We start from the raw sequence: 57,671 nt of genomic DNA, 5'->3' as shown, positions 1-57,671 counted from the left end.
ACCAAAGCGGTTCAGGACCTCCTCATAAGAAAGATGCGGAACAGGACCGGGGAACGGCTGGCCCGACGCGACCTGAAAAGCCTCTTTCACAAAACCTTCCACCGCCCGCTGGACATCCTCTTCGTCGACGAAAGACATCTCGAGATCAACCTGGGTAAATTCGGGCTGGCGATCCGCACGCAAGTCTTCATCGCGGAAGCAGCGGGCAACCTGGAAGTATTTGTCATAGCCCGCCACCATCAGGATCTGTTTAAAAAGCTGGGGGCTCTGGGGAAGCGCATAGAACGATCCAGGGGACAAACGGGAAGGCACCAGAAAATCGCGCGCACCTTCCGGCGTTGATTTCGTCAGAAAAGGCGTTTCGATCTCGATAAAACCATCCTGGGCGAGATGGCTGCGGATCGCCTGGGCGATTTGGTGCCGGCGCAGAATATTCTTCTGAAGCGGCGGGCGCCGTAAATCTAAAAACCGGTAGCGCAGGCGGGTTTCCTCCCCCGCTTCGGAATATTCGGAAATTTCAAAAGGCGATGGCTTGGAGGTATTGAGGACGTCCAGGCTTTCCACATCGATTTCAACATCACCGGTCGGAATATTGGCGTTGCGCGTACCCGCCGGCCGTTCCAGAACTTTCCCGCTGACCTGGACCACATATTCATTTCCCAGGTCCTGGGCCTTGGCAAAAAGATCTTTTTTCTCGGGACGGAAGACGATCTGCACGAGACCGGAGCGGTCGCGAAGATCGCAGAAGATGACTCCGCCATGATCGCGCCGGCTATGGATCCATCCGCAGAGAATCTGGGGTTGCCCGAAATGGGATTTGCGCAAATCGCCGCAATAAGACGTTCGTTTCACCTTCGCTCTCCTATTTTCTATGGTTGCGATGGCCATTAGCAAAACGATCGGCATTCAGCCGATCGTGCTAAAGGTTGGCACCGATTATATAATACTCGCATTCGCATGAACCGCTGGCTCCTGACTTTCCTCTGGCTGATGGCCGTGGCTCCCGTTGTCCGGGCCGCGGAAGAAGACGCGCCTGTTCCGGCGCCTCAGGGACAGGAGGAGGAATCCGCACCCCCCGATGAGGAAGGTGAGGAAAAAGGCATTATCCCCCGCAACGCGGCGCTGTACCGGTCGACGCAACCCGTAACACCCGTCACCAACTTCCCTGAAAAACCCGCTTATGATCTGGCCCGCGAAGAGCTGGCGCGGGCGCAGGCCCTCTCGGACAAAGGCGAATTTGAAGCCTCCTCCGACACCGCGCTGGAGGCGTATGATGACTTGATGACGATTCGGCGCCGCACCAAGAGCGCCCGCAAGAAACTTCGCGCCGAACGCCACCAGGCCGCCACGATTTACGTTCAGGCAGGAATTCTTTTTATTAACGGTTATGTCCGGAAGGAAGGAAGCACCGCCAAGGCAATGGAAGAAGGCCGTTCCCGTTTCGAAGACCTGCGCGACGTGGCTTGCAATTATCCCGAGCTCAATCGGGCCCTCAACAAAGCCATCGACCAATTCCCCGCCCCAAAACCCTGATTCAGGCAGCTCGGGGAAGTTTCGCAGACGGGTTAACACCAACAAAGAACCGCAGGCCCATGGCTTCGAGGACTTTTTCCAAGCTGACGATTTCAGGGTTGCCATTTTTGGAGAGCATGCGATGGATTGTTTGGCGATGAAGTTTGGTTTGGCGAGCCAGCTTGGAAAGCCCCCCCTGCGCCGCCGCGACATCCCGTAAAGCAGAAAGAAAGGCGTCCCGGTGTCCGGTTTCCAGGACAGCATTCAGGTATCCGGCTGCTTCAGCCGGATCTTTCAGATCTTCAAGAAGGAATTTTCGATGATTGATCATTGGTTTCATGTGATTCTCCTGAGATAATCCATCTAGTAAGGGAACCTGAAGACTGTATATTATAATAGACAATTCAGCAAGGAGACAACGCCCCATGCCCCCAACCGGTGAGACACCTCTGAAACACCTTGATACACCCCCACATTCAAATTGGTCTTATTTTAGATGCGTTCTTGGAGGTGTCTCATTTGAGACACTTCTGGCAAAGTGGGACACTCTTTGAGACACCTCGTGAGACACCCTCTCCGGGCGCCATCTGACGGGAACACCAGGGACGTTCTTAGGCAATTAGGTTGTTGGCGCGGGAGTGATTGCCGGGCAGATGACCAGGTGGGCAGCGATCGAAGATGCAAAGCTGCAACTACGTCCCCTCACCCCCGTCCCCTCACCCCCTCCTCACAGCCCTGAACGAGAGCTGGCTTATTCGCCGGGAATTCCGTAATGAAAACGGGAGGAGCCGGCCTGCTGCTGGCCTTGGCCAAACCGATTTCAGCCTCAACATCTTGGCGTCCCTGAGCATGATTCGTATACAGGACAAGCACCTCGTCGCAGGCGTCCATTGTCTGAACGATCTTCTCTCCGATAGCTTTGCCGGGGCGCGGAGCTCGTTCGACAACGTGGAGATTGATTCCGAGCACCTTAAAAGCCAATGACAGCATATTAATCAGAGGCAAGTCGTCGGCGTGGTTACTATGGCTCAGGAAGATATCCATGGCTATTGATCCTCCTACGGTTACGCGAGAGCGCGCCAGCGCCTCCCGGTCAACACACAACTGTCAAGATTACACCATTTCCGACGCGAGCCCATCAACGACGTGATTTCACGTAAAATCGTCTTTCCGTAGATCATGGCGGATCCAGGTGATAGCACACCGCTGGTGTGGTGTTCGACACCACCGTTTATCGGCCCGTTAGGGCGGCGGCGTATCGGCGGTGATGATACTTCGGCATTCGGAGGGTGTACGAACGTGTCACAATCGGTATGTTCTCCAACGGTAAGGGCGACCTACCAGTTAAGTCAAAATCGGACCCCCGCAACAGAACGGCCGGTGGTTCCCAAAAGGGATCATCTTTATTGCGAGGGGGCCGCCCTGCGCAGAAGCGCGACGTGAGGCCTGCGGCTTGGGAGCGAGAGCGGGTCAGCCGAGGACTGTCTGAAGCGCCAGACTTCTGGCGCTGAGTTCCGCAGGCTGCTCGAGCGGACAAGACGGAGCTGTCAGGCCGGTTGGAGCGCGATGTGCGGGGCGGCGCACCGAGCACCACTTGATGGATCCCCCCGCACCGTCCACCTGTTGAGTCAAACAGTCGGTGCAGCCCCGTCAAGCAAAACGGCAACGGGAGGTCGGGGCCGCCAGAGACCGCGGGGCAAACCAAGAGCTGCGGGCGCACAGCGGTGCGCCCCTACGAATCCAATTATTTCTTTTCGATTTTGAGGCGGTAGGTGTGGCCTTTGAGTTCGAAGAAGGCCGGGTAACTTTCGTTATCGACCATGCGGAGAAGATTGAACTGCTTTTCAATGGATTTCCGGGGGTCCAGCCGGCTGTCAGAGGCTTTTCGCCGCGCGTAAAAAGTTGGCCGGCCTGTCTGAGGCTTCCCGCGAGCGATCAGGGCCGGGTATTGTTTCACAAACGTCCGGCAGAGCCGCAGCATTTCCCGAATGGTCTTTTCGCGGATTTCCACCAGGAGCTCATGCCCTTTGAGCGGAACCTCTCCACGCAGATAGACGGTCCCGGCGTCCACTTTTTCCACCGCTTCAAAAAGCGTCAGGTGAATCCGGTTAGACCCTTCGAGCACTTGCCAAGTCATAGGAGACCATCCCCGGCCTTTGGGCAACCGACTTTCGTGGACAACCAGATTGTGCTTATTCCGGGAGAGGACTTTTGAGGGAACGATCTGGAAAAATCCAAGAATAAAGGCCAGTTCGCCAAGTGGAACATCTGCCGCGCGATGAACCCATCGCACGCGATGCTTCCGCGCTTTTAAATCGTGAATCAGTTCCGGGATGTAGGCGTTTTTCCAGCTTTCCGCGTCAGAGAGAATCGTAATAATCATGCCGCTTCCTTTATAGCAAATCTATTCCGGTTCTTCGCCCTTCACCATTGGCAAGGAGCGTTTCCGGAGACCCAGGGAGGGGCCTTCTTCCGGCGACTAGGCTTCGGCGTTTATCGCCGTCCCGGACCCGAAGCCCGGCGAAACTAGGGGAATACCCTTTTTAGTTCACCTTCGGTGAACCAGCCATCGCCGGTCAATAACCTCGGGTCCGGTCCGTCGCGCCTCAGAGGGTCGCCTCCAGCAGACCCCTCCCTGGGTCTCCGGATGCATATATCTTCAAGAGGAGGGAGCCGCCCTGGGTTTACGAGAGTGGCCTTGCGGTTTCAAGCGATTCGGCGAAGACGCTTTACGCCCGCGCTGGCTCGGTCGCCAAAGGCGAACTCCAGGAGCATTCCACGAGTTCGCGGGCGGTCTGAGCCGAATCGCCGAAAAAGAAACCGCACGCCACGGGTCGGAAATCCAGGGCGGCTCCCTCCCTACCCCAGCGTGGTATGGAACCGCCGGAAGCTGATGACAATACTCGCCACCGCCATGGCGGCCAGGGAAGCCACGTGCACCCCCACATACCGGACGTCTCCGCCTTTGAGCATAATGTTACGCAAAAGACCCAGGTAATGGGCCAGCGGATCCAGATACGCCATCCACCGGATGGACCCCGGCATATTTTCGATCGGGAAAAAGAGTCCCGAGAACATCAAGAATGGGAACATGACCAGAAAGCCGGCCATGCTTGCCTGCTGCTGGTTCTGGCAAAAGGTAGAAATCAGCGTTCCGATCGCTACCGTTGTACAGACAAAGGCCAATGACGCCCCACTCAGAACCCAAAAGGACCCCCTCATCGGGACATGAAACACCAATATCGCGACGCCTAACAGGAGCGGCAGTCCGGCCATGCCGATCACGACATAGGGAATCGTTTTCCCGTAGATGACTTCGGCCCGGGACACCGGCGCGGAAATGAGCATTTCAAACGTGCCCATCTCTTTTTCGCGTACGATCGCCACGTTGGTAAGAATCATCGTGGTCATCAGCATGACCATGCACATCACGCCCGGCACCATGAAGATGACCGACTGCAACGACGGGTTGAACAGGACGCGAACATCAAAGCGGATCGGAGGCTCCGGCAGCGTGAGCCGAAGATCATCCCGCACCGTCTGCCGGACAATGGCCTGCATATAATTTTCAACCGCTTGCGCCTGGGTGACGTTGGTCGATTCCACCAGGAGCTGCAGTTTGGCATCTCCGCGCCCGAGGGCCCGCGTGAAACCGCCCGGCGGCGGCAAGAGCACCGCATCCGCCTTCCCATCCTGAATCATCGTAAACGGATTCTCTCCCGATGTCCGAGCCGGAATGAACCACCCGCTGGCGAGGCTTCGCTCATAAATGTCGCGCATCACCGTGTCTTTGGAATCAAAGACCACGGCCAGGCGGATGTTTTTGACTTCGCTGGAGATCGCCACCCCGAAGAGCGTCAACTGGACGGTGGGAACCAGAAACAAAATGAATTTCATCCGCGGGTCGCGCAGCGCCTGGGTGAGCTCCTTTTTAACAAAACCGATGAGCGTCCGGTTGATCATGGTTCCAGGTCTCTCTTAAAACGGCGCGTGGCCGCCAGGATCATCCCCCCGCAGAAAAGTGTCAACATCAAGAAGGCCCCGCTCAGTTCCAGCAGGCTGGATCCCTTGAGGTACGTATCCCGGGAAATCGTCATGAACCACCGCGCCGGAAAAATCATCGTCAGATAACGGAAGACCAGCGGCATGCTGGCGATCGGGAAGACGAATCCGGAGAGCAGGTTGGTCGGCAGCATCCCCGAGAGCATGGAAAACTGCATTGCCACCTGCGGCTTGCGCGCGATCACGGAGATTAAAATCCCCTGGGCCAGATAGGTGCCCAGACACAGCACACACCCCAGCGCGAAAACAGCCAGGTTCCCGACAAACGGCACCTGGAAAACCGTCCGCGCGATCACGTACACAAACACCTGGGCCGTGATTCCCAGAACCGCGTACGGAGCGAGCTTGCCGACGATAATCTCCAGCGGCTGGATCGGCGTTGAGAGCAGCAGCTCCATGGAACCGTTTTCCCACTCGCGCGCCACGGTGAGGGCGGTCAGCATGATGGACAGAATCGCCATCACCACGACCGTCAGACCCGGAATCACGAACCACCGGCTGTTGAGCTCCGGATTAAAGAGGAAGCGCGTCCGGAGTTCATAGAGCTTCGGGGGGTCAAAACCGCCGATCCGCTGAGAAGCCATTGTCTGGATCCCATTAAGATATCCCGCCACCGGTCCAACGGTGGAGTTATCCGCTCCATCCAGAAGGATCTGCGCCTCAGCCCCCCGGCCGGCCAGGAGATCCTTTTCAAAACGGGGCGGGATGATCAGACAGGCTTTGGCGTGCTCCGCCGTCACATCCTGAACCGCCTCAGCCATCGAGCCGGAGGGATTGACGAGAAAGTAATGGGAGCTGGTGAACAAGTCTATTAACCGGCGGGAAGCCTGGGTGCGGTCGGAGTCGCTGACAGACAAGGGAACGTTCTTCACGTTGAAGTCCATGGCAAAACCATAAACCAGGACCATCAGGACCGGCAGGCCCAAAGCGAGCGTGAGAGTAAAGGGATCCCTCCGGATGTGGAACACTTCCTTGCGCGCCACCGCCCAGGCCCGCGCCCACACAAAGGAAGGAGTCATGATCCCCCCTCCACCGCACGGATAAATACATCTTCCAGAGAAGGCGGGATGGGACGGATATGAAACTTTTTCTCAAACTCCGGGCGGACCTTTTCCCAGATGGCGTCACTTCCGATCGCCGCATGGAACCGCCGGCCGTAGGGTTCAAAAAATGAAAACGCTTCGTGGTGCTCCAGGGCGGCGATTTCCAAAAAGCTGAGATTCCCCGCCGGTTCAAACTCGAGGACCGCTTTGGGGAATAACGTCTTTTTCAGGTTGGCCGGGCTGTCAGTGACAACGATCTTGCCCTCCCGCATCAGGGCGATTCGTCCGCATTGTTCCGCCTCATCCATGTAGTGAGTCGTCACAAAGACCGTTTTGCCGAGACCGGCCAGGCGCTGAATCAGCCGCCAGAACCGCTCGCGCGCCGCGGGCGCCACCCCGGCGGTGGGTTCATCCAGAAACACAATCTCCGGATCATGCAGCAGCGCAGCGGCCAGAGAGACTTGCTGTTTGATCCCGCCCGAAAGATCCTGAACGATGGACGCCGGCGATTGGTCGAAGGAAATAAAATCGAACAGTTCCTGGCGCCGCTTTAAATACACCTCCCGGTCCAGCTTCCGCAGGCTGGCGATAAAATCGAGGTTCTCGCCGACCGTCAAATCGTTATAGAGCGTGAATTTCTGCGACATGTAGCCGACCTTGGATTTAATCGCGAGTTCGCCATGATCGAAACCGATGCCGGCCACACGAACGTCACCAGACGTCGGCCGGAGAAGCCCGCAGAGCACGCGGATCGTCGTGGTCTTGCCGGCACCGTTGGCGCCCAGAAAACCAAAAATCTCGCCGCGGTTCACGGCAAAGGTAATCCGGTTGACCGCGGTAAAATCCCCGAATTTGACGACTAGCTCACGCACGTCTACGGTGACGTCGCTCATTGATTCTTCTCCGCCGCCCGCCGGATGAACAATTCATCAAAGCCGGCAGCGCCTTCCCGGGCCAGAAGCTCCCGCGGCTCACCGACCGCTACCACCTGACCCCGTTCCATCAGATGCACCCGCGAACAGCGCTCCGCTTCATCCATGTAGGCGGTGGTTACCAGAATCAGGATTTTCTGATCGGAGAGGCGATACAGCAGGTCCCAGAACTCCCGCCGGCTGATCGGGTCCACGCCGTTGGTCGGCTCGTCCAGCAGGATCGCCTGGGGCGAGCGCAGGAGCGCGCACATCAGGCCGAGCTTTTTATACATCCCGCCGGACAAATGGCCGGCGGGCCGGTGGATGAACTCGGTCAAGCGCGTCAGATGCAGAAGCTCCTGACGCCGGGTCTGGTAAGCTTCCGGCGGGATGCTGTAGAGGGCTCGAAAAAAATCCAGGTGCTCGTCGATGGAAAGGTCGGAGTAAAGGCTCTGCTGCTGGGGCATGTAGGCGACCTGCGCCCGGATGGCTTCAAAATCAACCGGACGGCCGCCGCGGGAGTACGTGATGCGGCCGGAACCGGGTTTCATGAGCCCGAGAAGGAGACGCATGAGGGTTGTTTTTCCCGCGCCTTCGGGGCCGATCACCCCGTGCATCAACCCAGCCTCAAACGTCAGGGAGACGTTGGCCAGCGCAATGGTAGGTCCGAAGTTTTTTTGGACGTTTTGGACGGTGATAGAAAAGGGATCATCCACGACATCCTAGCCCTTGGGAAGGGCCACCTCGATGGTCATGCCGGGTTTTAAAATTTCTTCCGTGTTGGATTCCTGGAAACTTACTTTCACACCAAAGACCAGACGCGTGCGCTCTGCCTGCGTCTGGACATTCTTGGGGGTAAACTCCGCCTCATCATTGATCTTGAGAATCATCCCCTCAAACTCGCGGTTGTTTAACTCCGGAAGCGTACCCTTCAACTTCATCCCGGGCTTAAGGTGGGCCACGTCGGCCTGGGAGACATAGATATAAGCCCAGATCTCTCGGATATTGGCGAGCGTCAGAAGTTTGGTGCCGGGGGTGACCCACTCCCCAGGCTCGCGGTAGCGGCTGAGCACCGTCCCGCTTATCGGAGACTGGACCGAACACCAGCTCATGCGGACATCCGAATCCTCTTTCCGGCTGCGGACCTGGTCCCAGACCTCCTGGGAAACGGTGCCGGATTTATACAGGCGCAGGCTGCGATCGTAATTGGCCCGGGCAAGACCCGCCGCCACCTTAACATCGTCACACGTGAGGGTCACCAGTTCTTGTCCCGACATCACCGTATCCCCCTCCTGAACTTTCACCGCGGCGATCGCCGAAGCCAATTGCGCGGAGAGATCCACCTTCGTCGCCTCCAGCGTCCCGGCGTAGAGAAAGGTATGGCGAAAGAAAATCATTTTGATCGCCACACCCGCGGCAAGAAGGACTCCCACGAGAAGAATTTTCTTCAAGGGACTCTTTTTTGTTTTGTTTTCATCGTCAATGGCCATAATTAAACTCCTTTAAATCACCGATGCGCGGACAGGCTGTCCAGCGTCGCCAAACGGATGAGCATCTGGGCCTGCGTCAGCGCCGCCGTCACCTTGGACTGCAGCGCCTTCAGATTGGCGTTTTCAACTTCAAGGAAGGTCAGGCCGCCCTCCTTATACATGAGATACTTGAGCCGGCTGATTTCCCCGGTTTCAGAAACAGACTCCCGGTCCAGAGCCTCCTGATCGCGCAGAGCCCCATACTGATCGCGGGCTTTAAACCAATCCCGGCGTAATTCATCAAACGATTGTTGGCGAGTCGCCTCAGCCGCAGCCGCGCGCCGGTTTTGCTCATCAGTCTCCCGCTGGGTTTTTGAGGCTTCGAAAAGTGGAACACTGGCGGACAAGGACACCGCGTTCTGCTGGACGGTTTCCAGCACCGGGCCGTTGGGGTAGTCATAACTGGAGCGTCCGGAGAGCAGAATTTTCGGCCATCGCCCGGCGGACAGGCTCTTGGCACTTAAACGGTTCGCCTCGGCCTGATCCGAATACATCCGGAGCTGCGGATGCACCGCATCAAAGTCACGCTTTGCCGCCGCGGCCAGCTCTACCGGGCAAGGTGACAGGGGATCAAGCTCCAGAAGCAGGGTCGGGGATCCGGTATAAGCCGGCAAGGAAGAAGCCACGCGCCCATCCACGACCCGGGAGAGGTCATAGGACGTAGTGTTGCCGGTGAGTGTCAGCAGTTCATGCAAAGCAGAGGCCAGATCCGCCTGCGCCTGGCGAAAATCCTTCCGGCGGCTGAGGACCTCCTGATGGGCGGACAACGCGTCCACACGGCTGGCCGAACCCGCGGACAAACGCTTGCGGATGTCCTGATACTGGGACTCCGCCAGGTTCATAAAGTCCCCGATGAGCCGCACCTGTTCCAGGGCCAGCTGCACCTGAAAATAGGCAAGCCGCGACCCCAGTAGTATCTGGTTACGCGCCAGAGCTTCCGCATCCTTCTGGGATTGCACCAGGGAGAGCTGGCTTCGCCATCCCTTATAAAGGGCGCCCTGGTCCCAGAGCGTCCAGGTGAGCGTGGGCCCAATGGAGGTGTTTCGATGGGCCCCATACGCCGTGCCGCGCATCTCCGGCACTTCCGTCACATATTTATAGGAACCATCCAGTGTTAATCGCGGGATCAGGAGCGCCCTCTGGCTGTCCGCACGATCACGGGAGGCCGCGATCTGCTCCGCCGCGGCTTTCAGGCGGGGCGAGTACGCCAGCGCCGCGGTTTCGGCGCTGGACAGGCTCAAAGCAAAATGGGGCGTAGCGGCGACAGCGTTGCCTGACAAAAGCAATACCACAATAAAAACAATGACTGGGTATCGCCCCTCATCCGGCCTCCGGCCACCTTCTCCCTCAACAGGGAGAAGGAACGACTTCCGCTCTATCGGCTCCCTCCCCCTGTTGAGGGGGAGGGTCGGGGTGAGGGTAGAGATGTTGCGGCCTTCATCTTTTCGGCGTTTCATTTAAACCCCTGTGTGGTCAAATTTCGAAACAGCTTGATGAGCAACCGCCGAAGATCGCCTTGCTCGTTTTTCGATAACGGCGCTAAAAATTCCTTGTCCATCTGGTCCAGCTGCTTGTTGGCCTGGCGGAAAAGAGCCTCTCCCGAAGGCGTCAGCTTGATCAGATAGGCCCGGCGGTCTTGGGGATGCGCGTCCCGGCGAACCACTCCTTTCTTTTCGAGAGCGTCGATCAACCACACCATGGTGGTGGGATCGATCTTCAACCATTGCCCCAGGGCCCGCTGGGTCAGAGGCCCTTCGGTATGCAGAGTCGACAAAACAGCCACATGAGGAGGGATCAGCCCCATCGGCGACAGGATCCCCTGCGCCCTCTGGCGGATCTGCAGCGCCGGCCGGTTCAGCAAATACCCGATGCGCGCCATCAGCCCCCGCGGAAGGAGCGGGTCCGATACCGGCTGGGAAGGGTTGATCGTCAATCGTCGAGGTTTCATTCTAATAGTCAGTGGTATATATTGTTTGTATTGCTGATTATATATATAGCAGACTTTCTGGGGCTTGTCAACGGGCTGGAGGAAAGTGACAGGCGCTCAAGACTCATGCTATAAGAGAGTCGTACAGTCGTCATCCGCCAGACGTCTGGCGGATCCATCATTGATGCATAGATCCCCCGCCAGAACCCGCGGGGGATGACGGAGAAAAATGAACCGCTTTCTGGTTGCGATGCTGTTGAGTAGCCTTCTGTGGATTTCCCCGATCCGGGCGCAACCCTTCAACACCGCTGTCGTCCAAACTCCGGTCGCCGATGTGCGACGATCTCCTTTTTTGCCCACAGCCGGAGAATCCGACGATTGGCAGGAAACCCAGGTATTGTTCGGCGAATCTGTTGTCGTCAAGGAATCCAGCGGAACCTGGCTGTTCATCGAAGCGTTGGAGCAGCCGGAGTTTACGCACAACAACCGCTGGGAAGGCTACCCGGGATGGGTTCAGGCCACGTCGCTGAGCACGGCAACCGTTTCGAAACCACCCACCCATGTTGTGAGCGCAAAATGGGCTTCCGTTTATGACCGGCCCGGCGACACACTCCTCCTACGGCTGCCGCTGAGCGCAAAAGTCTGTCGGCTCCAGGAACGTCTCGGCTGGATGAAAATCGACCTTTACAACGGCCGCACCGGATGGGTCCGTTCTAAGCAGTTGCATTCCCTTTCCGGAAAATGGCCGCCGCATCGGTGGCGACGACAGATTCTGGTGACTGCGCTGCTTTTTGTGGGAGATCCGTATGTCTGGGGAGGCCTCTCTCCCGCAGACCCCACCGGCCAGATGCGGCTAGCGGGAGTGGATTGTTCAGGCCTCGTGCATCTGAGCTACCGGCTGAACGGAGTCATTGTGCCGCGCGATTCCATGGAACAACACCTGCGCGCTGAAAAAATCCGGCGCGCTCAGCTCCAGCCGGCGGATCTGATCTTTTCGGCCCGGGCGGATCAGCCGGACAAAATTACGCATGTCTCTCTCTACGAAGGAAAAGACTGGCTGATCGAAGCCCCCCAAACCAGTCAGGTCGTTCACCGGATCCGCGGACGGGAAAAATTCGGTAAACCGATAGAGGAAATCGAATCCGGCGACGTGGTCGGAAAACGCGTTATCACGTTTGGCCGATATCTGCCGCAATGACGTCTTTGCCAGTTATTCAATCCACCAACATCATTCCTGTCTCTTTCCCCCTGAAAAACCCTTTTGTCACCGCGGCCGGTCATAAGACCAGGACCGATAACGTCCAGATAATTATCCGCTTATCCGATGGCACGCGCGGGAAAGCGGAAGCTTCCTCTTCCATCGCCATGCCGGACCAGTCGCAAAAGACCATGAAGCGCGTCCTTCAAACGATGGCGCACGATTTAGGCGGGCAGCCGATTGAAACCTATCGTTCCCTTATTGCCCGCTGTTGGCGACACCACGCCAAGCATCCGACTGCTACGGCAGCAATGGAATGCGCGCTCCTGGATGTTTACACGCGGTGGACCGGTCAATCGCTCTCACATTTTTTGGGTGGAGAAAAAACAATCATTGAAACAGATTTCACGTTGTCGGTCGGATCGCCGGATGACCTTTACAGATCTGCCAAGGCCGCGACGCGACGCGGTTTCCGGCGGCTCAAAGTTAAGCTCTCCGGTCACGCTCAAAAAGACCATGAAAGGGTTCGAGCCGTCCGAAAAGCGGCGCCCCGAACCAAACTTGTCGCTGATGGGAATCAAGGGTTCCGGCTCTCGGAAGCGCTGGCCTTTGGCAAGCAAGTCATCCAGGAGAAGATTCCCGTGGTCTTTTTTGAACAACCATTTCCCCGCCATGACTTGCGTTCAGCGCGACTCTTCAGAAAACAATGCTGGCTCCCCCTCCTGGCTGATGAGTCCGTTCGAACCGCGGCTGACGCTGAACGGGTTTTTAAAACCGGCGCTGCTGACGGCGTCAACATCAAAATCGCAAAAAGCGGCATATTGGGAGCACTGGAGATTATTCGCGTAGCAAAACGATTCAAAAAGCGACTGAGCATCGGGTGTATGGAGGAGTCCAAACTCGGCCTGGCGGCCAGCGTTCATCTGGCCTGCGGCACCGGCGTCTTTGATTGGGTGGATCTGGACTCGGTTTTCCTGCTGGATTCACGGCCGCTCCGTGGAGGCTTTACGATCCGCGGCCCCCATCTTTCGGTCCGGGGCATCGGCCCAGGAATTGGAATGTAATGTGAGAGGGCCCTGGGAAGGGGCGGTTCCGGCTTTCCGAGAGTGGCTTGCGGTTTCTCCGATGTCTCGGCGAAGACGGCTCAGACCGCGCTGGCTTGGTCGCCAGAGGCGACCTCCAGGAGCGTTCCACTAGTTCGCGGGCTGGTCTGAGCCGAGACGTCGAAAAAGAAACCGCGCGCCACGGGTCGGTAAGCCGGAACCGCCCATGTGCCACACTGGAGTGATCATGCCGACAATTATTTTGTTCTTTGCGCTTTTGGGGCTCGTCAGCGGGGTGCTCTTCCTCGAGCGTGTCCCGGCTTTTAAGAAGCTCTACCACTATCTGCCCAGCGCTTTCTGGTGTTACTTTCTGCCGATGCTTCTGGCCACCGCGGGCTTGCTTCCGACGAAATCTCCGGTTTATGATTTTCTAACAACTTATGTTCTTTCTGCTTGTCTGGTTTTGCTGCTGTTGAATATCAACCTCCCGGCCATCTTGAAATTGGGACCGATCGCTTTATCGTCCATGGCTGTCGGCGCTGGCGGCATCACTGTCGGTGCCGTAGCTTCCTACAGCCTTTTTGTCCACTGGCTCCCGCCTGAAACATGGAAGGGGGTAGGGGCTCTTTCCGCCAGCTGGATCGGGGGAAGCGCCAACATGCTTGCGGTCAAAGAAGCGCTCCAGACACCAGAAGCGGTTTTCGCTCCCATGGTTATCGTCGATACCGTTATCACTTACTCCTGGATGGGAATCCTCGTGGCGCTTGCGGCCTGGCAGGAACCATGGGACCGATGGGTCAAGGCGGATCGAAGCACCCTGGATGATGTCGTCAAACGGATTGAAACGATTGTCGGCTCATCATCTGAAAAACACCATTCATCTCCCCTTCATGCCCTTTGGCTTATCGGTCTTGGCATCGTTGTTGGCGCGGGTTGCTTGAAACTTGGCCAACTCCTTCCTCATCGCAGTTCCGTCTTATCAGCCTCCGGGTGGGCGTTTCTGCTGGTCACCGCCATCGGAATTCTTTTGTCTTTTACCCCGGCCACGCGGCTTGAAAAGTATGGCGCTTCGCGATGGGGATACTTTTGTCTTTATCTGCTTCTGGCGGCCATGGGCTCCAACGCAAGACTCCAATACATTTTCCAGGCGCCTCTATTGATCGTCATGGCCTATGTGTTGGTTCTCATGCACGCCCTGCTCTTAGCCCTCTATGGTTATTTCTTCCATGTCCCTATGTTTTTCCTTGTCACCGCCAGCCAGGCCAACATTGGAGGAACCGCCTCAACCCCAATTGTTGCTGGCGTTTACCAACCGCGACTAGCCCCTCTTGGCCTCCTTCTGGCCATCGCCGGCAATGTCATAGGAACCTATGCAGGCGTTTTGATAGCCAAAAGCTGCTTTTTAGCACACCAATAGGCACATGTGCGATGTCGCACACCCTCCCATAGTCATTTAACAGTTGTAAAAATATTAACTTGAATTAACATTTCTATTGACTCAACGCTGCTTTCGGTGTATACGCATGAAGTTCCTGAACACCAATTACTAATATCCAGGAGTCATCAATATGCGCACGAGTCCTTTGACCCATGCCGTCACCATTTTACTGGCTACTTTCGTATTTTTAGTGGTATTAACTCGCGCATACGCTAAGAGCAGGAGCGACGCCCTTATTACAGTCGGCCATCTGAGCAACATTTACCGACATATCCTGGAAACCCACTGGGAACCAAAAACAGGGCTGTTTACCAGTTTCCCTGATTCCGTTGACGCGAAGATGGCTCAACAGGCTTCTACTTATGACCAGGGGGCGGTAGGCCTTCTGGCTTTACACCTGGGGGATACCGAACGCGCTAAACAGATTTTGCAGTTCTTCCGGCGCGCCTGGGACGAGGCGCCTCAACGGAAGGAGCATATCGGGCGCCACGGGCTGGCCAATTTCTTTAACGTCCACTTCGGGACCGAAGGCATTGAAAAGACGGTCCACGTAGGCCCGAACGCCTGGGTGGGACTCTTTGCCGCCCGCTATGGGAATGCTCTCCACGATGAGGAAGCTACCCGCCTGGCGCTGGATATCGCCTACTGGATCCGCACGAGCGTGCCGCATCGCGCCGGCGCGGTCGCCATGTCCTCTGGCGATTCCGGTAGCGGAGCTCCCGGCTCGAATGTTCTTTCCACGGAAAATAACATCAGCTACTACGCCTTCCTGACCGAGCTGCTGCGCTGTCCGCGCCTCGAAAAAGAGGAGCTTGTCGCGCTGACCGAGGAGCGTGACCATGTGGAGGGCTGGCTGTTCAACTCCGCACTCAATCGAAACACCTACAAGCTGATCCGAGGCATCACCCTGGGAGGACCCGATCGGATACAAGCCCTGGATACGGCAACGTGGTTTCTCTCGGCGATTGGTCCTAAACGCCTGGCCGCGCGGGGAATAGACCCTTACCAATTCATGAAAACCGCCGAGAAATCATTCGAGGTGTCCATCGACGACCACCTGGGAGTGGATCCGACGGATCAGGCGGAAGCGGATATCGCGTTTATGATGGACAAAAGCCGCAAGGAAACCGCATCGGTCAGCCGTTCGGCCCGAGACAAGCACCGGATGATCTGGTACGAAGGGCTCGGGCAGTATATTCTGGCCTGGGGACAGATCGCGGATTGGGCCGCCCGGGAGGGCCGCCGGGACGTGGCCTCCGAAGCGCGCGCCAAGATCCGCCGCCTGACAGAATCCTTTGACCAGGCCGCGCTGGCACGTATCCCCGGACAAGCCGCCTATCCCTATGCTACAAACGGGCGATTCTTCCGTGACGGATGGCGGACACAGCTGAGCAGCGATCAAACTCCTGCTTCATCGCTGATCGCGGCCGCTTGGCGTTGTTTTGCCGGGCTTGGGATCGACCCAGTCGCAGGCACGGATCTTTCGTACGTGGTGGCAGTAAAAATTCCCATACCCGCCGACGAGCAACTTGCCCAACGGCCCTCTCGGCCAACTGTTCTCTACGGAACTTCTGAAGACATGACCCTTCAGGCCTGGAGAGCCCTCAACCGGGGCGATCTGGATGCGGCTCTGGCCCAGGCGCAGGCCACGATTGATGAATGGTCTGGATTTGCCGTCCAACTGCAGGAGCGCAAGATGCGCGAGTTCGGCAGCGTGATCGACTACAGCGGCAAGGAACTGGAGCGCCGGAATATCTTCAAATTCTGGGCGTTAAACGACGTGGCTGCCTGCTGCTTTATCAAAGGCAAAGTGCTGGACATCAAAAAAGACTACCCCCAGGCCGCCCAGGCCTTTCAGCAAGTCGTCAACCACTACTCCCTCGCGCAGATCTGGGATCCGCAAGGCTGGTTCTGGGCCCCAGCGGATGCCGTGAAAGACGAGTATGTTCTGGCCGATGCGTCCCATTATGGCGGCGTAATGCCCGAAGTATTGGCGGACGGCTTCGTCACCGGCCGGTCAGCAAACTAAATAACAGGGATATGGAGTTGGAGGTTGTCGTAACCGACAGAGGGAACAACGGTTTCCCGGGGAGCGGCCTTTTTATTCAAACTGACTAATCCGACACGGGCCAGCAAGGAAATGTCGTGTTGAATGTTTTTTATATCCCGCTTAACCAGACCGGCCAATTCATAAATTGAATTGGGATGGCTTTCTCGAATGACCCGCAGCAATGCCAACCGCTTTGGCGTTAAAACACGCCGCATCGCCTCCAGCGTGACGAAATAAACACCGCGCCTCTTTTTCGGAATCCGACCCTTTTGAAGTGCGGTCAATGTTTGAGCGAACTCCTTGAGACCCTGTTCCGTACTTTTGATGCTGATCAGGACGCGTTTAACTTTCATAAAGTTTCCTCAATGCCAGTACCTCTTGCTGAAACCGACGGACTACATCATCCACAGAGATAAAAATGAAGGCGGCTTCCCTTTTGCCTTCATGGCGATGATGACCCTTCATTTCGCTGTTGTCGTAACCTAGAATCCGTTTTCCTGCCGGATCAATGTAGACGAGGGAATATTTGAACCCCTCCGGCGTGACGGAACTCTTTGGAACCGCCCAGGCTTTCATTTCGACAAGCGCTCCATCAGGATAAATAAATTTCTCCCTGAAGAGCAGGACAGCCTTATTATATGGCACTTTATACCCCATATCGATAATTTTTCAAGGTTTCTCATTATCTTAGAGGGACAAGGCGCCCAAATATTCTCGATTTTCTTTAAGAGTTGCGGTTTTCCTGGCGGGCGATGTCGAGGAGGCGGGCGATGTCGTCGATGTCGTAATCCGCGCCGGAGTTCTGGGTCCCGGTCGTGTCCCCGTAGCGGGCAAAGATGACTTTCATGCCAGCAGCTTTGGCGCCGACCACGTCACGCTCCGCCCAATCTCCGATCATCAGCGCTTCATTCGGTTGCAAACCGAGGCGCTCCAGCGCCATTCGAAAAGGACGAACATCCGGCTTCTTGACTCCGGCATCGTCGAACGTCACGACCGCGTCGAAGTAATGCTGCAACCCCAGACCGCAGATACGCAGCCACACCGGCAAACGCGGGGCGTCCGACACGACCGCCATTTTCAAACCCATGCGGGCCAGTCCCGTGAGCGTGAGGTGGACATGAGGATAAAGCGTGAGGGCTGCGTCCTTGGCCCGGCGGTAGCCGATGATCCCAGAAGCGAGAATTTTGTAATCAATACGGCCGAACTCATCCGTGAGAACTTTGTCGAAAATAAACTGGTCTTCGATCCCCTCTTTCCAGTACACCTTGTAGATTTTGTCGATCATCTCCGTCTTCGCATAGGGGAGCCCGGCGTCGATCATGGCATCCACCGCTGCTTCGACGGCCGCACGCTTCATTTTCATGAAGTCCATGAGGGTGTTGTCGAAATCGAAGATGATGGCTTTAATCATGGCCGGACTGTATGTGATGTTCGGGCGCACAGCGGTGCGCCCCTACGATCCCATTGTATTTGAATCGCTAATCGTATTTGCGAACCATCTGGAATGTAAGGGCGCACCGCTGTGCGCCCGCCATCCCTACGATTCAATGTATTTCCCAATCAACGGCCTCAAATCCCTCTTGATCTTCGCCGGGATCAGCTTCCGGTCGGTCAGGATCGCATATCGCAGCGCCTGGGCACACCCGCAGCCGCGCGGACGACTCAGTTTGGTAATCGCTTCTTTGAGCAAGCGCTTTACATTAGCGGTGTTGGCCGTCAGGTTACCGATAACCATCTCGACCGTTACCGGCTCATCCTTCCACACATCGTAATCCGTCACCAGGGCCACCGAGCTGTAACAAATCTCCGCTTCGCGCGCGAGTTTCGCTTCTGGAATCGCCGTCATCCCGATCACGGAAAACCCCAGCGTCCGGTACACGTTGGACTCGGCTTTCGTGGAAAACTGCGGTCCTTCCATGCAGACATAGGTACCGCCGCGATGGGCGCTAAAACCAAGGGATTTGGCGCATTGGTACAGCCGGCTCGAAAGCTCGCCACAGTAGGGATGGGCCATCCCGACATGGGCCACAATTCCCTTCTCAAAGAAAGTCGAAGGACGGCTCTTGGTCCGGTCAAAAAGCTGATCGGGAAAAACCATGTCCCGTGGGCGAAGCTCCTCCCGCAAACTGCCGCAGGCCGCCACAGAAATAATCTGCTCCACACCGATGCTCTTGAGTGCGAAAATATTGGCCCGGTGATTCACTTCGCTCGGGTTGATCCGGTGGCCGCGCGCATGACGCGGCAGAAAGGCGACGTCGACTCCTTCGAGCTGTCCGAGGATCAAGGCATCAGAGGGATCGCCAAACGGCGTCTTGATGCGCACCTCGCGCACATTTCGCAGCTCTTCGATCGCGTAGACACCGCTGCCCCCGATGACCCCGATCGATACCTTTCCCCAACCGTCATTCCCGGCGGTCTTTGGCCGGGAATCCATCATGCCGGGATGCTTGGATCCCCCGCCAGAACCCGCGGGGGATGACATCTTTTTAGTTTGTTTTTTAACCATGATCCGCCTCAACCTCCTGAATCATCCATTTCATGTTCGATTCGCTTTTGCGAGTGTCTTTCGGATATCCGATCACGCGCCACGGTCCCTCTCCCTGCAAAACCCTGGTTTGAACATCCAGTTTTTCAAACTCCGCCAGAAGCGCGGCGCCGGGACCGGCCACTTTCACATCCACCAATTTGACGGTGCGCGGCTTGGTCAGCGCGGTAATCTCCTGAACACCTGAAATCTCAAAAACCGGCGACGGGAATCCGGGACCAAAGGGCTCCAGCCTCTTGAGCTGCTCCCACCAGGTATCGTTGATCTCCCGGAGCGTGACCCGGGCTTCCGCTTCCGGCGCAATCTCGCCTTCACGACAACTTCCCTGCTGCGCCATGACCAACAACCGTTCACGAAAAAGCGCGTAATCGCTTCGCCGGAGGGTCATTCCCACCGCTCCGTGATGACCCCCGAATTTTAGCAGCAACTCTTTCTGGGCTTCCACCCAGGCATAGAGATCGATCTCCGGCGTCCCGCGAGCGGAACCAACCACTTCTTCTCCTTGCGCCACGAATAGAAAAGCCGGACGGCCATACGTCTGCACCAGCGATTGAGCCGCCAGCCCGGTGACGGAGGGCTCCAAGTCCTCCGCCATCACCACCAGGACAGGATCGGTTTCAACCGCGCATTGCTCCAGGACCGTTTTCTCAAAATGATCCGTGCTTTTTTGCTGCTCGTCCCGCCGGCGCGTGTTGAGTTCGATTAAATGATCGATACAATCCCTCGCGGTCAACGCGTCTTCCGTCATCAGGAGCTGCGTCGCCCACTGAGGCTGCCCCAGGCGGCCTGCCGCGTTCATTAAGGGGATCAACTGCCAGGTGGCTTCGCGAACCGTGATCGGCCCGGACCGCGGGGTCAGCCGGAAGAACCGCAACAGAGCGGCCAGCCCCACCTTCCGGGTCTGAGCCAATCGCCGCAATCCGTGCCAGACGAAAATGCGGTTCTCCCCGGTCAGCGGCATGCGATCGGCCAGAATCCCCAGGCTGAGCAAGTCCAGGTGGTCAAAAAGAAAATAATCCATCCGGCCGGGATCATTCGATCCTAAAAAGGAAAGCCAGAGCGCTTGTGCCAGTTTGAAAGCCATCACGCACCCGGACGGTTCTTCTTCTGATTCGCCTTCCATCACTCCGGGATGGATCCAGGCGAAAACCTCCGGACGGTTCTCAGGCAGGCGATGGTGGTCGGCGATGATCACATCGATCCCTTGAGCGGCCAGCCAGGCCAGTTCCGCCTCTTCCCCTGAGCCGCAATCCACCAGGATCAGGATTTTGGATCCCTGAGCCGCCAGATCCTGCAAAACGTCATGCGCCAGGCCGCGCCCTTTCAAAGGACTGCCCCAATGAACGCTCCCGCCCAGCGTTCGCAGCGTGCGCGCCAGAATGGCCAGGCCCGTCAGGCCATCGACATCCCGGTCCGCGTAAATCGCAATGGGTTGCTCTTGTTTCAGCGCCCCGCGCAGGCGATCCACCGCTTGAACCATCTGCGGAAATCGCTCGGGCATTTGGAGTTGGCTCAGGGCGGGAGCCAGCAGCGCTGAGAGTCGCTCAGGGGTTTCAAACCCTCTCCGGCGTAAAACCTCCCGAAGAGAAGGCGGCAGGAGATTTTCCTGGAGGACCGGCACACTCACGCGACGCCCCCTTTCTCGTCGGTACGGGCCCGCGGCAGGATAAAGCGGAAGTCGGCCCCCTCCCCGACTCCCGACTCCACCCAGATTTTTCCTCGATGGCTTTCAATGATGGAACGAACGATCGCGAGTCCCAGCCCCGTGCCCTTGGACGGCCAGGCATTCCCCACCTTCACCTGGTAGAACTTCTCAAAAATACGCTCAGACTCTTCTTTGGGGATCCCCGTGCCGGTATCCCGGACCGACACCATGGCGAAATCCCCTTTATCCGTTGCCGTGACGGTGATTCCCCCTTTGGTCGTGAACTTGAGCGCGTTCGAAAACAAATTATCGAACACCTGGCTCAGGCGATCAGGGTCCGCCAGAATCATCGGCACATGCTCGGAAAATTGCAGGGTCAACGTCAGCCCATGGGCTTTAATCTGCGGGGCAAAACTGGTCGCGGCGCGCTGGATCACATCCTTCAACGAAATGGGCCGGACCTGCATCTTAATCTGCCCGGCTTCAATCCGCGAAATATCCAGCAAATCCGAGACGAGCAGGGTGAGACGGTCAATGGCCCGATCAGACGTTCCCAGAAAGTGGCGCTGCTGATCATTCAGCGGTCCGGTTTCTTCGTTCAAAACAATCGAGACAAACCCCTTGATGGTGGTCAGCGGTGTGCGCAGCTCGTGACTGACCATGCTGATGAACTCATTCTTCAGCGTATTGATCTGCTCGAGTTTTTCGTTGGCCGAGCGCAACCGCTCGTAAAGCCGCGACCGCTCAATGATCACCGCCACTTGCTTGGCAATCCACCAGGCCACCCGCCGTTGGTCCATGCTGAGGGACCGGTCCCCGGTCGATCCAATCGCCAGAACACCGATGCGCCCCTGTTCAACACTCAACGGCAAGTACAAGAGCTCATTCAGGTCGAAGGCTTGAATCAGCAGATCATTGCGCCAGCTTTCCGTGGAAACACCCCGTTGATAATGCGCGGGACGGTTTTCGCGGAAGACATTGGCGAGCGGCACATTTTCCGATGTTCCAATCGTCAAAGCCCTGGAATCAAAGGATAACAGCGGGTCCCATTCGCCTCCCACCATGGTCAGGGTTTCGCTGGCCGACTGATGGACAAAAAAGAGACAGAGCTGGCTGTTTTCGAGGGCCTGACGCGTGATCCGCCCGATGACCCCGACGGTATCGATCAACACCGGGGGGCTCGGCAATTGAGAAGTAATTTCCTGGAGCACGCTCAAATCATTCACGCGCTGGCGCAGTTGCTGGTCGAGCGCCAGCCGGCGAAGCACTTCATCCACGCGGCTGGTCAGAAGGGTCAAAAGCCGCACGTCGTCTTCGCCAAAAAGACCGTTCAATTTATTAATCGCGCAGAAAATGCCGGTGACGACCCCCTCTTGTTGAAGCGGGATGGCCAGGATGGATCGAATGGAAACCGCTTTCCAGGAGGGTGGAAGCTGCTCGGCTGTATCCACGAAATTTAAAATTTGCGATTGCCGCTCCTGGAGAACCCGCTGCAGAAAATGACTCTCGCCGATTTTGCAGCGAAGCGCCGGTACGCCCGAGGCGGGCGCGTCGAAGGCTGGGACGAATGGCTCCAGAAAACCGGATTCCCGGTCGAAATGGAAAAAGGCCCCGCCGCTCACCTCGACCAACTCTTTGATCCCGCTGATCATGACCCGGATAATGTCTTCCACATTCGTGGACGCCGCGGTGGCCAGCGCCAGATCGTAAACCGTTTTCAATTCCCTGGTTTTATGCCCCAGCCGGGCGTGGGTCTGGGTCAGTTCCCGAAGCGTGGTGGCGACTTCGGACTCGAGGCGCCGATTGGTGCTGTCGATTTCTGAGACGCGCCGGTTGTTATGAAGCACCAGCGCTAAATGATCGGAGAGATCCATGAGGGATTTCAGGCCCGGCTCCTGAAATCCACCGGGCGAAGAAGACAAATAGGCGGCCAACCCGGTCACCCGTCCATCGACCTTGAGCGGGACAAACAAGGCTGAGCGGATCTGCAGCCTTTCCCAGACCGCATGCAAAAAAGGATCGCTTTCCTCCGCCGTGATCGCCTCAACCCGTCGCAAGCCGGCGGAGGCGAGTGAGATACCCGCCACGCCTTCCCCGGAACGCACTTCCAGCCGCTGCGCAAATTCGCGGGACAACCCCGCGGCATATTCCGCTTTCAACACCCCGGGAGCCTTCTCCGTTAAAAGAATGCAGGCCGACAATCCATACCGGTACAACAGTCCGGAAAAGAGCGATTCCAGCGCTCCGTCCAGCGCCGGAGGCACGCCCAACAACCGCGACGTTTGATACATCAGATCCACCCACTCGCGGGTTTGCAAAACGGGGGACAACAGCTGGTTCAGTCGCTGCCCGAGAATTCCCCACTCTCCCCGTCGCACCTTTTCCATGGGAACGAGATGCCCTCGCGACACCGCCTCGTCAACCGCCCGCATTAAACGCCGGAAGGGGCGGTTCAGGAGAACCTCATTCAGAGCAAAAAGAAGAATGGCAAAAACGATCAGGGTCCCGCAGAAAATCAGTCCCAGAAGATAGCGGGTATCGGTGGTCCATTCTTGCAGGGCCTGCGTCGGGGAATACCAGGCGCGAACCCATCCGACGATGCGGGAGCCTTGCCGGATGGGAATCTGGAACTTAAAGAAATCCGTCGGACGGAGACCGCCTTTACTGGCATGCGCCAGAACCTGCCGGTTGAAAGACAGAATTTTCACGGATAAGAGGGCGGGTTCTTCCAGAAACTGCTGGCTCAGGCGGGCCAGTTGCTGCTGATCCGCCTCCCCCCCGCGTGCCACAAATTCCTGGCTGGCGACCGCCAGATAATGACTGGTCTGGGACATTTTGGCCTGGAGATCGTTGCGGATGCTCTGGCGAGCCAGCATCAAGGTCAGTCCGGCGCAACAGGCAAAGCTGACGGCCAGAAGCGCCGTGGTTAATAAAGCCAGTTTTGTGCCGAGCGAAAAAAGAAGAGGGGGTTCACCTCGTGGGGCAGATGGAACGGTTTCTGTTTTTTCCATCATCGTGACGATCCGTGCGTGGAGGATCGGGCGGGGGCCGCGCGGTCTGCCGGGGAAAGCACGCGCCCCATGGATTGAACCAGCAAACGGACGACGGCCGACAGCGCCGCGGAGGGATCAATCCCCTCATACGTATAATCCCCCGACCAGAGCTCCGCCCCGGTCACCGCATTCGTGATCCTGGCCGAAACCCCGACGGAGGCGTTGACCGCGATCATCTGGATTCCGGGTTGTGAAAAAGAGGTCCCTTCCACCATCACCGGGTTTCCGCTGAGTGAAACGATCGGATTGGAGACCGCGACGGTTTGCCCGGAGGCGTTGACCCGGGAGCTGCTGCTCAGAAAAACCGTTAATTTATTGTCCGGCCGGTATTCCGTCACACCCCCCGACAGAATGGCATCCGCGTCTTTGTTCTGTTTCATCACTTTGACGCCCGTCCGAAGAAATTGGCGGATGAATTCATCCGTTGCGGCAGCTCCTCCGGTTCCCCTGAAAGGGGCCACGGCGATCCGGCGGATGACCAGGGGTTTGGCGGTGAGCTGAACCCGGTGATGGGCCGCACAACCGGAGAACAACAGAAAACAGAAAAACAGCCTGGTGGCCGGATGCCTCATGGCCGTCCTTCAAGATTTTGGATGTGTTTCTGCGCGACGGCTTTCAGCGCGGTATCCTGGGTTAAACCGTAAAAACGCTGCCAGCTTTCATTGGCTCGATCAGCCAGATCTTTTTTTTCATACAGCAACGCCAGCTGGTAATACGACGCGCAGGAACCGGCATCGATCGAAATGGAACGCTCTAAAAAATACTGGGCTTTTTCCATGTTTCCGAGCCGGCTGGCAACCAGCCCAACCGCCAGGGAGACCTGGGCGTTCTCCGGATCCAGATTCACCGCCAGCTGCAGTTCCGTATAGGCTTCCGCCAAACGCCCCAGCCGCTCATAGGCCAGCCCGGACTGAAAATGCTGCTGCGCCAGGACGAGCGGCTCAACCGCCCATACGGTTCCTGCCAGGAAAAAGACCATGAAGAATCGTAGGGGCGCACCGATGCCCGCGCTTCCGCAATTTCTCATAGCGCGCAGGCACCGCGGTCGTATGCGGTGTGCGTCCGCCATTTCGTTGGATCGCAATGTCCGGGTGGACAGCCGTCCGCCCCTACAATTCCCATTAATCCATCATCCCGATTTTTCGCACGCGGCGGGCATGCCGCCCACCGGCGAAATGCGTTTTCAAAAAGACCCGGACCATGCGGCGGGCCAGCGGACCGTTAATAAAGCGGGCCGGAAGGCAAAGAATATTGGCCTTATTATGTTCAACGGCCAGAGCAGCCACTTCAGGATTCCAGGTCACCGCCGCGCGAATGCCTTTGACCTTGTTGGCGGCCATGCCCATGCCGATCCCGGTGCCGCAAATCAGAATACCGCGTGACGCGCGCCCCGAGGCAACAGCCCGGGACACGAGCGCCGCATAATCCGGGTAATCGCAGGACTCTGCCCCCGGGCATCCCAGATCGTTCACGGAATGCCGGCCGCCGGCCGCGGAACGCAGCCAGCGCACCAGGCCGGATTTGATCTGGAATCCGGCATGATCCGATCCGATCGCTAATTTCATGGCTTACTGATACCGCACAATCTTCGAGAACGACTCCACATCCAGACACGCCCCTCCCACCAGCCCTCCATCGATATCCGGCTGGCTCATCAAGGCGGACATGTTGTCCGGCTTCACGGAGCCGCCATAAAGGACCCGCGTCAATTTGGCAAAGGTATCCCCGAATGTCTTCGCCAGTTGAGAGCGGATAAAGGCATGCACCTCCTGGGCCTGGGCCGGCGTCGCGGTTTTTCCCGTGCCGATCGCCCAGACCGGTTCATAGGCGATCACAATGGTGGCGTTCGAGACCAATCCTTGAAGGCCGTTTTTCATCTGCCGCTCCACGACAGAAAAAGTGGTATTGGCCTCGCGCTCCTGCAGGGTTTCGCCGATGCAAACAATCGGGGTGATCCCGGCCACGAGGACGGCATGCATTCGTTTGTTGACCGTTTGATCGGTTTCCCCGAAATACTGGCGCCGTTCGGAATGGCCGGCAATCGCAAAGCGGCAGCCAAGCTCTTTGAGCATCTCCGCTGAAATCTCGCCTGTAAAAGCACCCTGCTTTTCCCAGTGAACGTTCTGAGAACCCCAAGCGATGGGACTGCCGCGCAACTCCTCAGCCACCGCGGCCAGCGCCGTAAAAGGCGGGCAAACCGCCACCTCTCGATCCGCGACAGAAGCCAGGGCTGCCCGAAGTCCTTTCGCGTAGATGTGCGTCTCTGAAATTGTTTTATACATCTTGAAATTACCGGCGATCAAAGGTTTACGCATGCTCTCTCCCGTTCGCTCTTTCCTTTTCGACGTCCCGTAACCCGATAACCTAAATAGTCGGGACGTACCGACTATTGTGTTATTGGGATCGGTACGGGACCTGCGGCGATAAACTCATCCGCCGCGGGTCCTAGAGGGGATAAACAATTGAAGTTCTATCAGGCACAGTTTACACAATCCGTCGATCAACCCGCAATTTAAGCGCGTTTTAAACCGTTGTGGGCTGAGACTGGGTGATGGGAGCCGCTGCCTTTGTTTCAGGGAGAGGTTGGACGTTCTCAAAGAACGGCAAATGGAAGGTAAAACACGTTCCTTGTTTCGGGACGCTGGAGACGGTGATGCGGCCGCCGTGGGCCTCGACCACCATTTTGCAGAAGGTAAGACCCAGGCCGGTGCCGGTTCGCACCGAGGTATGTTTCCCCGCCTGGACGAATTTCTCAAAAATGCGCTGCTGGTCTTCGAGCGGAATGCCTTCGCCGTTGTCCCGCACTTGGACCCCCAGGGAGGACCCATCCCGGTAGAGCGTCACAACCACTTCCCCGGTCTCCGGCACCGTATGCCGGAGCGCATTGGAAACCAGATTGCCAAGGACGCGGCCCAACAGGGTGGGATCGCCTTCCACGGGAGACAATTCCCTGGCGATCACCAGGCCCAGGTGCTTCCGGTTGGAGAGCGCCAGCGGCTGAAAATTCGACAGAACCCCCTGCGCCCAAACCCCGGGAGCAAAAACATCCTTATAGAGAGTCAACTTCCCCTCTTCCATTTTGGCCACATCCAGCAGGTTCTGAATCAGCAGCAGCATCTCATGCGCCGAGCGATGCGCGATCTGAAGGAAATGGGTCTGATCCGTTGAAAGAGGCCCGACCTCGTTGGTTATAAGACAATCCAACGAAGGCAGGATCGTGGCCAGCGGCATTTTGAGATCGTGCACAACCATATTGATCAGGTCCTGGCGCATCTGCTCCAGCTCCGCCAGGGAACGGGTCATGTTTTCAAAAGCCCGGCCCACCTCTTCCAGTTCGTCATGGGTATGAATGTTCAACTGCACATCGCGTTTCCCCCGCCCGACCTGTTCCGCGGCGGCCCGGAGCCGGCGCAGCGGCTCCAGGATCCGCCAGGCCACGCCGATGGCCAGCGACATAAAAAGCGTGACAAACAGCAGCGTCCAGAGAATAAATTGATTGCGCATGCGGATCAGCGGCGCATAAACGTCCGCGCGAGGCTGCTGCACGATCACGGCACTTTTCAGCAGCGGGATGGGATACGCCATCGCGATCATGGGAACGCCGCCTGCTTTGGTGTACTCACAGAGTCCCGTCGGCTCAAGCGGATGGGCCATCCACTCTTTCACCACCGGCAGGCCCGCGCGGTTGCGGTGGGCAAAAACCTGCTGCTCGTCCGGATGCGCCAGGAGCATTCCCTTTTCATGAACGATAAAGGCTTCCCCCCGCGGCCCGATCTGGGCCTGGCGCATGAGCGTCCCCAAGGACGTAAAACTGATTTTGGCCAGCACCGCTCCCTGCCGGGTTGGATTCGAAAAAGACCGGAGCGGCTCCCCGATGAGAATGGTCGGCGAGCGGTTGGCCGAGAAGAACGGGTCCCCGATGAAAGACTGACGAATGTCTTCCGTGCGATGCATCAGGCGCGGGCGGGAGACGGTTCGGCTGACCTTCATTATTTCGTCGCCGACGCCGCTCACAAGCATCAATTCCTGAAACCCCGGATACTGATCCATTAAATTGTGAAACGTCTCATACTGATCGATCCGCGACCCCGCTGAAAAGAAGGAGCTGTGAGCGGTCATCGCGACCAGCTTCTGGGTGTGCCGGATTTCCTCATCCACGCCGTTGGCGATCCGGCGCGTCAACTGTCGTTGTTCCTGCTCGATGCTGTTTTTCAGGGATTCCGAGCTGATGCGGCGCTGAACAATGGAAATCACCAGCGCCGGCAGCATGACCGCGGTGGCCGAGAACAGCAACAAACGAAACCGGAGTGAATTACTCATGAGTTTCCTCTTTCGCGCGGGGGATGCTCGCACCGGGCACCATGGGTTCCGAGGGGACCAAGGTTCCGGGCGGCAGGTCTCTGGAGGGCGCCGTTTTTTCACGAAAAACAATCGGGGGCGGCACGGGGCCCTGCCCCGGCAGATCTTTGACCATGGCGTACTCGACGCAACGGTCCGGGAAATAAATGCAGCGCACGCATTCCGTCCAGACCTTGTGCGGGAGACTCTCTTTGTCCACATGACGGAAACCAAAATGTTCAAAAAAACCGCTCCGGATCGTCAAGGTGAACAGGCGGCGGATGCGCAGCCCGCGCGCGGTCTCCAGACAGGCCTCCAGGAGGCGAGTCCCGATTCCCTGACCCTGGTGCTTTTCTTCGACCCCCAGCGCCTTGATTTCCGCCAGGTTATCCCACGTGACATAAAGCGCGCAGGTCCCGATCACCCGGTCCTGGTCTTCGGCGACAAAAAACTGCTGAAGGTTTTCATAGATTTCAGAAATCGAGCGCGGCAGCACCTCCCGCTGATCGGCAAAGCGGCTCAGCAATTGATGCATCGCCCGGACATCCGGCATGCGCGCTTTTCGAATCTGAATCGATTTCATGGTTTAAAACCTATCCGTTCAAACGCTGGCACGTGACGGTCCCGGCACGGCCCGGGCGCGTGTCTTGCGCAAAATCGCAAACCGGCGCCTGGCCTGGCGGAGTGGTTAATCGCTGAGCCACCTGCGGGAGAAAAACCCATTCGACCTTCTCCTGTTTCGTGCGCTCCACCACGCGGCGGAAATGCTCAAAGTAAACCGTCCCTTCAAATTCGGCGTGGATTGTCCAGACATTGAGCTGATCCGGGCGAAGGAGTCCCCAGGTTCGGTCAACCAGATGCTCGGAGGTGACGCCGTCCCAGGCCAGCATCTCGTCCCACGTGGGCAGCGTGGTTGGAATTTCAAGGGTCTGAAGGGCCCGGCCGGCTGCCTGAACAAAATACGGGCAATCTCCCCGGCTGTCGCTGTGATACAGAAGCCCCAGGCGCTCCATTGCCTGCCACGTTCCGGCACCGGCTTGCCAGCCCGGAGCCGCAAAGCTTTGAGGCGGATCGCCAAAGACGTGCTGATAGGTCTCCGAGATTTTTTCCAGCTCCTGCCGGGCCCGGGGTTCGTCCCACGCCGCCGCCTGATCATGCCACCGGATATGATCATAACCGTGCGGGCTGACTTCAAACCCCCACGCCCGCCACTGCCGCAACTGGTCGACGAAAGAAATCGCCATGGGACGCGCGGGCCAGAGCGTGCCCGAGAGCACGGTGCGCCAGCCGTACACGGCGATGGCGCTGGTCCGCCGCATTTTCTTGAAGAAACCCGGGTGGCGAAAAACGCGCCAGGCCGCCCGGCCGGACGTGTCAGGCCCCATCGTTACGAAAAGACTGGCGGGAATATGTTCCGCGTGCAGGTAAGCCGCCAACCGGCTCGCCCCCTCGGCGATGCCCCGGTAGGTGTCGACGTCAATCTTGAGCGCGAGTTGCATAAAAGTGCCAAGTTAAAAGTAACTTGGAACTTGCTACTTATTACTTGCTGCCGGCGACTTGCGACGCTTCGAAATGCGCTTTCTGGAACCACTCGATCGTCCGGCGCAGGCCGTCTTCAAGTGAAACCTCTGTCTTTACTTTCAAGATGGTTTTCATTTTGGTGTTGTCCGGCACGCGTCGCGGGATGTCCTCATAGCTCGAACCATAAATGGTTTCCTGCGGCACCAGCTTAATGGTCGAGCGCGCCCCGGTAATTTTAATCATGGTCTGCGCCAGTTCAAGAATCGGGGTTTCGCGGTCCGTCCCGATATTGAAAATATCCCCCACCGCTTCCGGCACCAGCCCCGCCGCCATGGTCGCGCGAATGGCATCCTCCACATAGGTAAAGCAGCGGGTCTGCTTGCCGTCCCCGATAACGGTGAGCGGCTCGTGGCGGAGCAGCTGCCCCATAAAGATCGTCAGGACGCGGCCCACGTCGATCTTGTCGAGACGCGGACCATAGATATTGAAGTAACGCACGATGACCACCGGCAGCCCCAGTTTGCGATAGGCAAAACAGAAATGCTCCGCCGCGGCTTTGGACGTGGAGTAGCACCACCGGTCGATGCGCGTGGAACCGAGCACGCGGTCGTCGTCTTCCTTGAAGGGGACTTTGGTATTGCGCCCGTAGACTTCTGACGTGGACGCCATCACGACTTTCTTATTGTAGCGGTGGGCCAGCTTCAGTACGTTCTGCGTGCCGTTGATGTTGACGTTGAGAACCTGGTACGGATCGCCCACGTAATGCTCGACGCCGACCACGGCCGCCAGGTGATACACCAGGTCTGAACGGACGATCAGGTTTTCAAGCATCCCCTCATTGAAAACAGAATCCCGCACATAGTGAAAGTTGGGACTCGACAAAAGATGCTCCACCTTGAGCGAGGGCGCCATATCGAGGACAAAGACCTCATCCCCTCGCTTCAAAAACCCCTCGGCCAAATGAGATCCCAGGAATCCGGCTCCGCCTGTAATTAGAACGCGCATGCTGTCTCCTCTTTAACCGTCATTCCCTGCGGCCACTGGCAGGGAATCTATCCATTCGTATGGATCCCCCGCCAACTACCGCGGGGGATGACGATCGGTGTTATAGATAGTCTTGATCACGAACCGGGGCCGCTTGCGGACCTCGTTATAGACCCGTCCGACATATTCGCCGATAATGCCCAACGCCAGGATCTGGACACCGATGAACGCGAAAAGAATCGCGAACAAGGTGAAAAGCCCCTCGGCTTCCGGCCCGATGATCAACCGTCGAATAAAGAGAAAAACGCTGAGCGCCCCGCCCAGAACCGCCACCACCAGGCCGAACGTGCTGATCGCCTGGATCGGCAAAAGCGAAAACCCCGTCATTAAATCGAAATTCAACCGGATTAGGCGCCTCATCGAATACTTCGTGCGGCCTTTCGCGCGGTCGCGGTGAGGCACTTCGATCTCGGCGATGGACCGGGCGAATGTATTGGCCAGCGCCGGGATGAAACTCGAGATTTCCGAACACTTGCGAATCTGCTCCACAACCTCGCGCCGGTAGGCGCGCAGCATGCAGCCGTAATCCCGAAGCCGGATTCCGGTACTCCAGGAAACGATGCGATTCACCACCTTGGACGCCAGCCGGCGAAACAGGGGATCCTGACGGTCTTCCCGCCAGCCGCCAACCACGTCATAGCCCGCCTCGATCGTGTGCACCAGAGACGGGATGGCCTCCGGCGGGTTCTGCAGGTCGGCATCCAGCGTTACAATAATCTGCCCGCGCGCCTGATCAAATCCGGCGAACACCGCCGCGTGCTGGCCGAAATTCCGGCTGAACTCAATCACGACAACCCGCGGATCCTGCGCCTGGAACTCGCGCAGCAGCAGGAGGGATTCATCGACGCTTCCGTCATCAACATAGATAATCTCGCAGGGTTTCTGAAACCCGTCCAGCACCGGCATCAGCGTCTGATGAAGCGCCCTCAGATTTTCCTGTTCATTGAATACGGGGATGACGATCGACAGATAAGGCCCCCCATCGGTTTGGGAGAGCGAGGATGCGGCCGGCGTTGGGGAAGTTGTTTTGGATAGGCTCATAGTTGACGAAAATGTGAGTCAATTATACCGCTTTGCCCCGACGAACACAAAAACCGGACCAACGGTTTACCGTTTGACCGGTTCGAAGATCACCTCGCCGTCAAAACGCGGGAGTTTACGCAGGTGAAAGGGCTGGACCGGGAACGCGGGGCTGAAAACACCCTCCATTAAGCGGATTTTACGATACCGAATAACAAGGACAGGGCCTTGCGGACGGGTTTGCGGAGTAATGGACCGGATCTCAACGGCATAATGAGGATCACGCCTCTCCCCCAGGAAAACGCCGATCACCATCTCTTTGGTGAAATCAACCTCGGGGACATTGTGTAAGCGGTGCGGCACATAAGGAGTCATCCCCTTTTCCCAGAAAGTGTTCCACTTGTCTCCATGACGGAAAATGGCATAGCGCGGCAGGGTCACACCGCATCGCAAACCACGCCACTGGCGGGAATCCGCAATCACGTCCGGCAGCCGAAACTGCGGCGGCGGCTCTGGAAGAGATTCGGGAGGAGGAGGCGCCACGGATTGCGTGAGCTCCGGATCGACTAACGTTAAGGCCTGCTCCGTTGGAGAGGAAAACAACGTATCGAACGTGAGGGGTTGGGTCGAAATAAAAACCATTTCAGCCCGCGCCGGATGAATCAGCAACGAAAAAACGATCACCCTCCAGAACCCGGATCGCTTCATAAATGATGCAGCAAGCGTAACCGGCCCTGGTCCATCACTCTTTCAAATGCGGGGGACAGCCCCAGCGACACGAGATGGTTCCAATGCTCCTCGTCCGTCACGACCCAGGTCCCTTTGGCCATTTGACGAAACGCATCGTCGGCCGCCGTCTCTGAGACAAGCCACTGGGACGCTTCCGGATCATGGGATAACCCCAGCGACAGCTCCCCGGCATCACCAAAAACAACGATCCGCCGGCGAGCATAAAACGCCAGGGTCTGGAGGCGATTGTCATAGGAAACCCCGTACCCGACGATCCGGTCCTGGGGTTGGGCCTGTTCCCGCAGATACGCTCCCAGCCGCTGCGTCGAGTAATACGCGTCCAGGGAACTGGCCAAAGAGGCCACGCTGCTCCACAAAAGAACATGGACCAAAAGAATCCCTCCGAACCCCGGCACCGTCCTGCGCATGCCTCCGATTCCGACGAAAACCAAAACTCCGAGTCCCAGCAGGAGCCCGACCCATCCGCTCTGGGCGATCGCCAGGCTGGCCGGTAATTCGTTCAGCGCCGGAACCCAATGGGGCCATTTGATGATCCAGAGCGCGGTGACAAAAAGAGCGATGAGCGCGATGATCCCGCCCCTCATCCAGCCGGGCAGGCGCTCCTCGGAGAAAGCCTCATCAAAAATAGCAGCGGTCAAAAGCGCCAACGCCGGGAAAAGCGGCAAAATGTACGGAGGCAGTTTGGACTGTGACAGCGAAAAGAAGAGAAAAATAAAAACAACCCAGATCAGAAGCAGGGCCCCCACCGCATCCCGTTTCAGCGCGGCCCCGCGCCGGGCCAGCCAATAACGAAAAACCGCCGGCAGGAAAACGCTCCAAGGGAGAAACCCGGCCAGGAGGATGGGGATGAAGAAATAAACCGGTGCGGTGCGATGATGAACCGTGGTCAGATACCGGGCGATGTGTTCATGGATGAAAAAGAAGGACGCAAAATACGGATGCCGGAGACTGACCGCCAGAAACCAGGGGGCGCTCAACAGCACAAAAACCACGATCGACTCTTTCCATGGCGTTCGCTTGATCTGGGAACCCAGCCGGGTATAGAAAACCGTGAGCATCACGATGACCCCCGGCAGAACCACCGCGATAGGGCCTTTGGTGAGCAGGCCCCCGGCGGCGGCCACCGCGAACAGGATGGCAAACCGGCGCCGCACGTTAGGGGATCGCTCCGGGATGAACCGGGACGCCGCATAAAGAGACAAGGTCATCCAGAAGGTCAGCGCCATATCCAGGACGAGAAATTGCGTCAGGACAAAGAAAAAGAGGCTGGTGGCGACGATGCTCCCGGCCAGAAGACCGCAGCGCTCGCTCTTCCAATGTTTCCCGATCAAGTAGGTCAGCCCGACGGTCAAAACGCCAAACGTGGCGCACCAGAAACGCGCCGCAAATGCATTCATGCCAAAGAGGGACAGGGAAAGGGCGGTCAACCAATACAGCAGAGGTGGTTTCTCAAAGTACACCCCATAATTGAGGTGGGGCGTGATCCAATCCTTGAGTTCCAGCATCTCGCGCGCGATCTCCGCATAGCGGCCTTCATCCGAATCCCACAAGACGCGGGCGGTCAGCGGTAAATAAAAAAGGCTGGCAGAGGCAAGAAGAAGGAGGGCGGAAAGACGCTTGAACAGACGGGTCATTGATTCTTGACCAGCATCTCTTCGGCATGCTGAACACTGATCGGCGTGACCTGGCTGCCCAGCAGGCGCGCCAATTCCTGCAGCCGTTCGGCGGACTCCAGGCGCACGACCTCCGCGTGCGTACGGCCCTGGCTCACGCGCTTGGTAATCTGGAAATGGGCCTGGGCACAGGAAGCGATCTGCGGCAGGTGGCTGACGCACAAAATCTGATGATGACGGCTTAAGGCGCGCAGTTTTTTCCCCACCGCCTGAGCGGTGACCCCGCCGACACCGGCATCCACCTCATCGAAAATAAGCGTCGGGATGGCATCGGCTTCGGCCAGCGTGGTTTTCAGCGCCAGCATCACCCGGGACATTTCTCCCCCGGAAGCGATCGCCTTCAGCGGTTGAATCCCCTCGCCGGGGTTGGGCGCCCATTCAAACGTCACGCGATCCACTCCGGTTAAGGAAACCGGGATCGTTTCGACAACACACCGAAAAACAGCCTGCTTCAATCCCAGGTCGGCCAATTGTTTTTGAACGGCATTTCCAAGCGCCCCGGCGGCTTTCCGGCGTTTCAAAGACACCCTTTGGCACACCCGCTCCAATGCCTGGCGGGCCTGCTCGACCCGCTTCTCCAGATCCTGGCGAGTGGCATCGCTGTTATCCAGACGATCCACTTCCCGGCGAAGGGTTTCGGCCTGCTGCAGGATCATCGCCACGGACCCGCCGTATTTCTTCTGAAGCCGGGCGATCTGATCCTGTCGTGTCAAAATTTGTTCAACGGCTTCCGGATCCGCTTCCCAGCGTTCGGCCAGCATTTTCAATTGGTGGGCGATCTCTTCGAGCCGGGATTGGACTTCGATCAGCTCCTTCGAGAGGGGCTGCACGGACGGGGCCAATGCTTTCAAGTTCTCAAAAGCCCGCTGCGCCTGCCCCAGCCGCTCCAGCGATGATCCTTCCTGTTCATAAAGAGCACCGTAGGCGGATTGAGCCAGTCCACGAAGTTTTTCGGCATTCTTGAGTTCAGGCAGACGCTGCGCCAGTTCGTCGTCTTCTCCGATCGTCAGCTTGGCCTGGTCGATTTCATTCAACTGAAAGCGGTAAAGATCCAACGTCTGGAGGCGTTCCTGTTCGGAGAGCTGCCCGGTGTTTAACTCCTCGGTCAGTTGTTTCCAGGTCTGATAGAAGGGTTCGATCTCCCCTGCGGCCGGCTCCAGCCCGGCGAACCGGTCCAGAAGATCCATCTGAACCGCCGGCTGGAGAATATGCTGATGCTCATTCTGACCATGCACATCGACCAGAAAGGATCCCAACTCCTGGAGGGTATTCAGCGTGACGGGACGGTCATTCAGGAAGGCCCGGGAGCGTCCATCGGGATAACCTTCCCGCCGGATCACGATCTCGCCGGTTTTTTCAAAACCATGCGCGTCCCACCAGCGGCCAAACGCCCGGTGCGCGGGCGAGGCAAAAACACCGTCGATCTCACTGCGCCCGGCCCCCTGGCGGACGGTTTCGGAGCGGAAGCGGTCCCCGGTCAAGAGGCCGATGGCATCGAGCAAAATGGATTTGCCGGCGCCGGTTTCGCCGGTCAGCACATTGAGGCCGGCATCAAACGGGAGGCGGAGATTTTCGATGAGGACAAAATTCCGGATGCCGATTTCGTTGATCAAGCACCGCCCCATTTCAATTTGCTTTGAAGAACCTGGTAAAAGCTCCGGTCCGGATCCATCAAGAGTTGAACCCGTTCAACCGCCCGCCGGATTTCAATGCGATCGCCGGGCCACAACGTCTGGCTGACCTGCCCGTCCATCGACAGAAGAGCGATCGGGTTCGGACGATCGACCCGTACCGAAATAATTTCAAAGGTCGGCAAGACCAGCGGCCGTTGCGCCAGGGTATGCGGGCAGATCGGGGAGACGAGAAGAACATCCAGATCCGGATAGAGAATCGGCCCGGACGCCGCCAGGTTGTAAGCGGTGGAACCGGTCGGCGTCGAGACAATCAGGCCGTCCCCGGCATAGGTGGCCAGCAAACGGTCCCGCAGAAACGCCTGCAGCCGCAACAGCCGGCCTGTGGAACCGGAGCGGATGACCGCATCGTTCAGCGCCAGATAAGGACCGAACTTTTTCCCCCGTGAAACACCGCTCACGGAAAGCAGCGTCCGGTTCTCAATCCGGCCCTTGCCGTCCAGGAGGCGCAAGAGGGTCCGGTACACCCCGCCCACATCGGTGGCCGCCAGAAATCCAAGATGACCGACATTGACTCCCAGAACAGGAATCCCCCACGCCGCCACCGTGCGCGCCACGCGCAAGACCGTCCCGTCGCCGCCAAGCGCCACCATGACGTCAACGTTCTTCATCCCCGCGGTTACACGGGGCCCGCTTTTGACCTGGACGTGGTGCTGCCGGAGCCAGCGCTTGATCCGGGCGGATTCGGTCCGCGCCCGTTCCTTGTCCGGGTTATAGACGAGCGCGACGCGTTGATACGGGGATGTTTTTTTGTGCATGCTTTTTCCGTCTATGGAATGCCAAAAGGATACCAAATAACAAACTGTAATACATCCCGAATACCCAGGGACGCAGGGGCTCCGCCGCCACCACCGCCCAGCTCGGGCGCGACAACCAGAGGATGCCTTCCATCATCCAATGCGTTAACATAAAAATGAGGCGTTCAAGACCCTGCGGAATAATCGCCGGCACCCCGATTCCGATGATCCCGATTCCCAGGCCCAGCACCATCAATACCTCCGAAAGCGGGAAGATCACCCCATTGGCCGCAAGACCCATTAAGGAAAAGCGATGGAAGTAATAAACAAACACCGGCCAGATCCCGATCGTTACGGATAAGGACATTACCCCGGCTTCCAGAACCCATCGAAGGAGGGCCGGGCGCACGCCCGCCATCCTTTTAAAATACGGGATCACCGCCAATAAACAAGCGGTGGCCCCGAAGGACAGTTGAAAACTGGCGCCGAAAAGAGCCGCCGGATCCGTGATTAAAATCCAGCCCGCGGCGATGCCAAAGGGATAGAAACGCGGCACATCGCGATGAAGAGCCAGAACCGTCAAGCCGGCCAGCGCTGTAACGACCGCCCGGAGCACCGGCGGGCCTGCGCCGGTCACGCGGGCGTAAAACACAAGCGGAACGAGACAAATCCACACATGGCTCCGGGCGGGGACATTCAACAGACGCAGCCCCGCAAGCGCGAACAAAATGATGACAGCGACATTCTGCCCGGAGACCACCATGATGTGGTAAACACCGGCACGGATGCAGGCGTCTTTCAATTCCGCGGACAAGCAACCCCGTCCGCCAATGGTCAGGCCCAGGAGCACGCCGGCTTCCTCTGGAGGGAGCCGCTGCTCCCAGTAAGACCGGAAGCGTTTCTGAAACCGCCAGGCCAACGAAGACAAATCCAACGAAGGAACCGGTTTTGTCCGCCGACACTGTTCTTCCGACCAAACTTTCAGGAGAGCAAACGTATTGAATCCCGCCCAATACCGCTGCGCATCAAACGGATGCCACCGGGAAGCCGGGCGCGGCGTTGACAGCCATCCGCGCAAACGGAGGCGGTCGCCGGGCCCCAGATCCGGCCGCGGGAAGGACAACGTCACGGCCACCCGCCCGTGGTAACGATTCCCCGGGAAGGCTTTCCCCTCAAAAAGAAATCGAGTCTGATTCCAGCGGATGGTGGGGAAATCGATGATGCGTCCTTCGAGTTCCACGCTCGGCACGCCGATCAGGCGGGATACATCCTGCGCCCCGGGCGCCGGAAAACAACCGGCCCAGTGGAGACTGATCAGAATGGCCACATAAACCGCCAGGCTGGCGATCAAGGCATATCGTCGAATAAGCGCGAGCACACCTTCTTAGAGGGCATAGAAGATGTTATATTCGCGGACGGATAGGGCTAGGCGAGGTGCGGTTCGAGGAGCCGGCGGATCTCGGGGGGCAGGCGGGTGGGTTTCCATCGGGCGTTGACCACGGCCAGCTTCACACGGCCGCGGGCGACCAGACGTTTAGCCTCATTGTAAATCTCGGAGCCAAAAACGACATGCGCGGCGCCGAGCTCCTGCAGGGACGTGCGGACCTGGATCAACTCATCGTAGCGGGCCGGAGCAAAATAATCGACATGCGCCTCAATGACCGGCATAAACAGATGGCGCTTTTCTTCCATGTCGCGGTAGCGGGCGCCGACCGAACGCAAAAACTCCGTCCGGCCCCGCTCAAAAAGCGCCAGGTAGTTGCCATAGTAAACAACCCCCATGCGATCGGTGTCGGCGTAAGCCACGCGGATATCAAAATCGTAATGCTTCATATTCCCCCCGTCATTCCCCGCGGTTACTGGCGGCCCCGACCTCCCATCGATGTTTTCGTCGACGGGGCCGCACCGACTGTTTGATCCAACGGGTGGACGGTGCGGGGAATCCAAACAAACCATTACACGACATGATGGATCCCCGACAAAGTCACTCGGGGATGACGACTTATGATTTCACTATATCACTTTTCACTTTTTCCTTGCTTTCCGGCCTTTTCCCGTCTACAACTCATCAGCACCATGAATTGTCCGAAATGCAAATGTCCGAACCCTCCGGGAGCCACTTATTGCAACATGTGCTACGAAGTGCTGATCCACAGCGCGGCCGAAGCCTTTTTACGAAGTGCCCGCCGGGAACGCCTTCAAGCGCAGCAGGGTGGAAAAATTGAGGACCCTGTTTTCCTCGGTTCGGTGGTTTCCGATACGGCTTCCGTCGCCAAAGAAATTGACTGGGTGGAACTTTCGCGGGCAACGGCTCAAGCGGTTAAACGTTTTCACAAACTCATTCTCTGGGGGCTCGTGGCCATTGCCACCCTGGGGATCATCCGGCTTCTCAGCTCGACGGAAACCTGGTTTTTTCTCATCGGCACCCGTCTGAGTTATTCGGTCCCGCCCAAAATCTCCCCGCGGTATTTCATTTCTTTCCATTACGATCTCAATACCTGGACGGAAAAACAAGGCCGGCTGGACACGCCGCTGCCGCATTGGCGCGTCGATGAGTTAGGCAACGTGTTTCTCGAAAAGGCCAAGGGCTCTTCCGCAAAAGACCCGAAGCTGACGATCCGGCCGCAGGAATGGATTCAGATCGTTTATCGCGGAGACGTGCGGCAAAGCCAGGCTTTTCCGCTGAGTCATCCGTCGCTGACACCCGTCTCGGTTGGGCTCGACCGGCACGGCTTTGTGGTGCAACGCAAGTTCCAGCTTTCCCCCCGGCTGGCCAAAGGGGTTGATTTTCTCGTCCCCCGCTTTCCGAAAGGGTTTTTGAAGAAAGGCCGCACGTGGGCTGAACCCATCCAATGGATTGAAACCATCGGAGAGTGGAAAATCCACTGGTCCGGGAAGTTTCATTGGACGCTGATGGGACAACAGGACTGCGAGCAGGACACCTGCACCCAGCTCTTCTATAAAGCTGAACTCCATCCGAAAATCTGGGAAGCGCCCCGCTGGGCCACCGGGGCCATCGGCCGACCCTCTTTCACCGGGGCCACAACGGGGAATGTTTTTTTTAACAACAACACCAAACGGCTTTACTCCAATGATTTGAAGTCTGACGGCATCCTTCGCATTCCTCTCTCCAACGTCGGGCTCGTCCCAAGAAAGACGCGCGTCGGACGAAAAGTCCTCGGCCCCGGCGAAATCGTGCTGCAATTTTCAAACCGCGTGTCCATTAAGTAGCCGCGCTCGTTTTCCAGAAAATCCCGTTTACCGACGAGCGGTTGACATCGATTCGAATCCTTCCTATGCTTCGTTTTGCAGCAAAACGGCCCGTGCCGTCCCAAACTTGACAGACCTCAATATCTAGTGGTATCACTAAGAAGAGACACCATTCCTAGTATCCTTTATCACGCTGGATGGGGTTCCAAAACTCGCCGAGGGGGCAGTTCATGAGTGAGAATCAAAAGGGTCTCTCCGTTCAAAATCGATTTGTTTCAATGGACCGCGGCGCGTTTGATTCTCTCGTGTGGGAACCCCGCGCGTCGGTCATTCGAAACCCGGATGGATCCGTTGTTTTTGAGATGAACAACCTCCGCATCCCGAAGGGATGGTCGCAGGTGGCGACCGACATCATCGCCCAGAAATATTTCCGCAAAGCCGGTATCCCGGCGAAAACCAAAAAAATCGCGGAACCCGGCGTTCCCGAATGGCTCCAGCGCTCCGCCCCCGACACCGATGCGCTGAACGCACTCCCCGAAGACAAACGCTCCGGCAGTGAGACGGATTCACAGCAGGTGTTCCATCGCCTGGCCGGCTGCTGGACGTATTGGGGCTGGACGCTCGGCTACTTTAAAACAGAAGGCGACGCCCGGGCATACTACAACGATATGGCTTATATGCTGGCCAGCCAGATGGCCGCGCCCAACTCCCCGCAATGGTTTAACACAGGGTTGCATTGGGCTTACGGTATCGAGGGCCCGGCGCAGGGGCATCACTTCGTCGACCCGGCCACGGGCGAGATGCAGCAGTCCACCAACGCCTACGAGCATCCGCAGCCGCACGCCTGCTTCATCCAATCCATCAGCGACGATCTGGTCAACCCCGGCGGCATTATGGATCTCTGGGTTCGGGAAGCCCGCATCTTTAAATACGGCTCCGGCACCGGCTCCAACTTTTCCAGTATCCGAGGCGCGGGCGAAGCCCTCTCCGGCGGCGGCAAGTCTTCGGGGCTGATGTCTTTCCTGAAGATCGGCGACCGGGCCGCCGGGGCCATCAAATCCGGCGGTACCACCCGCCGGGCGGCCAAGATGATCACCCTCGACCTGGACCATCCCGACATTGAGGAATACATCAACTGGAAGACCAAGGAAGAACAGAAAGTGGCGGCGCTGGTCACCGGCTCCAAACTCTGCAAAAAACACCTCAACGAAATCATCAAGTCGGTTCATGCCTGGCCGGAAGCGTCCGAACGACTGGACCGCAAGAAGAACACCCGTCTGGCCGCGGCGGTGCGCGCCGCGCAAGTCGTCATGATCCCGTCCAATTACATCGAGCGGGTTCTGGAACTGGCCGCACAGGGCGTCACGGAGATTGCATTCGACGAATACAACACCGACTGGACCTCTGAAGCCTATCTCACCGTGGCGGGGCAAAACTCCAACAACTCTGTGCGCGTTCCGAACGCGTTTATGAAGGCGCTTCTGGAAGACGGCGATTGGCCGCTCGTCTGGCGTACGGAAAAAACAAAGGCCGCCCGACAAGGCCGTGATCCGAACCCCTGCAAAATCCTCAAGGCCAAGGATCTCTGGGACCAGATTTGTTACGCGGCCTGGGCCTGCGCGGACCCGGGGATTCAGTTCGATACCATCATCAACGACTGGCATACCTGTCCGGCGGACGGGCGCATCAACGCCTCCAACCCCTGCAGCGAGTACATGTTTATCGACGACACCGCCTGCAACCTGGCCTCCATCAACCTGATGAAGTTTTACGACCTCGATACCCGGCACTTTGACATCGACGCCTACCGCCACGCGGCGCGCCTCTGGACGATCACGCTGGAAATTTCCGTGGCCATGGCGCAGTTCCCCTCCAAAGAAATCGCCGAGCGGTCTTACCTGTTCCGCACGCTGGGACTGGGCTACGCTAATCTGGGCGCGCTCCTGATGGTGCAAGGCATTCCCTATGACTCGGAAAAGGGACGCGCCATCGCCGGTGCGCTGACCGCCATGATGCACATGGGCGCTTACGCCACCTCCGCGGAAATGGCGGAAGCGCTGGGACCGTTCGCCCGCTACGAGCGGAACAAAGACGCCATGCTTCGGGTCATTCGCAACCATCGCCGCGCCGCCTACATGACCAAGCGAGAGGACTACGAGGGACTGTCCGTAACCCCGCAGTCGATCCGGCCCGAGTACTGCCCCACCGATCTCCTGCAAGCCGCCCGCGAAGATGCGGACCGTGCGCTGGCCATGGGCGAAACATACGGCTACCGCAATGCCCAAGTCACGGTCATCGCGCCGACAGGAACGATCGGCCTGTCCATGGACTGCGACACCACCGGCATCGAGCCGGATTTCGCGCTGGTCAAGTTCAAGAAACTGGCCGGCGGCGGGTATTTGAAGATCATCAACAGTTCGGTCCCCCCGGCGCTCAAAAACCTGGGCTATACCACGCTTCAGATCGAAGACATCGTCCGTTACTGCAAAGGGACCGGATCGCTCAATGGCTGCCCGCACATTAACGCGGACACGCTCAGGGCGAAAGGATTTTCCGACGATGTCATTGCGAAAATCGAAACGGCCCTGCCGCAGGCTTTCGAGATCGGATTTGCTTTCAACCAGTGGACGCTGGGCGAGACCTTCTGCAAGGAAAAGCTCGGCATTTCTGACGAGCACCTGACTGACTGGAACTTCTCGATCCTCAAGCACCTCGGTTTTTCCGCCGATGAAATCGCCATTGCCAACGAGTATGTTTGCGGCACCATGACCATCGAAGGCGCGCCCCATCTCAAGGAAGAGCACCTGCCGGTGTTTGACTGCGCCAACAAATGCGGCGCCAAGGGCAAGCGCTACATCGCTCCAATGGCGCATTTGCGCATGATGGCGGCGGCCCAGCCCTTTATCTCGGGGGCCATTTCCAAAACGATCAACTTCCCCCATGAAGCGACGCTGCGCGACATCAACGAAGCGTATGTGGAGTCCTGGCAGATGATGCTCAAAGCCATCGCCCTCTATCGCGACGGTTCCAAACTCAGCCAGCCGCTCAACACGGTTTCGCAGTCGGACAACCAGGCACCGGTCACGATGGAAGACCTCCAGCAGGGACCGCTCAAAATCGCCGAGAAAATGGTTTACCGCTACCTGGCCAAACGGCGCCGCCTGCCGGACCGCCGCTCCGGGTACACGCAGAAGGCCAAGATCGGCGGGCACACGATTTATCTGCGCACCGGGGAATACGACGATAACGCCCTGGGAGAGATTTTTGTAGACATGCACAAGGAAGGCGCGGCCTTCCGCAGCCTGATGAATTGCTTCTCCATCGCGATCTCTCTGGGCCTGCAGCACGGCGTGCCGCTGGAAGAGTATGTGGAAGCTTTCGTCTTTACGCGCTTTGAACCGAACGGCATGGTTCAGGGCAACCCGCAGATCAAGATGACGACCTCCATCATCGACTACATCTTCCGCGAACTGGCGGTCAGCTACCTCGACCGTCAGGACCTGGCCCAGGTGACCGCGGAAGACCTTCGCGCCAGTTCGGTCGGCAGCCCGGAAACGCAGCAGCCCGAATTCACCGATGAAGAAGTCATCTCGGAGCGGGTCGTGGACCCGAACCAGGTGGACCTTCCGCTTCCCAATCTGCATCCCAAATCCACGCACATCTCGAACATCGGGCCCGTGGCGCCGCCGGCCAAACCCAACGCGACGCCGGCGGCCCCGCCTTCCAAAGTGGGCTTCAAGCCGGAAGTGAAACCGGTTGCCGGATCCTTCACTGTGCTGTCCGAGAAATCCCGCCAGGCTAAACTCAAAGGCTATGAGGGAGATCCCTGTCGCGAATGCGGCCAGTTCACCATGGTCCGCAACGGCACCTGTCTCAAATGTGACACCTGTGGAACAACATCGGGGTGCAGCTAACCAAATTACCCTCACCCCGTCCCTCTCCCTGCTGAGGGAGAGGGAGATAAAAATTTATAGAAAATCTGATGCCCCCTCCCCCTGTGGAGGGGGAGGGCTGGGGTGAGGGCACATGTCCCCTCGTTACCTCCCCACCGAAGCGATTGCCCTCATTGGAAAATATTTCCAAAAAAATCCTGAATGGGGTATCGCGGGGACTCTCGCGCTCTTCGGGATCCTGACGGGGCTGATCCGCTGGCGCTCCGGCCGCGGCGTGTGGAAGGAAATCGTATTACTGTCTTTCTTCTCAACCGCGGCGGTTCTTTTCGCCGCGGCCTGTCTTTACCTCCTGCACATCCATCCAAGTTATCGTTTTCTCGGATAGGTGAACGCGACCATCTGAGCAGAACGTTCCCCTTCCCTGAAAATTAACCTAACCGCAACCGGCCTGTAACACCCTGAAGTTAAACTTGAGATGTAAGCAGGAGCCGCCAAGACAGACTTTGGAGGATGACCGTGCCCACTTTACGATTGCCCAGCAACAAGACCGAAGAAGCTGAACTCCGCACCCTGGCCCAAAAAGGCCCCTATGAGGTCTATAAATGGATCTATGGGCCGGACCATTTTTTTACTCAAAGCGTTGGCGGGAAAAGCTGGGAGAGTCTGCATGTTCCTGATGCCGCCACAGGGGCCTGTGAAATTCTGGATTCCGTCAAGCAACTGAAAAGGAATCGGCTGGATGGGTCTGAATTTGTTCGGATCTGTTTCATGACTTTTGCGATACTGCTTTTTATCGGGGAACTGATCGTGACGAAATTTCTTCCCAACACCAGCGTGACCCTTTCGGTTTCCACGCTGACCTTCACGTTCGGAATCAGCATCGTCCTCTTTTCGGTCTGTGCGTCGGCGACCTACCTCTTCTTACGCCTCCGCAGGGATTAATTCGCGGGAGAACCCGTCAGGCAGATCAGCGTTTCGACAATCCGGCGTAACTCCGTCGTTTCGAAAGGTTTGGCCATATAGTAGTCTCCGCCGACAGACATCCCATGCGCGGCATCGTCTTCGCCGGAAAGCGCGCTTAAAAAAATGACCGGGATCGAATTAAAGTTCTTGACGGCCCGGATGCGCCGGCAAATTTCAAGCCCATTGACCGCCGGCAAACGCACATCGAGTATCACCAGGTTGGGCTGAAGGTCTTCCAGGATTTCGTTGAGTGTCTGGCCGGATCTCATAAAAAAAAGGTCGTACTGGCCGCCCAGCGTGGCCTGAATGAGCTGATGAATGACGGGTTCATCGTCTACAACCAGAATTCGCTGTTGTTCCATTGGAATCACTTGCCTCAGCTTAGCTCAACGAGTAAACGGTACAAGGAACCGATAAGTAAAGTGCGCCGCATGGAAGGAGTCCTGCCGATGCCGTCGACAATAGGCCGGGAGTTGTTAATTACCGTTAACCCTTTTGGCGTTAAAGGTTATCCTTGACAGAATGAGCTTAGTACTGCAAAATTCTTTACACGATGAATTGGTTTACGAATAGGCGGCGGATGCGGCGGATCGACTGGCACTTGTCCGTGGATGTGCTTGAGCCGGAACATCGAAAATTGATCTGCGATCACGCCCAGATCCGCAATGTCTGCAAGAACGGGTTGGGGGTTTTGTCCTCCGAGTCGCTGGCCAGAAACGCGGTTTACGTCTTTGAGTTCCGCCTTTTTGACCGTCGATGGAGTGTCCCCGGAAGAGTCCTGCATACCCGAAACCGCAATACCTATTTCTTTTCTGGCGTTAACCTCGATTTTCGGACGCTGGCCGACCGCCATGATTGGATTGTTTGCCTCAGTCACCACTCCCGTGATATCCAAATTTCATCCGTCGCGTACGCCGTGATCGTCGGAACCATTGTGGCGGGTTTCTCCCTGTATCAATGGCACGTCCCGATTTCCATCGCTTGGGTTATTTTCTTTTCCGGGATACTGTTTTTTTCACTGCTATTGCCTTTTTAGAAATTAAATGGACCTTGATTTCTAGAGTCATTTCAGTTAGTGACTATTGATGCTCTGTCCCAAATGCCAATTTGATAATCCGCCCGGCAGCGAGATGTGTGGATTCTGCCATGAGCTACTGGCACGAACCATCAAGATGGGCGGAGGCGTCATTAAGATTTACGGAGACGCTTTCCATCCAGGAGAGACGTCTTCCCCGTTTGACAACCTGGCGGTTTCCCCCTACTCTTCGGTCCGCCGCCCTAAGACGACCCGCTTCAGCCCGCTCAAGTATCTGCTTCTTTTTCTTCTGGGGATCGCCGGGATAATGACCGGGGTCCGGTATTATTCCTCCCGACATTCACGCCCGCCGCTTCAAAGCACCCGTTTCGAGCATCCGGCCGGGCTGCATCAAGCCCTGACCTATGTGGTTGGAACCCAATCGAAAAGCCATAGCTGGGCCGAACACAATGGCGTGATGGATACGCCGCTCCCTGATGCGAACTCGCAGGAAACGGGTTCGGTTTCTGTTAAAGCCGCGTTGCCAAACGGCGTCAACTCAACTCTGGTGATACGGCCTCAAGAATGGATCCGGTTCGTGCGGATCGCGGAAACCGCTCAACAACAAACCATCCCGAAGAATCATCCCTCGCTGGCCCCCGCAAAAATCGTGATGGATCCACAACGAACGCTTCTGGAACGCCTGGGGACGGATGCCCTCCGGGTCGGCCGAGTCTCCAATTTAATTTTCCCGCGGTTCCCGAAGGAGGCCCTGCGCCCCGGAAACGGCTGGACCGAAACCGTGCAGTGGGCGGAACTTCTGGGAGAGTGGACTGTTTTCTGGCGGGCCGATTTGAGCTGGACGTTTCAGAAATACGACCTGTGTTTTAATTTGCCCTGCGCCCGTCTCACGTACCAGGCCCGTTTGACGCCTCAGCTGGTCGGCATTCCCGCTTGGGCCAACACACAGACCGGGCCGCCCGCTTTTGTGGGCCAGGCCAGGGGAGAAGCGCTTTTCGATCTTAAAAATAAATGTGTGCTTTCCAATCAATTCGGCTACAGCGGCAAGCTGTCCATCCCCATCAAAAGCCTTGAACGGATCCCCTGGGAGCTGCGGGTCGGCAATCCTCTGACCGCAGAACCCGGCCATATCGTCATCCAATTCGACGAAAAGATCGACGCGCGAAATCTCTAACCCTCACCCCAGCCCTCCCCCTCCACAGGGGGAGGGAGCATCAGATTCTCTGCGCAGAAATCGTCCCCCTCTCCCTGCTGAGGGAGAGGGCCGACCTGCCGACAGGCAGGTCTGGGTGAGGGTATCTTGAGTTAGATGTTATTGCCAGCCGAGAGTGAACGTCGTGTAATCCATCGCGTCGGAGACAGCCCAGGCGGTGCACTCCCCCATCAGACAGCTCGCCGGGTCGGCGAAAGAGTCGTCTGGATTGACAAAACCCGCTTCGGGAGCGCAGTTCAAAACCAACTTGTAGTGATCCCCGTTTGAAAAATAGGCCCACGTCCGTTTGTACCCTAAACTGCTGCAGCCCGCCAGCGTTGAAGCCCCCGGGGAGGGGTCAACGGGAAGAGCCTCATAATACGTCGGCACAATTCCAGGGATGTAGTTCGTCGAGGTGATTTGATTGGGGATTACCGTCGCGGCAAACCCGTCATTTTCGGTGAAAAGCGTATAGAAGGAGCCTGGCCCTGCCGGAGCGGCCGGATAAGCACCCATGTCGGCACGATAAAGTTCGATCACATGCCGAAGCGACGACAGATGGTACAAGCGCGCCTTGTCGTGGGCGCGATATTGCGCGTACGGGATCACGCGAACCAGGATAGAGGCTAACACCCCCACAATGGCAACGATGATCATCAGTTCGATCAACGTGTATCCTTGAGCCCAGCCCCGTTTCATCGAATGTCTCCGTTCCGATCATGCGTCGGGATCATCTTCAGGGTGACAAAACGTTGTGTCCCTTCACGAAGAATCAATCGGCCGCCGAGCACCTCGCCCGACAGATTGGGAACCGAATCCTTATTCCCCAATCCCCCATAGAGCACACGCCCTCCGCGAAACACGAACCGCTGGCCATTATTGCGCAGCACGATGATATATCCTTTTTCATCCCGGACCCATCCGACCACGTAAAAAGCCAACAGGGGAGGCGGTTCATCCAGAAGCCGGCGCACCGGTCTTTCTTCTTCTTTCTGAAGGGAGATCCCTTTCGGATAGGCCACGTAGGGTCCCGAAACGGTTCCTCCTCCGAAGGAGACCGCCGAGGAGGACGCCCCGAGAGGAGCGGCTTCGATCGGTTTCAAATCACGAATGGCTTTCAGCATCTTCTGGGAAGCCAGCATCTGGCGCGCCCGTTTATCCGGATTATCAAATGGACAATCCATGGCTTTGATCAAGGCCTCGATCCGCTGGAGATTGTCCGGCCCATCCGTCACCACGAGTGCGTTGGCGTTGGAATCGCTGAGAATGGATCCCTGGCTGTGAATGCCATCCAGATAATGTTCAAGCAGTTCAACCAAATCGGACGATTGCGCTTTGGCCAATCGGAAAATGCGGACTTTTTGCCCCGGGAGAGCCGCCCGGTTGACGCGTTGTTTGGAGGTCGTACGCCAAAAGGAAAAGATTTTCGAGAATTTGAAGGCATGGACCGGCGGCGTCACCAGGCATCCGAAGATCCCAACGATCCCGACTCCAACCACCCAACGACGCTTCGACATCAAACGATCCCCGGTTTCATACTGACTCATTTTTACAAGGCTTTTTGAAGGATTGCAAGAGCGGAATATGGCTCTCCGGCCCGCCGCACTGGAACGATGCTCTGAAAAACGCTATAACCTGAGAACAACGGACAGGAGGAGCTGATCATGCGCCATCGACTTTTGTGGAGTTTATTGTTGAGCCTGAGTTTGGCTATCCCCTGCATGCTTCGGGCAGCGGATTATCCCGCCAAGCCCAGGGATGTCCTTGAAAAATATCTGGCGCTGGACGCAGAAGCCGCCGGCATCGCCGCCAATACCTGGCCGGAGATGAGCCGCTATACGACCTGGCCGGATCTCTCCGGCTGGGATCATTTCATCGTTATTGAAGGCTACACGGTCGACAAAATCATCCAGGGGACGACACGCGCCCAGGCCAAGGTCACCTATCAACCTCTGGGTCAACTCTCGGATCAATTTGCAGTTGACCTGAAGCCGGAAACGGTGCTGTTCCATCTCAACAAAGTTCAAAACCAGTGGAAGGTGGACGGCCCGCAGGCGCCGCCGCATGTCGCCTACCGCGTCATTCAAAAACGATTGAGCGCGGCCAGCCTCGCCAACCCGAAGGCCAAGCCAACCAACGACGCCTTACTGGCCCAGATGGAATCGGCGCGGCAACAATTGAAACATTGATGACCGCCAGATCCTGGTTCGTCGGCACCGTCCTTTTCGCAGCGATCCGTTTGCCGGCGGCTCCTAACCCCGCGCTGTTGCCCGGCATGAGTGAAGCCTCTCAACCCGCGGCCTCTTCCTGCCGGACAACATTCGAAACAGCCAGGAAACAGCTTCTTCAAAATCCGGAAAATGAAAATACATGGGAGGAGTTCCGCGTCTGCATGTCTGAATTGAAGCGCTGGAATGACGCCGAAGCCGTCAGCCGGGCCGCCATCCAAAAAGGCACGCGGCAATCCGGGCCGCATGTGGTGCTCGGGGTGGCTTCCCTGCATATGAAAGAATACGCAAAAGCAGCCGACGCCTTCAACGAAGCCATCCGTCTCAAGCCGGACGATTCCGCCGCTTACTATTATCTCGGCATGGCACACCTTTTCTTAAGACAACCGGGACAGGCGGCCCAGGCGGCCCGGCGAGCGGTGGAACTGGATCCGTCCAATGCCAATCACCAGAGCCAGCTCGCGTACGCGTACCTCCTGCTGGATGAACGGGGCCGGTGCGAACAGGCCGCCCAAAAAGCCGTTCAACTCGACCCGAATAATGTCGCCGCCTATAAGGTGCTGGGAAACCTTTATGCCAAAGAAGGCCGCCCCTCGGAATCGGACAAAGCCTTTGAACAGGCCATCCACGCCAATGGGCGCGCGGCTATCGCCCATCCCGTTGTCACTCGGAAAGCCGCGGCTCCTCCGGCGGCCGCGGCGCCTCCGCCGCCTCCGGAAGAAACGTCCTCTCCTGAAGAACTCTGCCAAACACAATGGTCCAGCATGAAAACCGCTGTGATCCGGGGGGACACCGCGCGGGCCCTCACGTATTATTCGGATTACCTCGACACGCGCGAGCAGTACCAGGAATCGTTTGAACAAATGGGGCCGCGCGCGAGAGACGTTTTTGCCGGCATGGGAGAGCTTTACAACTGTCAGACGGTCCTGGGCAGCGTCACCTGCAAGATGATGATTTCCAGCCCACGCTCGGGAACGCATGAAACAACGGTTCGTTTCGAGCGCAATCCGGATAAAATCTGGCGCATCCGCTCCTTTTAGCGGGGATCGCGGGCTGTCGCTGACTTGACAATCGTCTCCACCACCCTTATCCTTCCCTGTAGACCTCTCCATGAAAAAGAACGAACGCGACGTATTAATCCTTTTCGTCTCATTACTGATCGTCGGGTTTCTGTTCTGGCAGTTTCTCCCTGGCCATTCGACGCCCCCGGCCCCGGTCATGAGCTTGGTGGCTGTTTCCTCTGCCCCTGCCATTGCGCCTCTGTCAGTTTCCACGGCTCCGCTCCCGTCTCAAGTAGCCCGTCCCGCACCGACGTTCCCCAGAACTAAACCGACCCTGCCGCCGGTCTCCGCCAGCGGGCCAACACCTCCCAAACTCGAGCTACATAAAGAATTAATTCCAAAAGATATCACGATCGTCCGATGCTACTACGGCCAGGAGATCGCTCCGCCCGATTCGACCTTCGGCTTCGACATCAACGGCTCCGGGTTTACCAAAGAATTCGAGAAAATGATCAAGGTGGAGTCCGGGGCCGCCGGGATCCAGATCAAAAACTTAAAACTCATGACCGCCAACCAGATTCACGGCGAAATGGCTGTTGGACCGGACGTGGCCACCGCATTTGTTTACCCTCGCGTGTTGATCAAAGGGCTTCCGGTCTTCAGCGCGCCGGATCCCTTTGCCGTGGTCCGCAAAGACGAGGTCTTGACCATCGGATTTATCAGCATGGACGACTCCGGCCGGGCCGGGCGTTTTCGAGTTATTACGAATCTGGATGAAGACGCCGCCAAACGCTTCCGGGTGGAACTCAGCACGACGGGGCTGGAGGTTTCCGATTTTCAGTTTCAACTGCCTTATGCGGTCGAAGGAACGCTCCGCATCGGCCAGCGCGTCCCTCCGGGCGAGTACGACCTGACCCTGTTCGTCGGGGACAAAGCGGTCTCCCAGCGCAAGGGCATGATCCATGTGGTCCGACCGAATATCGGCCTCACTGGTTTTCTGCACGGCGTGACAGCGGCAGAACGTTTCCTGCGGCCGGGGGACCTGGTGCAACTGTACGTCCAGGGAACAGGCCTTTCGCCGGAAGACATCCGCCTTCTGACCGCCCGAGTTGACGGCTATGACATGGGAGCGGCCTCTTTCACCTTTATTACCAGCGGGCAACTGCGGCTGGCCTTTCAAAGCCCTAAAGAAGCGCCGCCGAAATCGTACGGCGTCACGATTTCAGGCACCAACGGGGACAAGCTCTATTCTCGGGACGGTGTTTTTGAACTGGTGCCGGAGAATTGGATTGCAGGCCTTCAGTTGCAACCGCCGGTCGCGCCGGGACAAAAAGGGATTCTGAAAATCGTCGGAAGAGATTTATCGGCTGGTTTTGTTCAAGCGCTCCGGATTGACGTGGATGAGCCCGGCCTGGGGATCGGGCCTTTGCGATCCGTCAGCCCCTCCCTGATCGAAGCCGAGATCGCGGTCAGCTCCTCGGTTGCCCCCGGTGATTACTGGCTGCATCTGAACCAGAACGGGAAAAAGATCTCCCCCCCCTACGGAAGCATCATCAAAGTCGGCAGTTACTAACAGAGGCCAGGCCCTTCACTAATCGGGAATCCTTCGGTTCTCCAGAATTTGAGATCGATGATGTTTATTGGCGAGCATTTTTTCTTTGGCCCGGCGCGACCGGCGCCGCTTTTGCCGACGAATTTTTTCTCGTGCCTGCTGTTCCGCGGTTTTTCGCCCGAGCACCTGGGATTCAATTTTTTCAACCAGCAGCCTCCGCGCCCGGAACCGGTTGATCGCCTGCGACCGGTCTTCCTGGCACTTGACCTGAAGCCCGGTGGGCCGGTGAAGGAGTTGTACGCAGCTGGATGTTTTGTTCACGTGCTGTCCGCCGGCACCGGAAGAACGGACAAACGATTCCTCGATATCGTGCTCAAAGATACCGAGGGATTTCATCTTTTCGCGAAGGGATTGTTCTTTATTGGGTGAAATTGACATGGAATTTTAAAGTTGTCATCCCCCGCGGGTTCTGGCGGGGGATCAATGCTTGGACCCCCGACAGAGACACTCGAGGGTGACGGCTATAACAATTCAACGTTTTTTTAGTTCCGTCTCAGGGAATTCCTTCTCCATGCCTTTGCGGATCTTGCGGATCGATTCTTCGGCGGCGCGTTTGAGCCGCCCATCTCGATCCCCAGTTGTGAATTTGAACAAGGCATCCGTGGCCCGCTCATCCGCAAACGTGCCGAGCGCACGAACGACTGTCAACTGCACCAGAAAATAGGGATCTTTCGTCAACTCCAGCAGATGCGCCTGGATGTCTTCCCGCCCTTTCCCAAGAGCGCCCAGGCGGCGGACCGCGGTCATGCGCGTTGTGGGATGGTGCCCGCAACGGCTGTATTCTTTCAGAATCGAAATGGATTCCGGGGCCTGCAGCGTGGCGATGGCTTCAATCGCCGCTGATCGGATCATATCGTTCCAGGAATCCGCTTTTAAAAAGTCCTTCAGGAGACCAAGCAGGGACAGGTCGCGCATCTTTCCCAGGGTCCGGATGGCCTCGGCCTGCGCAAAGTAACTTTGTTCCGATTCACAGACGGCCCGCACCTCGGAGAGTACGCGCGCGGACGGATACTGGCCCAGTGCCTCAAAAATGGCGCGGCGGGTTTTCGGATGGGTGATTTGCTTCAAGCCGGCCAAAAGCACTTCCAGGGCGCCAGCGGTCCCGATTTTACCCAAGGCCAGCGCAATTCCGCACTGAACCCCCCAGAATTTGTCGTTCAGCAGAGCCTGGCGCAAGGCCTGAACCGCCGCAGGGCTGCCGGTCCCGGCCAGAGCCTGGGCCGCGTCCATCCGTCCCAGCACATGGGGATCCCGCATCAACTGCAAAATCCACATGGATTCCGGCTTCACAAACTCGACCTGCTTGAGAATCGCGTGGTCCGGATCGAACAGGACGATCTCGGGCGCCGCCGGCAGGGCAAACGAGAAAAGGTGCTCCTTCTTGTCGATGGTTTCTGTGAAGCGCGTTTCTTTTCCCTGCACGTAAAAGGCAAATGTCACCGGCATGGAAAAGAGGCCTGTTTCATGGTTGACCGCCTGAGTCTGGAGCACGCGGACAAAGGCTTTGCGCGACCGGGCGTCCCACCAGCTGCGGAGTTTGTATTCCGGGTGGCCTGCCCGATAAATCCATTGGTCAAAAAACGGCCGCATGTTTTTGCCGGTGGCTTCCTGAATCGCGTTGAGCAGGTCCACCGTCTCCACCCCTTGCGCGCGATGGCGCTTCAGATAGAGATGGATCGAACGCCACCAGCCATTCTCGCCGAGCAGGACGCGAAGCGAGTGGAGGATCAGCGATCCTTTTTCATAAAGATGCCGATCGAAGAGATCATTGGTGTTTTTGTAGAGGCGCGTCACCAGGGGCCGGCGGTAGCGGTCTCGGTCTTCATCAAAGTAGAGCCGTGCATTGGTGCGGAGTTCATACATAAACTCGTCAGTACCCTTGTCGTACTCCTTAAAGAGCGCCTCAAAATACGTGGCAAAGCTTTCATTCAGCCAGGCGTGGGACCAGTCTTTGCAGGTGACCAGGTCGCCGAACCACTGGTGCGCGAGTTCATGCGCCACGAGCGGATCGCTGGAGAAATCGAGATGCGCGCGCTCATCGTGAAGCGTGAGGGCCGTCTGGGTGGTGGCCGACGTGTTTTCCATGCCTCCGTAAATGAAGTCGATCGCGGCCACCTGGGCGTATTTGGCATAGGCGTACGGAATCCCCAGCTTGCGAGAAAAGAATTCGATCATCTTCGGCGTCTGGCCAAACGCACGGCGGGCGTCGTCCTCGCGGCCCGGCGGACAGTAATAAAGGACCGGGACCTTTTTCCACCGGTCTTCAATCCGCGTGAATTCCCCAACAACCAGTGAGACGAGATACGGGGGATGCGGCACGTCTTGCCTCCAATGAAACGTTCGCGTTTTTTTAGCCCGATGATACGTGGTGCGCAAGAGCGCTCCATTGGAGACAGCGGTAAACCGTTCCGGCACCGTGATCAGAACCTCTGTTGTGGCGCGTTCCTGAGGGGCGTCGTGGCAGGGGAACCAGTAACGGTTGTACTCGTCCTCGCCCTGAGTCCAGGCCTGAACGGGTTTCTTCGGATAGTGGCGGTCCGGGCCCACGAAATGCAGCCCCAGTTTCGGCCGGATGAGCTGGTACTCGACGGTCACCTCGACGACCGCGCCGGCCCGGAAAGAGCGCGGCCAATGAAGCGTTAGTTTGCGGCCGTTGTACTCGTGGCGAAGCGGCTTGCCGGCGGAGCGGACTCGGATTCCTTTAAAATCGACCGCATCAAAAACCATGGATTGGACGCCGTCCTGAATGGCCTCCAGAGACGTGGTGCAGCGACCGCGCAGGCTCTGACGCGCAAAATCGAGGGAGAGCTCCAGGCGGATATGGCGCGTGTCAAAAGTGCGATCCGGCGCGTAATGAGGAGTCGATCCCGGATAGGCAAAACGTCCGTCGGCAAACCCGGCGGCCAATGCCCGGCATTCCATCAATTCATGCAATAGTTCCACGAAGGGCCTCCTAAAAAATCTGGCGGTCATTCCCCGCAGTCACTGGCGGGGAATCCATGGATCCCCCGCCTGCTACCGCGGGGGATGACGGTAACGAGATTGCCCTAGATTGGACCAATTTTACCGTCGTAAATTCAATGGAGAACATTCTTGATAGAATGTCCGCATGCCACACGGGACGCTGCAAAACTCCCCCTTCTTGAAAGCCTGCCGACGGAAACCCGCGCCGATCACCCCGATCTGGCTCATGCGGCAGGCAGGCCGGTACATGAAAGAATACCGGCAACTGCGGGAGCGGCATTCTTTCCTCGAACTCTGCAAGAACTCTGATCTGGCGGCGGAGGTAACGGTTCAGGCGGTGGAGCGCCTGGGAGTGGATGCAGCGATTATTTTTTCCGATATCCTCCTCGTGCTCGAACCCATGGGCCTCCGGCTGGAATACACCAAAAATGAGGGCCCGGCGATCCGCAACCCCGTGCGCACCCCCGCCGATGCCCGGCGGCTCCGGGTCGTGAATGATCCCGCATCGCTCGATTTCGTTTTTCAAGCGATCCGGAAAACGCGCCGGGCGCTGCCGGCGACTATCCCGCTGATTGGCTTCGCCGGCGCGCCTTTCACGCTAGCCTCTTACATGATCGAAGGCAGCGGATCCCACCGCTACATCCGCACCAAATCCTTCATGGTCAACCAGACCGAGGCGTGGGATTCCCTGATGAGCAAGATCGCTAAAAGCCTGGTGACCACTCTGAATGCCCAGATCGCGGCCGGCGCCCAGGCCGTTCAGCTTTTCGACAGCTGGGTGGGATGCCTGTCGCCGGAAGACTATCGGCAATATGTCCTGCCCTACAGCCAGTACGTGATCCGGCACCTTCGCAAGGGAACGCCGGTGATCCACTTTGGCACGCAATCCGGAACGTTGATCGAGCTGATGAAAGAAGCCGGGGGCGACGTGATCGGCTTGGATTGGCGCGTGGAGCTGGACGCGGCCTGGCAGCGCCTGGGCCGGGTGGCTGTGCAGGGGAACATGGATCCCTCCGCCCTCTTAGCCGGCATCCCCGAAATCCGGCGCCAGGCCAGGCGCATTCTGAAACAGGCGGCCGGACGGCCCGGCCACATTTTTAATCTGGGGCACGGCGTTCTTCCGAATACCCCGGTGGATCACGTGAAGGCTTTGGTAGATGCTGTTCATGAGATGAGCTTAATCCCCTCTCCCTGCGAGGGAGAGGGCAAGGCCGACCGAAGGGAGAGCCGCGGGTGAGGGAAGACCTGCGCCATTGGATTTTACCCTCACCCCACCCCTCCCCCTCAACAGGGGGAGGGAGAGTAGCGGTTCTTTTTCTCTCCTTCGGCGGTCCGGAACAGCCGCCGGACGTCATGCCGTTTCTGGAACAAGTTTCACAAGGCCGGGGAATCCCGCGGGACCGGCTTCTCACCGTCGCGCGCCATTACGAAACCATGGGCGGCGCTTCTCCCATCAATGAAATTACCCGGCGCCAGGCCGAAGCGCTCCGAGTTTCACTGCAACGGAACGGGAAACCGTTTCCGGTGTATATTGGACAGCTCTTCTGGCCCCCGCTTTTGGAAGACGCCCTGCGTCAGATGGCGCAGGATGGGCTAAAACGCGCCATCGGTTTTGTCACCGCTGCGCATCGTTGTGAAGCCAGCTGGGATCGTTATCGGAACGCCGTGGAAGAGGCACGGCAACACCTGGGAACGTCCGCGCCTGTCGTCGAGTATGTCGGACCCTGGTTTGACCACCCGCTTTTCATTGAAGCCATCGTGGCCCGCGTTGAGCAGGCCCTCCAAACGATCCCCGCCGGGTCACGGGATGATCTGGCATGGATCTTCACGGCCCACAGTATCCCCTGCACGATGGCGAAAGCCTCCTCTTACGAGGAAGAGCTACAGACAACAGCACAGCGGGTGGCTGAGAAATTTAGACAAAAAGACTGGACGCTCGCCTACTGCAGCCGCAGCGGAAACCCCCAGGATCCGTGGTTGACCCTGGGCATCAACGACGCGATCCGAGAGCAAGCGAGCCGGGGAGCTCGGACTATGTTTGTTATTCCCATCGGTTTTACCGCCGACCACGTTGAAGTCCTGTTTGACCTCGATGTTGAAGCGAAAGAAACCGCACAAAAATTGAATGTCGGATTTTATCGCGCCCGGACGGTAGGCGACCATCCTTCCTTTATTCGGATGATCGCGGACGTGATCCAGCGTCATTCAGGGGTTTGCCGGTGAGCGCCCGAACTCCTTTTCGCGTCGTCGTGGCAGGCGGCGGAGCCAGCGGTTTGGCCGCGGCTTTCCGGCTGCAAACACTGGCGAAAGCCACCCGCATCCCGCTCGAATTACACCTTTTAGAAGCGTCGGAACGGTTCGGCGGTTGCATCCGCACCAGCCGGCGGGAAGGCTTCCTGATCGAAAGCGGCCCGGATTGTTTTCTGTCCGAAAAGATTGGCGGTTTGAAACTGATTCAGGAACTCGGCCTCTCCGATCAACTATTGAATACGCACTCCGACTTTCGCCGCAGCTTCATCCTCCGCCAAAACGTCCTGTATCCCATCCCTGAAGGGTTCTATTTGTTGGCGCCCTCGCGCCTTTTGTCCTTCCTTCGCAGTCCGATGATGAGTTGGAGCGGCAAAGTGCGGCTGTTGATGGAACCGCTCATCCAACGGCGGTCCCTTCCGGATGAATCGCTGGCTTCCTTTGTGCGGCGACGAATGGGCTCTGAGGCATTGGAGCAGCTCGCGCAACCGCTCATCGCCGGGATCTATGCCGCAGATCCGGAAACACTTAGCCTGCGCGCCACATTCCCCCGTTTTATCGAGATGGAACACGGCGGCGGGATTCTCTGGGCGCT

Annotated in this window: 54 protein-coding genes (2 of these 54 cut by a window edge); 17 read left to right on the top strand and 37 right to left on the bottom strand. The window is 57.6% G+C overall.

Features of this window, described 5'->3' with window-relative positions; all coding sequences use genetic code 11:
• Window positions 1–873: the 5' end (the start) of an aspartate--tRNA ligase gene (gene aspS / locus WC859_04945; GenBank protein MFA5975496.1), read on the bottom strand. It extends 936 nt beyond the left edge of the window; the window shows 873 of its 1,809 coding nt (coding positions 1–873); the start codon lies at window positions 871–873; its stop codon lies off the left edge, out of view.
• Between the two features lie 84 nt (window positions 874–957).
• On the opposite strand from aspS, the gene WC859_04940 reads away from it, so the two are divergent.
• On the top strand, window positions 958–1,533 hold the full coding sequence (locus WC859_04940; GenBank protein MFA5975495.1) for a hypothetical protein: 576 nt from the start codon (window positions 958–960) through the stop codon (window positions 1,531–1,533).
• A 1-nt stretch (window position 1,534) separates the two neighbouring features.
• Here WC859_04940 and WC859_04935 read toward each other — a convergent pair whose 3' ends face one another.
• The 10 genes from WC859_04935 to WC859_04890 form a co-directional block, all read right to left on the bottom strand.
• Window positions 1,535–1,852 (bottom strand): transcriptional regulator, encoded by a 318-nt coding sequence (locus WC859_04935; GenBank protein MFA5975494.1) that lies wholly within the window; start codon window positions 1,850–1,852, stop codon window positions 1,535–1,537.
• 362 nt (window positions 1,853–2,214) lie between these two features.
• Entirely contained in the window at window positions 2,215–2,556 is a 342-nt protein-coding gene (locus tag WC859_04930) for a hypothetical protein (protein ID MFA5975493.1), read from the bottom strand.
• A 700-nt stretch (window positions 2,557–3,256) separates the two neighbouring features.
• Window positions 3,257–3,895, bottom strand: coding sequence for a formyltransferase family protein (locus WC859_04925; GenBank protein ID MFA5975492.1), 639 nt, complete (start codon window positions 3,893–3,895; stop codon window positions 3,257–3,259).
• 476 nt (window positions 3,896–4,371) lie between these two features.
• Window positions 4,372–5,475 carry an ABC transporter permease gene (locus WC859_04920; GenBank protein MFA5975491.1) on the bottom strand — a complete coding sequence of 368 codons (1,104 nt, stop codon included), beginning with the start codon at window positions 5,473–5,475 and terminating at the stop codon, window positions 4,372–4,374.
• Window positions 5,472–6,593 carry an ABC transporter permease gene (locus WC859_04915; protein ID MFA5975490.1) on the bottom strand — a complete coding sequence of 374 codons (1,122 nt, stop codon included), beginning with the start codon at window positions 6,591–6,593 and terminating at the stop codon, window positions 5,472–5,474. The genes WC859_04920 and WC859_04915 overlap by 4 nt, the downstream gene beginning before the upstream one ends.
• Entirely contained in the window at window positions 6,590–7,510 is a 921-nt protein-coding gene (locus WC859_04910) for an ABC transporter ATP-binding protein (GenBank protein MFA5975489.1), read from the bottom strand. The genes WC859_04915 and WC859_04910 overlap by 4 nt, the downstream gene beginning before the upstream one ends.
• The gene (locus tag WC859_04905; GenBank protein MFA5975488.1) at window positions 7,507–8,244 is read right to left on the bottom strand and encodes an ABC transporter ATP-binding protein; all 738 of its coding nucleotides are present in this window, start codon (window positions 8,242–8,244) and stop codon (window positions 7,507–7,509) included. Before WC859_04905 ends, WC859_04910 begins: the two co-directional genes overlap by 4 nt.
• 6 nt (window positions 8,245–8,250) lie before the next feature.
• Window positions 8,251–9,018, bottom strand: a complete 768-nt coding sequence (locus WC859_04900; protein ID MFA5975487.1) for an HlyD family efflux transporter periplasmic adaptor subunit — start codon at window positions 9,016–9,018, stop codon at window positions 8,251–8,253.
• A 17-nt stretch (window positions 9,019–9,035) separates the two neighbouring features.
• A complete protein-coding gene (locus WC859_04895) occupies window positions 9,036–10,514 on the bottom strand; it encodes a TolC family protein (protein ID MFA5975486.1) in 1,479 nt (492 codons plus the stop codon).
• Window positions 10,511–11,005 (bottom strand): MarR family transcriptional regulator, encoded by a 495-nt coding sequence (locus tag WC859_04890; GenBank protein MFA5975485.1) that lies wholly within the window; start codon window positions 11,003–11,005, stop codon window positions 10,511–10,513. Before WC859_04890 ends, WC859_04895 begins: the two co-directional genes overlap by 4 nt.
• Before the next feature lie 208 nt (window positions 11,006–11,213).
• Here WC859_04890 and WC859_04885 point away from each other — a divergent pair, with 208 nt between their 5' ends.
• The 4 genes from WC859_04885 (at window position 11,214) to WC859_04870 (ending at window position 16,692) form a co-directional block, all read left to right on the top strand.
• Complete coding sequence (locus WC859_04885) at window positions 11,214–12,182, top strand: NlpC/P60 family protein (GenBank protein ID MFA5975484.1); 969 nt, start codon at window positions 11,214–11,216, stop codon at window positions 12,180–12,182.
• A gap of 5 nt (window positions 12,183–12,187) precedes the next feature.
• A complete protein-coding gene (locus WC859_04880) occupies window positions 12,188–13,246 on the top strand; it encodes a dipeptide epimerase (GenBank protein ID MFA5975483.1) in 1,059 nt (352 codons plus the stop codon).
• Between the two features lie 226 nt (window positions 13,247–13,472).
• Entirely contained in the window at window positions 13,473–14,642 is a 1,170-nt protein-coding gene (locus WC859_04875) for a DUF819 family protein (GenBank protein MFA5975482.1), read from the top strand.
• Window positions 14,643–15,003: 361 nt separating this feature from the next.
• Window positions 15,004–16,692: a hypothetical protein gene (locus WC859_04870; protein ID MFA5975481.1), complete on the top strand. Its 1,689-nt coding sequence runs from the start codon at window positions 15,004–15,006 to the stop codon at window positions 16,690–16,692.
• Here the strand turns inward: WC859_04870 and WC859_04865 are convergent.
• The 21 genes from WC859_04865 to WC859_04765 all read right to left on the bottom strand — a co-directional run bounded on the left by WC859_04865 (window position 16,689) and on the right by WC859_04765 (window position 38,563).
• On the bottom strand, window positions 16,689–17,066 hold the full coding sequence (locus tag WC859_04865) for a hypothetical protein (GenBank protein MFA5975480.1): 378 nt from the start codon (window positions 17,064–17,066) through the stop codon (window positions 16,689–16,691). The two genes, WC859_04870 and WC859_04865, sit on opposite strands and share 4 nt — an antisense overlap.
• A complete protein-coding gene (locus WC859_04860; protein MFA5975479.1) occupies window positions 17,056–17,370 on the bottom strand; it encodes a DUF6516 family protein in 315 nt (104 codons plus the stop codon). Before WC859_04860 ends, WC859_04865 begins: the two co-directional genes overlap by 11 nt.
• 67 nt (window positions 17,371–17,437) lie before the next feature.
• A complete protein-coding gene (locus tag WC859_04855; protein MFA5975478.1) occupies window positions 17,438–18,124 on the bottom strand; it encodes an HAD-IA family hydrolase in 687 nt (228 codons plus the stop codon).
• 126 nt (window positions 18,125–18,250) lie between these two features.
• Entirely contained in the window at window positions 18,251–19,147 is an 897-nt protein-coding gene (gene mtnP / locus WC859_04850) for an S-methyl-5'-thioadenosine phosphorylase (GenBank protein MFA5975477.1), read from the bottom strand.
• A 64-nt stretch (window positions 19,148–19,211) separates the two neighbouring features.
• Window positions 19,212–20,885, bottom strand: coding sequence for a DHH family phosphoesterase (locus tag WC859_04845; GenBank protein MFA5975476.1), 1,674 nt, complete (start codon window positions 20,883–20,885; stop codon window positions 19,212–19,214).
• Window positions 20,882–23,917, bottom strand: a complete 3,036-nt coding sequence (locus WC859_04840) for a GAF domain-containing protein (GenBank protein ID MFA5975475.1) — start codon at window positions 23,915–23,917, stop codon at window positions 20,882–20,884. Before WC859_04840 ends, WC859_04845 begins: the two co-directional genes overlap by 4 nt.
• Window positions 23,914–24,528: a hypothetical protein gene (locus WC859_04835; GenBank protein MFA5975474.1), complete on the bottom strand. Its 615-nt coding sequence runs from the start codon at window positions 24,526–24,528 to the stop codon at window positions 23,914–23,916. Before WC859_04835 ends, WC859_04840 begins: the two co-directional genes overlap by 4 nt.
• Window positions 24,525–24,983, bottom strand: a complete 459-nt coding sequence (locus tag WC859_04830; GenBank protein ID MFA5975473.1) for a tetratricopeptide repeat protein — start codon at window positions 24,981–24,983, stop codon at window positions 24,525–24,527. Before WC859_04830 ends, WC859_04835 begins: the two co-directional genes overlap by 4 nt.
• A 94-nt stretch (window positions 24,984–25,077) precedes the next feature.
• Window positions 25,078–25,521, bottom strand: coding sequence for a ribose 5-phosphate isomerase B (gene rpiB, locus WC859_04825; protein ID MFA5975472.1), 444 nt, complete (start codon window positions 25,519–25,521; stop codon window positions 25,078–25,080).
• A gap of 3 nt (window positions 25,522–25,524) precedes the next feature.
• Window positions 25,525–26,271 carry a triose-phosphate isomerase gene (tpiA, locus tag WC859_04820; protein ID MFA5975471.1) on the bottom strand — a complete coding sequence of 249 codons (747 nt, stop codon included), beginning with the start codon at window positions 26,269–26,271 and terminating at the stop codon, window positions 25,525–25,527.
• A 208-nt stretch (window positions 26,272–26,479) separates the two neighbouring features.
• Entirely contained in the window at window positions 26,480–28,276 is a 1,797-nt protein-coding gene (locus WC859_04815; GenBank protein ID MFA5975470.1) for a sensor histidine kinase, read from the bottom strand.
• Window positions 28,269–28,877 (bottom strand): N-acetyltransferase, encoded by a 609-nt coding sequence (locus WC859_04810; GenBank protein MFA5975469.1) that lies wholly within the window; start codon window positions 28,875–28,877, stop codon window positions 28,269–28,271. Before WC859_04810 ends, WC859_04815 begins: the two co-directional genes overlap by 8 nt.
• A 10-nt stretch (window positions 28,878–28,887) precedes the next feature.
• Window positions 28,888–29,793: a polysaccharide deacetylase family protein gene (locus WC859_04805; GenBank protein ID MFA5975468.1), complete on the bottom strand. Its 906-nt coding sequence runs from the start codon at window positions 29,791–29,793 to the stop codon at window positions 28,888–28,890.
• 40 nt (window positions 29,794–29,833) lie between these two features.
• Complete coding sequence (locus tag WC859_04800) at window positions 29,834–30,820, bottom strand: NAD-dependent epimerase/dehydratase family protein (GenBank protein ID MFA5975467.1); 987 nt, start codon at window positions 30,818–30,820, stop codon at window positions 29,834–29,836.
• A gap of 75 nt (window positions 30,821–30,895) precedes the next feature.
• Entirely contained in the window at window positions 30,896–31,900 is a 1,005-nt protein-coding gene (locus WC859_04795) for a glycosyltransferase (GenBank protein ID MFA5975466.1), read from the bottom strand.
• A 66-nt stretch (window positions 31,901–31,966) separates the two neighbouring features.
• Window positions 31,967–32,587 (bottom strand): hypothetical protein, encoded by a 621-nt coding sequence (locus tag WC859_04790; protein ID MFA5975465.1) that lies wholly within the window; start codon window positions 32,585–32,587, stop codon window positions 31,967–31,969.
• Entirely contained in the window at window positions 32,584–34,263 is a 1,680-nt protein-coding gene (locus WC859_04785) for a phospholipid carrier-dependent glycosyltransferase (protein MFA5975464.1), read from the bottom strand. Before WC859_04785 ends, WC859_04790 begins: the two co-directional genes overlap by 4 nt.
• A complete protein-coding gene (gene recN / locus WC859_04780; GenBank protein ID MFA5975463.1) occupies window positions 34,260–35,927 on the bottom strand; it encodes a DNA repair protein RecN in 1,668 nt (555 codons plus the stop codon). The genes WC859_04785 and recN overlap by 4 nt, the downstream gene beginning before the upstream one ends.
• On the bottom strand, window positions 35,912–36,751 hold the full coding sequence (locus WC859_04775; protein ID MFA5975462.1) for an NAD(+)/NADH kinase: 840 nt from the start codon (window positions 36,749–36,751) through the stop codon (window positions 35,912–35,914). The genes recN and WC859_04775 overlap by 16 nt, the downstream gene beginning before the upstream one ends.
• Window positions 36,705–38,108 carry a ComEC/Rec2 family competence protein gene (locus tag WC859_04770; GenBank protein MFA5975461.1) on the bottom strand — a complete coding sequence of 468 codons (1,404 nt, stop codon included), beginning with the start codon at window positions 38,106–38,108 and terminating at the stop codon, window positions 36,705–36,707. Before WC859_04770 ends, WC859_04775 begins: the two co-directional genes overlap by 47 nt.
• Window positions 38,109–38,155: 47 nt before the next feature.
• The gene (locus tag WC859_04765) at window positions 38,156–38,563 is read right to left on the bottom strand and encodes a thioesterase family protein (GenBank protein MFA5975460.1); all 408 of its coding nucleotides are present in this window, start codon (window positions 38,561–38,563) and stop codon (window positions 38,156–38,158) included.
• A gap of 297 nt (window positions 38,564–38,860) precedes the next feature.
• Between WC859_04765 and WC859_04760 the strand changes: the two genes are divergently transcribed.
• The 4 genes from WC859_04760 to WC859_04745 all read left to right on the top strand — a co-directional run bounded on the left by WC859_04760 (window position 38,861) and on the right by WC859_04745 (window position 44,775).
• Window positions 38,861–39,961, top strand: a complete 1,101-nt coding sequence (locus tag WC859_04760) for a hypothetical protein (GenBank protein ID MFA5975459.1) — start codon at window positions 38,861–38,863, stop codon at window positions 39,959–39,961.
• 209 nt (window positions 39,962–40,170) lie between these two features.
• Complete coding sequence (locus WC859_04755; GenBank protein ID MFA5975458.1) at window positions 40,171–43,854, top strand: vitamin B12-dependent ribonucleotide reductase; 3,684 nt, start codon at window positions 40,171–40,173, stop codon at window positions 43,852–43,854.
• 112 nt (window positions 43,855–43,966) lie between these two features.
• Entirely contained in the window at window positions 43,967–44,218 is a 252-nt protein-coding gene (locus WC859_04750) for a hypothetical protein (protein ID MFA5975457.1), read from the top strand.
• 131 nt (window positions 44,219–44,349) lie between these two features.
• Entirely contained in the window at window positions 44,350–44,775 is a 426-nt protein-coding gene (locus WC859_04745) for a hypothetical protein (GenBank protein ID MFA5975456.1), read from the top strand.
• Here WC859_04745 and WC859_04740 read toward each other — a convergent pair.
• Window positions 44,772–45,158: a response regulator gene (locus tag WC859_04740; protein ID MFA5975455.1), complete on the bottom strand. Its 387-nt coding sequence runs from the start codon at window positions 45,156–45,158 to the stop codon at window positions 44,772–44,774. The genes WC859_04745 and WC859_04740 overlap by 4 nt on opposite strands.
• Window positions 45,159–45,376: 218 nt before the next feature.
• Here WC859_04740 and WC859_04735 point away from each other — a divergent pair, with 218 nt between their 5' ends.
• Complete coding sequence (locus tag WC859_04735) at window positions 45,377–45,832, top strand: hypothetical protein (protein ID MFA5975454.1); 456 nt, start codon at window positions 45,377–45,379, stop codon at window positions 45,830–45,832.
• 49 nt (window positions 45,833–45,881) lie between these two features.
• Window positions 45,882–47,006 carry a hypothetical protein gene (locus WC859_04730; GenBank protein MFA5975453.1) on the top strand — a complete coding sequence of 375 codons (1,125 nt, stop codon included), beginning with the start codon at window positions 45,882–45,884 and terminating at the stop codon, window positions 47,004–47,006.
• Between the two features lie 138 nt (window positions 47,007–47,144).
• Here WC859_04730 and WC859_04725 read toward each other — a convergent pair whose 3' ends face one another.
• A complete protein-coding gene (locus WC859_04725) occupies window positions 47,145–47,723 on the bottom strand; it encodes a prepilin-type N-terminal cleavage/methylation domain-containing protein (GenBank protein ID MFA5975452.1) in 579 nt (192 codons plus the stop codon).
• Window positions 47,720–48,571 (bottom strand): secretin N-terminal domain-containing protein, encoded by an 852-nt coding sequence (locus WC859_04720; protein MFA5975451.1) that lies wholly within the window; start codon window positions 48,569–48,571, stop codon window positions 47,720–47,722. Before WC859_04720 ends, WC859_04725 begins: the two co-directional genes overlap by 4 nt.
• Window positions 48,572–48,688: 117 nt before the next feature.
• Here WC859_04720 and WC859_04715 point away from each other — a divergent pair, with 117 nt between their 5' ends.
• The 3 genes from WC859_04715 to WC859_04705 all read left to right on the top strand — a co-directional run bounded on the left by WC859_04715 (window position 48,689) and on the right by WC859_04705 (window position 51,826).
• Window positions 48,689–49,213: a hypothetical protein gene (locus WC859_04715; GenBank protein ID MFA5975450.1), complete on the top strand. Its 525-nt coding sequence runs from the start codon at window positions 48,689–48,691 to the stop codon at window positions 49,211–49,213.
• Complete coding sequence (locus WC859_04710) at window positions 49,213–50,292, top strand: tetratricopeptide repeat protein (GenBank protein MFA5975449.1); 1,080 nt, start codon at window positions 49,213–49,215, stop codon at window positions 50,290–50,292. Before WC859_04715 ends, WC859_04710 begins: the two co-directional genes overlap by 1 nt.
• 70 nt (window positions 50,293–50,362) lie before the next feature.
• Window positions 50,363–51,826, top strand: a complete 1,464-nt coding sequence (locus tag WC859_04705; protein MFA5975448.1) for a hypothetical protein — start codon at window positions 50,363–50,365, stop codon at window positions 51,824–51,826.
• 18 nt (window positions 51,827–51,844) lie between these two features.
• On the opposite strand, the gene WC859_04700 is transcribed toward WC859_04705, so the two are convergent.
• Complete coding sequence (locus WC859_04700; protein MFA5975447.1) at window positions 51,845–52,243, bottom strand: peptide chain release factor-like protein; 399 nt, start codon at window positions 52,241–52,243, stop codon at window positions 51,845–51,847.
• A gap of 93 nt (window positions 52,244–52,336) precedes the next feature.
• A complete protein-coding gene (locus tag WC859_04695) occupies window positions 52,337–54,808 on the bottom strand; it encodes a M1 family aminopeptidase (protein MFA5975446.1) in 2,472 nt (823 codons plus the stop codon).
• Window positions 54,809–54,974: 166 nt separating this feature from the next.
• Between WC859_04695 and hemE the strand changes: the two genes are divergently transcribed.
• The 3 genes in view from hemE to hemG are tightly spaced (each overlapping or abutting the next) and all read left to right on the top strand, a layout consistent with a single transcriptional unit that may run on beyond the window.
• Window positions 54,975–56,066 carry a uroporphyrinogen decarboxylase gene (gene hemE, locus WC859_04690; protein MFA5975445.1) on the top strand — a complete coding sequence of 364 codons (1,092 nt, stop codon included), beginning with the start codon at window positions 54,975–54,977 and terminating at the stop codon, window positions 56,064–56,066.
• Window positions 56,063–57,052: a ferrochelatase gene (hemH, locus tag WC859_04685; GenBank protein ID MFA5975444.1), complete on the top strand. Its 990-nt coding sequence runs from the start codon at window positions 56,063–56,065 to the stop codon at window positions 57,050–57,052. The genes hemE and hemH overlap by 4 nt, the downstream gene beginning before the upstream one ends.
• On the top strand, window positions 57,049–57,671 hold the start of the coding sequence (gene hemG, locus WC859_04680) for a protoporphyrinogen oxidase (GenBank protein ID MFA5975443.1). Its footprint extends 814 nt past the window's final position; the window shows 623 of its 1,437 coding nt (coding positions 1–623); it begins with the start codon at window positions 57,049–57,051; the stop codon falls past the right edge of the window. The genes hemH and hemG overlap by 4 nt, the downstream gene beginning before the upstream one ends.

It is taken from the genome of Elusimicrobiota bacterium (assembly GCA_041660185.1).
GTDB lineage: Bacteria > Elusimicrobiota > Elusimicrobia > 2-01-FULL-59-12 > 2-01-FULL-59-12 > JBAZWU01.
The sequence above is the reverse complement of the archived record's forward strand: the minus strand, read 5'-3'. Positions and strand labels throughout refer to the sequence as shown.

Coding starts and splice junctions, on each gene's coding strand:
- WC859_04940 (MFA5975495.1), top strand. CDS start 958: ATGAACCGCTGGCTCCTGACTTTCCTCTGGCTGATGGCCGTGGCTCCC.
- WC859_04935 (MFA5975494.1), bottom strand. CDS start 1,852: ATGAAACCAATGATCAATCATCGAAAATTCCTTCTTGAAGATCTGAAA.
- WC859_04930 (MFA5975493.1), bottom strand. CDS start 2,556: ATGGATATCTTCCTGAGCCATAGTAACCACGCCGACGACTTGCCTCTG.
- WC859_04925 (MFA5975492.1), bottom strand. CDS start 3,895: ATGATTATTACGATTCTCTCTGACGCGGAAAGCTGGAAAAACGCCTAC.
- WC859_04920 (MFA5975491.1), bottom strand. CDS start 5,475: ATGATCAACCGGACGCTCATCGGTTTTGTTAAAAAGGAGCTCACCCAG.
- WC859_04915 (MFA5975490.1), bottom strand. CDS start 6,593: ATGACTCCTTCCTTTGTGTGGGCGCGGGCCTGGGCGGTGGCGCGCAAG.
- WC859_04910 (MFA5975489.1), bottom strand. CDS start 7,510: ATGAGCGACGTCACCGTAGACGTGCGTGAGCTAGTCGTCAAATTCGGG.
- WC859_04900 (MFA5975487.1), bottom strand. CDS start 9,018: ATGGCCATTGACGATGAAAACAAAACAAAAAAGAGTCCCTTGAAGAAA.
- WC859_04895 (MFA5975486.1), bottom strand. CDS start 10,514: ATGAAACGCCGAAAAGATGAAGGCCGCAACATCTCTACCCTCACCCCG.
- WC859_04890 (MFA5975485.1), bottom strand. CDS start 11,005: ATGAAACCTCGACGATTGACGATCAACCCTTCCCAGCCGGTATCGGAC.
- WC859_04885 (MFA5975484.1), top strand. CDS start 11,214: ATGAACCGCTTTCTGGTTGCGATGCTGTTGAGTAGCCTTCTGTGGATT.
- WC859_04875 (MFA5975482.1), top strand. CDS start 13,473: ATGCCGACAATTATTTTGTTCTTTGCGCTTTTGGGGCTCGTCAGCGGG.
- WC859_04870 (MFA5975481.1), top strand. CDS start 15,004: ATGGCTCAACAGGCTTCTACTTATGACCAGGGGGCGGTAGGCCTTCTG.
- WC859_04865 (MFA5975480.1), bottom strand. CDS start 17,066: ATGAAAGTTAAACGCGTCCTGATCAGCATCAAAAGTACGGAACAGGGT.
- WC859_04860 (MFA5975479.1), bottom strand. CDS start 17,370: ATGGGGTATAAAGTGCCATATAATAAGGCTGTCCTGCTCTTCAGGGAG.
- WC859_04855 (MFA5975478.1), bottom strand. CDS start 18,124: ATGATTAAAGCCATCATCTTCGATTTCGACAACACCCTCATGGACTTC.
- mtnP (MFA5975477.1), bottom strand. CDS start 19,147: ATGGATTCCCGGCCAAAGACCGCCGGGAATGACGGTTGGGGAAAGGTA.
- WC859_04840 (MFA5975475.1), bottom strand. CDS start 23,917: ATGATGGAAAAAACAGAAACCGTTCCATCTGCCCCACGAGGTGAACCC.
- WC859_04835 (MFA5975474.1), bottom strand. CDS start 24,528: ATGAGGCATCCGGCCACCAGGCTGTTTTTCTGTTTTCTGTTGTTCTCC.
- WC859_04830 (MFA5975473.1), bottom strand. CDS start 24,983: ATGAGAAATTGCGGAAGCGCGGGCATCGGTGCGCCCCTACGATTCTTC.
- rpiB (MFA5975472.1), bottom strand. CDS start 25,521: ATGAAATTAGCGATCGGATCGGATCATGCCGGATTCCAGATCAAATCC.
- tpiA (MFA5975471.1), bottom strand. CDS start 26,271: ATGCGTAAACCTTTGATCGCCGGTAATTTCAAGATGTATAAAACAATT.
- WC859_04815 (MFA5975470.1), bottom strand. CDS start 28,276: ATGAGTAATTCACTCCGGTTTCGTTTGTTGCTGTTCTCGGCCACCGCG.
- WC859_04810 (MFA5975469.1), bottom strand. CDS start 28,877: ATGAAATCGATTCAGATTCGAAAAGCGCGCATGCCGGATGTCCGGGCG.
- WC859_04805 (MFA5975468.1), bottom strand. CDS start 29,793: ATGCAACTCGCGCTCAAGATTGACGTCGACACCTACCGGGGCATCGCC.
- WC859_04800 (MFA5975467.1), bottom strand. CDS start 30,820: ATGCGCGTTCTAATTACAGGCGGAGCCGGATTCCTGGGATCTCATTTG.
- WC859_04795 (MFA5975466.1), bottom strand. CDS start 31,900: ATGAGCCTATCCAAAACAACTTCCCCAACGCCGGCCGCATCCTCGCTC.
- WC859_04790 (MFA5975465.1), bottom strand. CDS start 32,587: ATGAAGCGATCCGGGTTCTGGAGGGTGATCGTTTTTTCGTTGCTGATT.
- WC859_04785 (MFA5975464.1), bottom strand. CDS start 34,263: ATGACCCGTCTGTTCAAGCGTCTTTCCGCCCTCCTTCTTCTTGCCTCT.
- recN (MFA5975463.1), bottom strand. CDS start 35,927: ATGGGGCGGTGCTTGATCAACGAAATCGGCATCCGGAATTTTGTCCTC.
- WC859_04775 (MFA5975462.1), bottom strand. CDS start 36,751: ATGCACAAAAAAACATCCCCGTATCAACGCGTCGCGCTCGTCTATAAC.
- WC859_04765 (MFA5975460.1), bottom strand. CDS start 38,563: ATGAAGCATTACGATTTTGATATCCGCGTGGCTTACGCCGACACCGAT.
- WC859_04760 (MFA5975459.1), top strand. CDS start 38,861: ATGTGCTACGAAGTGCTGATCCACAGCGCGGCCGAAGCCTTTTTACGA.
- WC859_04755 (MFA5975458.1), top strand. CDS start 40,171: ATGAGTGAGAATCAAAAGGGTCTCTCCGTTCAAAATCGATTTGTTTCA.
- WC859_04750 (MFA5975457.1), top strand. CDS start 43,967: ATGTCCCCTCGTTACCTCCCCACCGAAGCGATTGCCCTCATTGGAAAA.
- WC859_04740 (MFA5975455.1), bottom strand. CDS start 45,158: ATGGAACAACAGCGAATTCTGGTTGTAGACGATGAACCCGTCATTCAT.
- WC859_04735 (MFA5975454.1), top strand. CDS start 45,377: ATGCGGCGGATCGACTGGCACTTGTCCGTGGATGTGCTTGAGCCGGAA.
- WC859_04730 (MFA5975453.1), top strand. CDS start 45,882: ATGCTCTGTCCCAAATGCCAATTTGATAATCCGCCCGGCAGCGAGATG.
- WC859_04725 (MFA5975452.1), bottom strand. CDS start 47,723: ATGAAACGGGGCTGGGCTCAAGGATACACGTTGATCGAACTGATGATC.
- WC859_04720 (MFA5975451.1), bottom strand. CDS start 48,571: ATGAGTCAGTATGAAACCGGGGATCGTTTGATGTCGAAGCGTCGTTGG.
- WC859_04715 (MFA5975450.1), top strand. CDS start 48,689: ATGCGCCATCGACTTTTGTGGAGTTTATTGTTGAGCCTGAGTTTGGCT.
- WC859_04710 (MFA5975449.1), top strand. CDS start 49,213: ATGACCGCCAGATCCTGGTTCGTCGGCACCGTCCTTTTCGCAGCGATC.
- WC859_04705 (MFA5975448.1), top strand. CDS start 50,363: ATGAAAAAGAACGAACGCGACGTATTAATCCTTTTCGTCTCATTACTG.
- WC859_04700 (MFA5975447.1), bottom strand. CDS start 52,243: ATGTCAATTTCACCCAATAAAGAACAATCCCTTCGCGAAAAGATGAAA.
- hemE (MFA5975445.1), top strand. CDS start 54,975: ATGCCACACGGGACGCTGCAAAACTCCCCCTTCTTGAAAGCCTGCCGA.